A 55,077-nucleotide genomic window follows, 5' to 3' on the forward strand; every position below is an offset into this window, starting at 1 on the left:
GCGAAGTTGAAGCCGTTGACGGTAAACACCGATTTCACGCCTTTGCCTTCGCCCGGCTCGCCTTCCTTGTCATTGAGCAGGTAGCTACGCATGTCATCGATGACTTTCTGCGTACGTTCAGCCGAAGAGCCTACAGGCGTCTGCACCTGGGCAAAGATCACGCCCTGGTCTTCATCGGGCAGGAACGCGGCAGGAATGCGCATGAACAGCCAGATCATGCCGGCGAAGATCAGCGCGTACACCAGGAATGCCGGGATCTTGTGCTTGATCATGTTGCCCACGCCGCGCTCGTAGCTCAGTACGCCACGGTCGAAGGTGCGGTTGAACCAGCCGAAGAACCCACGCTTGGGTTGGCCGTGTTTTTCCGGGTCGATCGGCTTGAGCATGGTGGCGCACAAGGCCGGGGTGAAGATCAGCGCAACCAGTACCGACAACGCCATGGCCGAAACGATGGTGATGGAGAACTGTTTGTAGATCACACCGGTAGAGCCGCCGAAGAATGCCATGGGCAGCAGTACCGCCGACAGCACCAGGGCAATACCCACCAGGGCGCCCTGGATCTGGCCCATGGACTTGACCGTCGCCTCCTTGGGCGACAGGTGTTCCTCGGCCATGACCCGCTCGACGTTTTCCACCACGACGATGGCATCGTCCACCAGCAAGCCGATGGCCAGGATCATGCCGAACATGGTCAAGGTGTTGATGGTGAAACCGAACGCCGCCAGGATCCCGAAGGTACCCAGCAATACCACCGGTACGGTCATGGTGGTGATGATGGTGGCGCGGAAGTTCTGCAGGAACAGGAACATCACCAGGAACACCAGCACGATCGCTTCGACCAGGGTGTGCACCACACCTGAGATCGATTCGGTCACAACAGGCGTGGTGTCATACGGCACCACCGCCTTCATGCCTGGCGGGAAGAACGGCTCCAGGGACGCCACGGTGGCACGGATGGCCTTCGCGGTGTCCAGGGCGTTGGCGCCGGAAGCCAGTTTGATCGCCATACCGGAAGCCGGGTTGCCGTTGAACTGCGCGCTGATGCTGTAGTTCTGGCCGCCCAGTTCGATACGGGCGACGTCATGCAGGCGAACCTGGGAACCGTCGGCATTGACCTTCATCAGGATGTTGCCGAATTGCTCGGCCGTCTGCAGACGGGTCTTGCCGATGATGGTTGCGTTCAGCTGGTTGCCGGGCAGGGCAGGCAGGCCGCCCAATTGACCGGTGGCGACCTGGACGTTCTGCGCGGAGATGGCGGTGCTGACGTCGACCGGGGTCAGCTGAAAGTTGTTCAGCTTGGCCGGATCCAGCCAGATACGCATGGCGTACTGCGAGCCGAAGACCTGGAAGTCACCCACACCTGCGGTCCGCGAGATCGGGTCCTGGATGTTGGACACGATGTAGTTGGACAGATCGTCCTTGGTCATGCTGCCGTCTTCCGACACCAGACCAATCACCATCAGGAAGTTCTTCACCGACTTGGTGACGCGGATACCCTGCTGCTGCACTTCTTGCGGCAACAGCGGCGTCGCCAGGTTCAGCTTGTTCTGCACCTGAACCTGGGCGATGTCCGGGTTGGTACCCTGGTTGAACGTCGCGGTGATGGTCATGCTGCCGTCGGAGTTACTGTCCGAGGCGACATAACGCAGGTTGTCGATACCGTTGAGTTGTTGCTCGATCACCTGCACCACGGTGTCCTGCACGGTTTGTGCGGACGCGCCTGGGTAGGTCACCTGGATATCGATGGCGGTTGGCGCGATGGCCGGGTACTGGTTGATGGGCAACTTCAAGATCGACAGTGCCCCGACCAGCATGATCACCAGGGCAATTACCCAGGCGAAAATGGGACGGTCGATAAAAAATTTCGACATGGATTACTCCCCTTTGCCAGCAGCGGCAGCAGGAGCGGCAGTACCGGCAGGCTTGGCGTTGTCAGCCTCCTTGACCTTGACCTCGGCGCCCGGCTTGACGTACTGCAAGCCTTCGGTGATCACACGGTCACCGGCGTTCAAGCCTTTTTCCACCAGCCAGTAGGCGCCGGCGGTACGGTTGGCCACCAGTTCACGCTGCTCGACCTTGTTGTCGGCATTGACGATCAGCGCCGTCGGGGTGCCCTTGAGGTCGCGGGTCACGCCCTGCTGTGGCGCCAGGATGGCCTTGCTGTTCACGCCGGCTTGCAGCTGGGCGTGCACGAACATGCCCGGCAGCAGGGTGTGGTCAGGGTTGGGGAACACTGCGCGCAGGGTCACGGAACCGGTGGTCTGGTCGACCGACACTTCGGAGAACTCCAGCTTGCCGTCCTGGCCGTAGTCGCTGCCGTCTTCCAGGGTCAGCTTGACCTTGGCGGCATTGGCGCCGGCTTTTTCCAGTTGGCCGCTTTCCAAGTCGCGGCGCAGCTTCAGCATTTCAGCGGAAGACTGCGTGACGTCGACGTAGATCGGGTCCAGTTGTTGGATGACGGCCATGGAGTCGGCCTGGCCGTTGCTGACCAGCGCGCCCTCGGTCACCGAAGAACGGCCGATACGCCCGGAGATCGGCGCGAACACTTTGGTGTAGCGCACGTTGATCTGGGCGGTTTGAACGTTTGCTTCTGCGGTCATGCGGTTGGCGACGGCGGTGTCGTATTCCTGGCGGCTGACGGCTTGCTCATCGACCAACTGCTTGTAGCGGTCGGAGATGGACTTGGTCTGCGTCAGGCTGGCCTGTGCGCTTTTCAGGGTGGCTTCATACACCGACGGGTCGATCTGGTAGAGCTGTTGCCCTTCCTTCACGTCCGCGCCTTCCTTGAACAGACGCTTGAGAATGATGCCGTTGACCTGCGGGCGAACTTCCGCGATGCGATAGGCCGTGGTGCGGCCTGGCAATTCGGAGGTCAGGGTAAAGGCTTGCGGTTGAATAGTGACCACGCCGACCTGAGGGGTTTGAGCGGGCGGAGCCGCTTCTTCCTTTTTACATCCGCTGAGCAGCGATGCCAGGGCGACGGCAGTGACCAGAGCGGTAACAGCTGGCTTAAGTTGCATGAAGATCCTCGGGTCAGGCGCGCAGGGTGCGCACAAGAAGTGTGGAAGGGTAAAAAACAAGCTGTGAGTGGATAAGTAGCTTGCTACGCAATATACTTACGTTCATGGTTGTTTGTAAACTCTTGACAGGCTTCGCGGAGTGTTGGCAAAGCAACGCCCGAAGCCTCGATTCCATTACGTTCGGCACCCATGACGGTGTCGTCCCACAAATATTCGGATGATCGTTTACGTCTATTAACGTTGCGTTAACGATAGCCCCCAGTGTCCTGATTGAGGTTTTACTGCCATGGTTCGTCGCACCAAAGAGGAAGCTCAGGAAACGCGCAGCCAAATTCTCGACGCCGCCGAGCAAGCCTTCTATGAACGCGGCGTTGCGCGCACCACGCTGGCGGACATTGCCGCGCTGGCCGGTGTGACGCGGGGCGCCATCTATTGGCATTTCAGCAATAAATCCGATCTGTTGCAGGCGTTGCTCGATACCTTGCACGAGCCGCTGGACGAACTGGCCCGCGCCAGTGAAAGCGAGGATGAACTCGACCCGCTGGGCTGCATGCGCAAGCTGTTGATTCATCTGTTCCATCAAGTGGCCCTGGACCCGAAAACCCGGCGCATCAATGAGATCTTGTTTCATAAGTGCGAATTCACCGATGAAATGTGCGACATGCGCCGCCAACGCCAGACCCACAGCCTGGAATGCAACCTGCGCATCGGCCTGACATTGCGTAACGCGGTCCATCGCGGGCAACTTCCGGAAAACCTCGATACCACCCGTGGCGCGGTGTGCATTCACGCCTACATCAATGGGCTGATCGGCCAGTGGCTGCTGGTCCCCGACAGCTTCCAGTTACATCAGGAGGCGGAACGCTGGGTGGATGCAGGGCTGGACATGCTGCGCTGGAGCCCCAGCCTGCGCAATTGAGACAAAATGCGTAATTGCATCAGGTTGTGTCAACAGTAAAGCCCAAGGACCGTCAATCGTCCTTCTGCCTGATGGTGGGGTGACTTTATATACGGGCTGGCGGGCGGTTGATAGGTAGCCGCCTAAGTATTTTGTAGCGATTTTGTTGCAGGGCTGTGAAGGAGTGTTTCCAAGGGCAACAGAGTGTCAAGCATGTGGGAGGGGGCTTGCTCCCAATGGCTAGGGTTCAGTGAGAACATCTCTGACTGACACACTGCCATCGGGAGCAAGCCCCCTCCCACATTTTTTTGCGTCTAAGGCGATTACAGCGCCAGGGTCGGGTAGTCGATGTAGCCGACCGGGCCTTTGCTGTAGAAGCTGTCCGGACGTGCTTCGTTGAGCGGCGCATCGGCCTTCAGGCGAGCTGGCAAATCCGGGTTGGCAATGAACGGCACGCCCCAGGCCACGGCATCGGCTTTACCTTCGGCCAACCAGGCGTTGGCGCTGTCCTTGGTGAAACGTTCGTTGGCGATGTACGCGCCGCCGAAGGCTTTTTTCAGTTGTGGGCCGAGGCTGTCGGCGCCTTCTTTTTCACGCGAGCAGATGAAGGCGATGCCACGTTTGCCCAGTTCACTGGCGACGTAGGTGAAGGTTTCCGCCAGGTTTTCGTCGCCCATGTCGTGGGAGTCGGCACGGGGTGCCAGGTGCACACCGACGCGGCCGGCGCCCCAGACTTCGATGGCCGCATCGGTCACTTCCAGCAGCAGGCGTGCACGGTTTTCCAGGGAGCCGCCGTACTGGTCAGTGCGCTTATTGGTGCTGCTCTGCAGGAACTGGTCGAGCAGGTAACCGTTGGCGCCGTGGATTTCCACGCCGTCGAAGCCAGCGGCCTTGGCATTCTCGGCACCGGTGCGGTAGGCGTCGACGATGTCGGCGATTTCAGCGGTCTCCAGGGCGCGTGGGGTCGGGTAGTCGGCCAGAGGGCGCACCAGGCTGACGTGGCCTTTAGGCTGGATCGCGCTGGGGGCAACCGGCGTTTCGCCGTTCAGGTAGGACTCATGGGAAATACGGCCCACGTGCCACAGTTGCAGGAAGATCTTGCCGCCCGCGCCGTGCACGGCCTTGGTCACGTTGGCCCAGCCGCGCACCTGGTCGTTGGACCAGATGCCCGGGGTGTCCGGGTAGCCCACGCCCAGCGGCGTCACCGAGGTGGCTTCGCTGAGGATCAGCCCGGCGGAAGCGCGCTGCACGTAGTACTCGGCCATCAGCGCGTTGGGCACGCGACCGGCGTCGGCACGGCAGCGGGTCAGCGGCGCCATGATGATGCGGTTCGACAGTTCCAGGTCGCCCAGTTTGATCGGATCGAAAATAGTCGTCATGGGATAACACCCTTCTCTTTAAGTGGTTGATCAGTGGGTCGCAGGGGCCAGGTCGGCATCGCCGCTCTGACGGAAAGTAATCAAGGTCACCAGCAGCGCTAGAATCGCCAGGGCCGCTGCGGCCAACGGCACGCTGGTCAGGCCGAAACCGTGGGCGATCACACTGCCGCCGACCCAGGCGCCGAGGGCATTGCCGATGTTGAAGGCGCCGATGTTTAGGGTGGACACCAGGTTCGGTGCGGCTTTGCCGAAGGTCACTACGTTGATCTGCAGCGCGGGTACGGCGGCGAACGAGGCGGTGGCCCAGAGGAACAGGGTGATTTCGGTCGGAATCACCGCGACGCTGGTCCAGGTCAGGGCCGTCGAGACCACCGCCATGCTGACGAACACGCCGATCAGGGTGGCCGCCAGGCGCTTGTCCGCCAGCTTGCCGCCGATGATGTTGCCGACGGTGAGGCCCAGGCCGATCAACAGCAGCGTCCAGGTCACGCCTTTGGGCGACACGCCGGTGACGTCGCCCAGCAGCGGCGCGACGTAAGTGAAGAGGGTGAACATCGACGCGGCAAACAGCGCGGTCATGCTCAGCGACAGCCAGATACCGGCGCCCTTGAGGGCTGCCAGTTCGGCGCGCATGTCGAGTTTCTCTTCATCACGTTTGACGGGCAGGAAGCGGATCAGGCCGATCAACGCCACCACACCAATCACCGTCACCGCCCAGAAGGTCGAGCGCCAGCCGGCTTCCTGGCCGAGCGCGGTGCCCAGCGGTACACCGAGCACGTTGGCCAGGGTCAAACCGGTGAACATCAAGGCCACGGCCGAGGCACGCTTGTTGGCCGGTACCAGGTTGGCGGCGACCACCGATCCAATACCAAAGAACGCACCGTGGCATAGCGCGGTGACCACACGGGCAAACATCAGCACGTTGTAGTCACTGGCCAGGGCGCAGAGCAGGTTGCCGATAATGAAGATGCCCATCAACGCTACCAGGGCGGCCTTGCGTGGCAGCTTGGCGGTGGCCAGTGCCATGAAAGGTGCACCGATGGCCACGCCCAGGGCGTAGCCGGTGACCAGCCAGCCAGCGCCGGGAATCGACACGCCGAGGTCCGCCGCCACATCGGGCAGCAGGCCCATGATGACGAACTCGGTGGTGCCGATGGCGAAGGCGCTGAGGGCCAGTATGAGTAGCGAGAGGGGCATTATCGTTTCCTTGTTACAGCGCTGCGTTGTCGTCAGCGCTGAGTTCAGTGGTGAGCGCGGCGAGGAACGCCTGGATGGTTTCCTCGTTGCGTTTGAAAAAGTGCCACTGCCCGGCCTTCTGGCTGCTGATCAATCCCGCCCGTTGCAACGTCGCCAAGTGAGCCGACACCGTTGACTGGGACAAGCCGCAGCGCTGGTCGATCTGCCCGGCGCAGATGCCGTACTCGTGGTTGTGCAGTTGCTCGGGGAACTGCACTTTCGGGTCTTTGAGCCAGGTGAGGATGTCTCGTCGTACTGGGTGCGCCAGTGCTTTTATTATTTCGTCGAGGTCGATGGACATGGCAGGTGCTCGGTGTGGTACAGCGTTATATCGCGATGAGGCGAACCTTAAATCGTTGTATCCCGATATACCAATATGATTTTGCTCTGAGAACAGGCCAAATCGGTATATCGGGTTATAACGATACATTGTCGGCAGTGATAGACTGCGCGCCATGAATTATCTCGCACATCTGCACCTGGGCGGCCAACTTCCTGCGCAACTGCTGGGCAGTCTCTATGGCGACTTCGTCAAAGGGCGCCTGCAGGGCCAGTTCAGCCCGCAAATCGAAGCGGCGATCCAACTGCATCGCTCGATTGATCGTTTTACCGACAGCCACCCGCTGGTGGGGGAGGCATTGTCGCGATTCAGCCTGACTCGCCGGCGCTATGCCGGAATCGTCCTCGATGTGTTTTTCGACCACTGCCTGGCGCGGGACTGGGCGCTGTATGCCGACCAGCCGTTGGAGCGCTTCACCTCGCAGGTGTACCGCGTGCTGGCGGCCGAGCCGCAATTGCCGGGGCGGCTGGCGCAGATTGCGCCGTACATGGCGGCGGATGATTGGTTGGGTTCTTACCGTGAGTTCGCAGTGATGGAGCAGGTGTTGCGGGGGATTTCGCGGCGGCTGACACAGCCGGAGGCGTTGGGGTTTGCAATGCAGGAGTTGCGTCAACTTTATGAGCCGCTTAGCGAAGACTTCCGGCTGTTCTATCCAGAGTTGCAGGCCTTTGCACGCAACCATCTGACCACTGAGGTCTAAAGGTGGGAGCTGGCTTGCCTGCGATTGCAGTCTGCCAGTTGATACATGTGTTGCTGACCCACCGCTATCGCAGGCAAGCCAGCTCCCACATTTTGATCGGTGTTCACTTTATTCAAGCGGCGAATGCTGGCCGTGCATCTACCTGCTCTGCTTCCGGCAACGGCCCAAACAACGCCTTTTGCACCGCCTGCTGCGCCTGATACGCCAGCGCCGCGCGTTCCTGCCCGGCGCAGGCAATCGGCTTGAGCACATGGATTTCCACATCGCCCTGATCATTGGCAAACAGACGCATCAGGTGCGACAGCAAATCATCATCGCCAATAAACGGTGCCAGCGGGTCTACCTGGCCATCACGCAAATAACGGATCGCCACCGGCTGCAGCGACACATCGGCATCGATCGCACTGGCCAGCAAGCGCCCGTGGAACGTACGCAGGCTGCGCCCGTCGGTGGTGGTGCCTTCGGGAAACATCAACAGCGGGTGCTGTTGTTCCAGATGGCGGGTCATCTGCTTGCGGATCAACTGGCTGTCGCCCGACCCTCGGCGGATAAACAAGCTACCGGCCTTGGCTGCCAACCAGCCCGCCACCGGCCAGGTACGCACTTCGGCCTTGGACAAAAATGACATCGGCGCCACGGCGCCCAGCAACGGAATGTCGGTCCATGACACGTGATTGCTCACCCACAGCATCGGCTGCGTCGGCAGCTCACCGTGCACCGTCACACGAAAGGGCAGGGCATTGGTCAGCCGCGCCATGAAAAACCGCGACCAACGCTGGCGCCGCACCATCGAGTTGGCCACGCCCAGACGCTCAAACAGCCCAAACACGCTGGCCATGCTCAAGCCCAGCGCCACCACCAACAACACGCGGGCGATGCGCCCGTAAATCCGCAGGCGACTCATCACATCGCCGCCTTGAAGTGACGGGCGTAACGCGGGCACAACTCATCGCGCTTGAGCAGGATGAACACGTCGGCGACCTGGAAATCTTCATCCCAGCACGGTTCGCCGCAGATCTTCGCGCCCAGGCGCATGTAGGCCTTGAGCAGTGGCGGCATCTCGGCGATCACGTTGGACGGCAGGTCCAGGGCCGGCAGCGGTTTTTTTGGTTCGGCGCGCAAGTGTTCATTGCACAAGTAGCGTTCGCGCAGGCGCTGCATGATCGCGTGGGCCTGGATGCCGCCGTCGTGCATCGGGATGCTCGCGCAGCCCATCAGGTAGCTGTAGCCGCCTTGGTTGAGCACTTCGGCCAACTCGCCCCATAACACGGCGATGGTGCCGCCATTGCGGTAGGCCGGGTCGACGCAGGTACGGCCGATTTCCAGGATTGGGCCCTGCAAATGCAGCAGGCCATGCAGGCTGAATTCTTCTTCACTGTAGAACCGGCCCAAGGTGCTGGCGGCCTGGTGGTCGAGCAAACGGGTGGTGGCGACGAGTCGACCGCTGTTCAAGTCCCGCACGCCGATGTGGCTGCAGTGAACATCATAGTCATCCATGTCCAGGCCCAGCTCAGCGCCTTTCAGCTTGGCGTTGAACTCGCCGCTGAACACGTTGAACCGCAGGGCCTGGGCTTCCTGCAACGCCTGTGCGCCAACCAGGCGTTCGGCTTGCAGACGGCGTTCATTGCCGGTGTCGCTGATGCGGGCGATCTGAGTCATGGCGAGTCTCCGAGTGCCGGCCACGATTTCGGCCGGTCGACTTTGTTGTCCAAAGTCAGGCTATGTAGGCTCGGTGTCATCTCCATGAAGTTATGGTGACGCTTGGATGACAGCCCATCCTGTCGCAAATCTGTCATCAGCCTCGGCTAGGCTCGCGCACTTGAATGCCCCCTTGAGTTTGCGTCCATGGTCAGAGGCCTGCTGTGCGTTGCCTTGCTGTTCGTCACCGTTGTCGCCCACGCCGAAACTTGGCCCGATAAAGAATGGGCCAAGGGCGCGCCACTCTCAGGTCCTGCTGTCGATGCCTTGGACGCCTACGCGTTCCCGGCGCGGGACGACGCTACCCGCCAAGGCATTCGCACCGACGCGTTGCTGGTGATCCGCGACGGCGAGGTCATCTATGAACGTTACGCAGCGCCCACCACGGCCAGCACGCCACACCTGACCTGGTCCATCAGCAAAAGCTTGATGGCCACCGTATTGGGTGTGGCCTACGGCGATAACCGTTTCAAATTGTCCGACCCGGTGGCGCGTTTTTACCCGCCCATGAAACAGCACCCGAGCGTGACCATGGCCGACCTGCTGCACTGGGCCTCGGGCCTGGACTGGCAGGAAGACTACGAATATGCGCCGCTGAAATCTTCGGTGGTGGCGATGCTCTACACCCGCGGTCGCGGTGACATGGCCGACTTTGCCGCAGACACCGCAGCGGCCAGCCCACCGGGCCAGGCTTTTCGATATTCCAGCGGCGACAGCACTATTTTGTCCGCCGCCCTTAAAGGCATGCTCGGTCACAAGGCCTACGTGAGTTACCCGTGGGATGCGCTGTTCAAGCCGCTGGGCATTCGCAACGCCACCTGGGAAACCGACGCCGACGAAACCTTCGTCGCCTCGTCCTACGCCTACCTCACCGCTCGCGACCTGGCGCGTGTCGGCCTGCTGATGGCACGGGAGGGGCGCTGGGGTGATCAACAGTTGCTGCCCAAAGACTGGGTCGCCTTCAACCGTCAGCCGTTCGATAAATACAAAACCGGCCAGGACGAAGCCGTTCCCGGCGGCCAATGGTGGCTTAACCAAGGTGCGCCGCGGCCCTGGCCAGACGCGCCCGCCGACACTTTTGCGGCCCTCGGCCATTGGGGCCAGGCGCTGTTTGTGATGCCTGAAAAACATCTGGTGATCGTACGTTACGGCGATGACCGCGACGGCAGCTATCGCCACAACGAACTGCTCAAACGCGTGCTTGCGGCGGTGCAGCCATGATCCGTCGTCGTCCGTTTACCAGCCTGTTTCTGCTGCTGTTGCTCGCCCTGCTGGGGTGGATCTGGCACGAGCGCGTCAACCTGCAAGCCTTCCCCGACATCATCGCGGCGTATACGGCCAAGGAGTATTGCTCGTGTCGGTATGTGATGAATAATCCGGCGGCGTATTGCCGTGGGTATGTGAAGCAATACGTGCCGACCAGTGCGTTCCACGATAACCCGGAGCGCAGTGAAGTGACGGCGAGCGGGTTGGGGCGTACGCACAGTGCACGGTGGTTGGGGGAGCGGCAGGGGTGTCGGCTCCAATAGTAGGCCACCGCTCACGGGGCGAGGTTATTTGTGTCGGGCAATATGGACAAAGGCGGTTTCCTGATCTTGAATCTTTATGAGCTTGAATGAGTGGCAGATTGCTACCCCTCCCTCTACGGGTGTTCCACTGTTCTTACATTGGCACTCCTCCGCGTGTTTCTCCAATGGAGTGGACTTTCATGAAAATGATGAGCGGCTTGGTGTGCGCCCTTTCGATATCACTTGCTTCCTGTGCGGGGATAACGACCAAGAGGGAGGAGATCACCCTCTCAGTGGGACCTGACGTGGCACCGGGGCAGCCTGTGCCGGGCTACCAGAAAATAATAGTGAGTACGTTCGATCCCATTGGTTTTTGTCGCGATAGTTTTGTCGGAAAGTTAGGTCGGGCTTTATTCAGAAATAGCGATAAGTCGATAATGACGCTCATGTTGGATGATGCGCCTATCTCTATATTTATCTACGATAAGGGCAGTAATAGTTGTACTAAGCAAACAGGCGGCTATTTATCTCATACTGACTTCGAACGTAATGATACGGCCGGTGAGGGTAAGCATACGGTGAAGTTGGCTTACGTCGAAGAGCATCAAGTCTCAGGTTTTGAAGTTGCACTGGGGTTTGCAACTGCTCTCACGTCGCTGCCCATTGCGAGTCAGGAAGTAGTGAGTAAGCTGTCTGTTGATATCGATAATGCAATTGCCAAGTCGTTGAGCGGGAACTCCACTATTTCGCATGGTTTTGTGACGCCCTCCGCCGGCCCTACGCGATTTGATGTCACCTCTACGATCAAGGGAGTGCCCTATAAGATCGCTCAGTTTGATGTCGTGTCGAAGACAAATATGATTGACGAAATTGCTATACAAAATGGCGTGATGAGTATGCGTTTGATGGATAAGCTGACGATTAAAAAGCAATTGGACGAGCGACGTACGAATAATGACAGGAGTTTGATCAGCGGTGATGTTTCAACGGCCAGGCTTGACTGTGATTATCTGATCAAGCGGTATTCGGACGTGCTCAATGTGCGTGATATGAAAATGCTGCGAGAATATTATCTGATTGAAAATCACGAGAATATTGTCAGGCCTGAGCTGTTGGAAGCTTGCAGATTACCGAATACGCCGCCTGAGTTAAGCATGCCATTAAGGGTTATGTTGGAAAATTATTTTAATAGTGCCCGTGAAAACCAAGGCACACAGTTCATGGTTGACTTTATTGCGACACCTGAAAGTGACGCGCCTTTGCTGAGCAAAAAATGGAGTTATGCACCGCAAGGGTTCGACTATCAGACTGTCGGTCAGCTATTGAATGCGGGTTTGCAACAACCGCCTGGGTGTTATAGTTTTTCCCGTAAAGACCGCAATACTTTTTACTTCAGCATGCCCGTCAAGCTGAAAACCTACTACTTTGTAGCGCAACTTGACCGGTCTTACACACGGGAAGAAGAGGCAGAGGGCAAACGCTCGAAAATTCTGAGCTTGGGTGTGACAGATATTTTCCAAAATGCGGGGGCAGGCGAGTATCAGGAACAGAAAAAAACGTGCGGCCCGGCTCAGTCAATCGCCGAGGGCTAGTTTGGAGTGCATTTTCGGCAGAGCCGTTTAGGCTCTGTCGGCCGCTCGCCCACCCGCCACCATTCCCAATGGTCTTCAGGACGGTTAAGGTTCGTGCAGTTCTTTCGCCCCACGAGTCTTTAATGTTCAACGCCTCCCTATTCAAAGCCATGGCCTTCGCCCTGCTGGTCGCCACCGCCGTGCCCGCCCATGCCGACTGGTACCTGGACAACGAGTCCTCGCGCCTTTCCTTCGTCACCACCAAAAACACCGAGATCGCTGAGGTGCAGCGCTTCCTGGTGCTGCACGGCAAAGTCGACAGCAAGGGCGCTGCGCAATTGGAGGTGGAGCTGGAGTCGGTCAACAGCGGCATTCCGCTGCGCGATGAGCGCATGCGCAATCAGTTGTTCGAGATCAAGACGTTCCCCGATGCGCTGATCAACGCGCAGATCAACCTGCAACCCATCAACGACCTGGCGCCCGGCGCGCAATTGGAATTGCGTTTGCCGCTGAGCGTCACCCTGCACGGTAAGACCCAGACCTATAGCGCCGAGCTGTTGGCCACGCGCCTCGATGACCGGCGTTTCCAGGTGGTGACCCTGGAGCCGGTGGTGTTGCACGCGGAGGACTTCGACCTGGCGCCGGGCGTGGCCATGTTGCGTAAGGCGGCGGGGCTTAAGTCGATCAGTTTGTCGGTGCCGGTGGGTGCGGTGCTGATTTTTACGGCGCGCTGACGTGAGCGGTGCGGTGTTCCCATGGCGCAGCGCCAACCGGTTCGAGTTGTTGATCGACGGGCCGCGTTTTTTTCCGCAGATGCTGGTGGGCATTGCGCGGGCGGAGCGCCAGGTTGATCTGGAGTTGTATCTGGTCGAAGCCGGAGCCTGCGCCGAAGAAATGGTGAAAGCCCTGGTGCAGGCCGCCGAACGCGGCGTGCGGGTGCGTTGCCTGTTTGATGATTACGGCAGCTTGGCGTTTACCCTCGGGTTGCGCAAACGCCTGACCGACGTGGGTGTGGAGTTGCGGTTCTACAATCGCCTGAGCTGGCGCCGCTGGATGCGCAACCTGTACCGCGACCACCGCAAGCTGTTGTTGATCGACCAGGAAATCGCCGTGGTCGGCGGCACGGGCGTCACCGATGAGTTCTGGACGCCAGGGCAAGACACCGCCGATTGGCATGAAGTGATGGTGCAGATCAGCGGCCCGCTGGTGCTGGACTGGCAGGCGCTGTTTGACCGCCAATGGCATGCCAACGCCGCCCGCCGGGAGTGGAAACCGGCGACCCATTTTGGTTTGCCGCGTTTGCCAAAGGTACCGGCGACCGGGCCGGGGCTTGGTCGGGTGGCCTACGCCGACGCCCGTCAGCACCGCGATATCCTGCAATCGCTGATCCGCGCCTTGAACAACAGCCAGCAGCGTATCTGGCTGGCTACCCCGTATTTTCTGCCGACCTGGGGCGTGCGCCGTGCCTTGCGCCGTGCCGCCGGGCGCGGCGTCGACGTGCGTTTGCTGCTCACCGGCCCGCGCACCGATCATCCATCGGTGCGTTACGCCGGGCATCGTTATTACCCGCGTTTGCTGCGTGCGGGTGTGCAGATTTTCGAGTACCAGCCGTGTTTCCTGCACTTGAAGATGGTGCTGGTGGACGATTGGGTGAGCATAGGTTCGTGCAACTTTGATCACTGGAACCTGCGCTTCAACTTGGAGGCCAATCTGGAGGCGTTGGACCCGGAGTTGACGTTGGCGGTGGAGGGCAGTTTCGAGCGGGATTTTGCCCAGAGCCAGGCGGTGAGCCTGGAGGCGTGGAAGGCGCGGCCGTTGTGGCGGCGGGTGAAGCAGCGGGTGTGGGGGTGGATTGATCGGTTGGTGGTGAATTTGCTCGATCGACGAGGCTAGTACCGACACCACTGATCAAATGTGTGAGGGGGCTGTGGTGAGTGGGGGTTGTCCCTTTGCGGGTTCACTGCAGATCTAATAGGGCTGCTTCGCAGCCCAGCGCGGGGCAAGCCCGCTCACCACAGCAAGCCCGCTCACCACAGCAAGCCCACTCACCACAGCGAGCCCGCTCACTAGAGCAAGCCCCCTCTCACATTTTTAGAGCAGTTCGAAGGTTTGTTGCTGCACATCCTGGGAGTCCAGCCCGATCTGCACATTGAACTCGCCCGGTTCTGCGGCGAATTTGAGCTGGGTGTTGTAGAACTTCAAGTCTTCTTCGGTGATGGTGAAGTGCAGGGTGCGCTCTTCGCCAGCCTTGAGCATGACCTTCTGGAAGTTCTTCAGCTCTTTGATCGGGCGGATCATCGAACCGGCTACGTCCTGGATATACAGCTGCACCACGGTTTCGCCGTCCACCTTGCCGGTGTTGGTCACGGTGACGCTGGCGTCGAGCTTGCCGGTCTTGTTCAGGGTGGTGGAGGACAGTGCCATGTCGGACAGGCTGAACGTGGTGTAGCTCAAGCCATAGCCGAACGGGAACAGCGGCCCGGTGGTGTCATCGAAGTACTGCGAGGTGTAGTTGCCCGGCTTGCCTGGCGTGAACGGCCGGCCAATGGTCAGGTGGTTGTAGTAGGTCGGAATCTGCCCCACCGAGCGTGGGAAAGTGATCGGCAGTTTGCCCGACGGGTTGTAGTCACCAAACAGCACGTCGGCAATAGCGTTGCCGCCTTCGGTACCGGCGAACCAGGTTTCCAGGATCGCGTCGGCCTGCTGGTTTTCTTCCAGAATCGACAGCGGACGGCCGTTCATCAGCACCAGCACCAGCGGTTTGCCCGTGGCTTTGAGGGCCTTGATCAGGTCACGCTGGCTTTGTGGGAGGTTCAGGTCGGTGCGGCTGGAGGATTCGTGGGACATGCCACGGGATTCACCCACGGCGGCCACCACCACGTCAGCCTCCTTGGCGGCTTTGACCGCTTCGTCGATCATCACTTGGGCAGGACGGGTGTCATCCACCACCTCCGGTGCATCGAAGTTGAGGAAGTTGAGGTAGTCGACCACGGCCTTGTCGTTGGTAATGTTGGCGCCACGGGCATAGAGGATCTTGCCTTTTTCGCCGATCACCGCGTTGAGGCCGTCGAGCAGGGTGACCGATTGTTCCGGCTTACCGGCGGCTGCCCAACTGCCCATCATGTCGATCGGCGCCTTGGCCAGCGGGCCGACCAGGGCAATGGTCGCGGATTTTTTCAGCGGCAGGGTGTTGTTCTGGTTTTTCAGCAGTACCAGGCTGCGGCGCGCGATGTCGCGCGCGTCGGCGCGGTGCAGGCGGCTTTCCGCGTAGGTGTCGGCCGGGTCATCCTCGGCCTTGCCGATGCGCAGGTACGGGTCCTTGAACAGGCCCATGTCGTACTTGGCGCCGAGCACTTCGCGCACCGCATTGTCGATGTCGCTCTGCTCGATCTCACCGGACTTGAGCAGCCCCGGCAGTTCCTTGCCGTACAGCGAGTCGTTCATGCTCATGTCGATGCCGGCCTTGATCGCCAGCTTCGCGGCTTCACGCCCGTCCTTGGCTACGCCGTGCTTGATCAGCTCGAAGATCGCGCCATGGTCGCTCACGGCCAGGCCCTTGAAGCCCCAGTCCTTGCGCAACAGGTCGTTCATCAGCCAGGTGTTGGCGGTGGCGGGCACGCCGTTGATGGAATTCAGCGCCACCATCACACCGCCGGAACCGGCCTTGATCGCGGCGTGGTAGGGCGGCAGGTAGTCCTGGTACATCTTGACCGGGCTCATGTCGACCACGTTGTAGTCGCGCCCCCCTTCCACCGCGCCGTACAGGGCGAAGTGCTTGACGCTGGCCATGATGCTGTCGGCATTCGCCGGGCTGACGCCCTGGAAGGCCTTGACCATCACTTCGGCGATGCGCGAGACCAGGTAGGTGTCCTCACCGAAACCTTCGGAGGTGCGGCCCCAGCGCGGGTCGCGGGAGATGTCGACCATCGGCGCGAAGGTGATGTCGAGGCTGTCGGCGGCGGCTTCCTGGGCGGCAATGCGCCCTGAGCGGCCGATGGCCTCCATGTCCCAGCTGGACGCCAGGGCCAGGCTGATCGGGAAGATCGTGCGGTGGCCGTGGATCACGTCGTAGGCGAAGAACATCGGGATCTTCAAGCGGCTGCGCATGGCCGCGTCCTGCATCGGACGGTTTTCCGGGCGGGTGATGGAGTTGAACGTGCCACCGATGCGGCCGGCGGCGATTTCCTTGCGGATCAGCTCGCGGGGCATCTCGGGGCCGATGCTGATCAGGCGCAATTGGCCGATCTTTTCGTCCAGTGTCATCTGCTTGAGCAGGTCGCTGACGAAGGCGTCCTTGTCTTTAAGCGCAGCAGGCTTTGTTTCTGCCCAGACGGGGTGGGTGGCCAGAGTGGCAACAAGGCCGAGCAAACACAGCTTTTTCATGAATATCCTTTTTCGGCTCACTGCGCAGCATCAAGGGAACGCTGGCGGCCAAAATGTGGGGAGCGTCTATTGTTGTTCGGGTATTGTTCAGATAAATGCAGCACACTCTGAACTCTTTTTCGCGCTGGGCATCTTTGTAGCTGATTGGCTCAATGCATTCCAGTGGTGGCGGATTATGCCCCAAGCGCGCGGTGTATAGGGTCACTCGTAACATTCCATCAAGATTGGGCAGGAGAAACACCATGCAAGCAGCACAAGGTTACCGCTGGGGCTTGAAAGCCGCGGTTTTGCTATTGATCAGCACAGTGCTGAGCGGTTGTGGCATTAACAACATCCCGACCCTGGACGAACAGGCCAAGGCTGCCTGGGGCCAGGTGCAGAACCAGTACCAGCGCCGCGCCGACCTGATCCCCAACCTGGTGGAAGTGGTCAAGGGCTACGCCGCCCATGAGCAAGACACCCTCACCGCCGTGATTGAGGCGCGGGCCAAGGCCACCTCGATCCAGGTGGATGCCAGCACCCTCGACAACCCGGAAAAACTCAAACAGTTCCAGCAAGCCCAGGATGGTTTGAGCGGCGCACTCAGCCGTTTGATGGTGGTGTCCGAGCGCTACCCGGACCTGAAGGCCAACCAGAATTTCCTGGCCCTGCAATCGCAGCTTGAAGGCACCGAAAACCGTATCGCCGTGGCCCGCCGCGACTTTATCCAGGCCGTTCAGGCCTACAACACCGAGATCCGCACTTTCCCTGGCCGCCTGTGGCACAGCGTGATGTACAGCGACTTGCCGATCCGCGCCACGTTTGAAGCCACCAGTGCCGATGCCGATAAAGCGCCGCAAGTGAAGTTCAAATAAGGCTGCACTGAGGTGTCGATGCGTTTATTACGGATAGGCCTGGCACTGTGGCTGTTGGCCTGCGTCGGCGTGGCCCAGGCCGCACTGAGCTTCCCGGCGCTGAGCGGACGGGTGGTGGACACCGCCCAGATGATCGACCCGGCGGTGCGCGAGCAGATTACCCAGCAATTGCAGGCACTGGAGCAAACCCGTGGCGACCAGATCGTGGTGGTCACGGTGCCAGACCTGCAGGGTGTGTCCATTGAGGACTACGGTTATCAACTCGGCCGCCAATGGGGCATCGGCCAGAAGGGCAAGGACAACGGTGCGCTATTGATCGTCGCCCGCGATGAGCGCAAATTGCGCATCGAAGTCGGCTATGGCCTGGAAGGTGTGCTCACTGACGCGCAGTCGTGGGTGATCATCAACCAGGTGATCACACCGTCTTTCAAAGCCGGTCACTACAGCAAAGGCATCAGCGACGGCGTGGCCGCGATGGTGCAGGTGGTCGGCGGTGAACCGTTGGCCGTGCCGGCCCATGTGGCGGACGCCAACTTCGCCAAGGATAATCCGGTTTTTTCCATCGGCTTGTTTATCCTGCTGATCGGCGTGTTGTGGCTGTGCCATCGTATGGGGCTGCCGGTGGGCGCTATCCTGCTGGCGATTCTCAGCAGCAGCGGACGCGGCGGTGGTGGTGGGGGCGGCGGCGGTGGTTTCCGGGGCGGCGGTGGCGGCTTCGGCGGCGGCGGGGCTTCAGGCGGCTGGTGATGATAATAATGAGAGAGCAACGACAACCATGGCATTACTGACTGAACACGAGCAGCGCCAAGTCGCCGAGGCGATCGCCCGGGTGGAAAAAACCACTGACGCGGAACTGGTGACCGTACTGGCCGCTCGCGCGGACGACTACGCCTATATCCCGCTGCTGTGGGCCAGCCTGATCGCCTTGGTGGTGCCCGGTGTGGTGCATTACTTGTCGGGCTACCTGACCATGTACACCTTGCTGCTGGCGCAATGGGCGACGTTCATCGTGTTGTGCCTGGTGTTTCGCCTGCCTAAGGTCACCACACGCCTCATCCCCCGTTCGGTCCGTCACTGGCGTGCTTCGAACCTGGCGCGTCGGCAGTTTCTGGAGCAGAACCTGCACCACACGGTGGGCAGTACCGGGGTGCTGATTTTCGTCAGCGAGGCCGAGCGGTATGTGGAGATCCTGGTGGATGACGGCATTTCCAAGTGCCTGGATGACAGCAGTTGGGATGCGATCGTCAAGGCGTTCACCCAGCAGGTGAAACAGGGGCAGACGTTGGCGGGGTTTATCAGCTGCATTGAAGCCTGTGGCGAGTTGCTCAAGGTGCATGTGCCGGTGACCCAAACCCGTAACGAACTGCCTAATCGCTTGGTTGTACTCGAATAAAAAACTCAACACGGGGCTAAAAATGTGGGAGGGGGCTTGCCCCCGATAGCGGTGGATCAGCCAATAAATCGAGTACTGACACACCGCCATCGGGGGCAAGCCCCCTCCCACATTGGGTTTTGTGTCATCCATTCAGAGCACCGCTGATCAAATAACCCCGTGCCCTGAATCACGATCCCCCCTAAAATGCCCGGCATTCCCTGCCCGAGGCGTTTTTGTTCATGTCTGTCACTGCTCAACCGGATCATCATGCCCAGTTCATCGAACTGCTGAGCGCAAGCCTCGCGCAGAATGCCTTTATCAAGCTGGTGCTGGCCAAATACGTCGGTGACGAGGCTGAGTTGCAGCGGTTGATCATCAAGCCGGTAACGGTCAAGGAGCAGCCGTGCCTGTCCTTCGTCTACCGTTACAAGACCCGCGATATCACCAAGAACTTTCCTTTGGCAGACGGCGTGACGGCGATTGCCGAGCTGCTGCCCGCCCAGTTCAAGAACGCCCACCTGCTGTCGCTGACCGACGAAGCCCAGCTGGAATACAGCAAGAAGAACAAAAGCTCGCTGTTCAAAAGCAAATCGCAGCAACTGCGCGAAGCGCCCTCGGCTGAGCATAACCGCGAGAAGAACCGCTTCCTTGACCTGAGCCGGCCGTTCCTCGCCGACCTGGGTGTGACCGACGCCAAGCAGGCGCTGATCCCATCGATGTCGCGCAAGTGGAAGCAGATCAACAAGTTCATCGAAGTGTTCAGCCATGCGCTGACCTCGTCACCGTTGAAGCTGGACCAGCCGGTGCGCGTCGCCGACTTCGGTTCGGGCAAGGGCTACCTGACGTTTGCGATTCACGACTACCTGCGCAACACCCTCAAGGCCGAGGGCGAGGTGACGGGCGTCGAGCTGCGTGAAGACATGGTCACCCTGTGCAACACCGCCGCCGCCCGCCTGGAACACCCGGGGCTGGTGTTCAAATGTGGCGATGTGCGCAGCGTGGCCCCCAGCGAGCTGGACGTGATGATCGCCCTGCATGCCTGCGACATTGCCACTGACTATGCGATCCACACCGGCATTCGCTCCGGCGCGTCGATCATCATGTGCTCGCCGTGCTGCCACAAGCAGATCCGCCTGCAGATCCAGAGCCCGGTGCTGCTCAAGCCCATGCTGCAATACGGCCTGCACCTGGGCCAGCAGGCGGAAATGGTCACCGACAGTCTGCGTGCGCTGTTCCTTGAAGCCTGTGGCTATGAGACCAAGGTGTTCGAGTTCATCTCGTTGGAGCACACCAACAAGAACAAGATGATCCTTGCCGTGAAGCGCGCCGAGCCGGTGGACAATGCTCAACTGCTGGAGAAAATCCAGGAGTTGAAGGCGTTCTACCACATCACCGAACACTGCCTGGAAACCTTGCTGCGTGCGGAGGGTTACCTGAACTGAGCACCGAGCCCCTGTGGGAGGGAGCAGGCCCCCTCCCACATTTAGACTGTGCTGGGCTTGGTGGCTGGTGCAGGCTGCACCGCCGTCTTGCGCCCCAGCATCACCGTCACGATCACCCCGCACGCAAACACCCAGGTGATCGGCTCGATATGTTCACCAAAGAACAACGCCGAAAACGCGATGGTGAAGAAGATCTGTAACAGCTGGATCTGGCTGACCCGCGCGATGCCGCCCATGGCCAACCCGGCGTACCAGGCAAAGAACCCGAGGAACTGCGAGAACAACGAGACATAGCCAAACGCCCACCACGCGCGCATCGACACCGCGCCTTGATGCTGCGCCGCCAGGTACCACACCGGGCCGATCAACACCGGTGTCGACAGCACCAGCGCCCAGCAGATCACCTGCCAGCCGCCCATCTCCTTGGCCAACCGGCCACCTTCGGCATAACCCAAGCCACCGACAGCGATCGCACCCAGCATCAGCAGGTCACCGGCTTGGATACTGCCGGCCCCGGTGATCAGCGCATAACTCAACACCAACGCACTGCCCAGCGCGGCACAGGCCCAGAAGGCTTTTGACGGCCGCTCGTGGGACAGCCACGCCGCGTACAGCGCCACGCACAGCGGTTGCAGGCCGTTGACCAGCGCGCCGTGGGACGCCGGCAAGGTTTGCATGGCCCAGGCCGACAGCACCGGAAAGCCGAGAATGACGCCGGCGATCACCAGGCACAGCCCGCGCACCTGGCGCCAGGTGGGCCAGCGCTCGCGGCGCCACAGCAACAGCGCCGCCGCCGGAATCGCCGCGAACAACGCACGGCCCAGGCCGTTGAGCAACGGGTGGATTTCCTGCACCACGATGCGGGTGAAGGGCAGGGTCAGGCTGAAGATGATGACGCCCAGCAGGCCGAGGGCCATGCCGGTGTTTTCGCGCGAGCTCATGGGAGGGATCCGAAATCCAGAGGGCTTCAAGGGAAGCCCATCTAGCCACATCCCCCGCAGAGTGCGGGCCTACAGCTGGGTACGGATTTATCCGTACAGTTGAACACCGCGTCGCCTGCATCGCGGGCAAGCCCGGCTCCCACATTGACCGTGCCGGTCTTCAGAAGAAGCGGGTGATGCTGATCTTGGCGTTGCGGCCTTCGCTGTAGACACCTTCGCCGCTCAGCGCGGGCTGGTAGCTGCGGTTGAACAGGTTGTCGACGGTGAAGTTGATTTCGGTGCCTTTGAGACCTGCCTGCTGCGGTTTCCAATTGGCGAACAAACCTTGGGTGTCATAGCTTGGGTTTTCGGTCTGGTCGTAGATGAAGTCGCCAATGGTGGAGTTCAAGCCGCTGGGGTAGATGTCTGTGGGCACGCGATCGGTCTTGCGCACGAACTGGCCCTGCCAACCCACCTGTGCGTCCCAGCTCGGGATCTTGGTACCCAGCACCACCACCCATTTGGCCGGTGGAATATCCCGCGCCCATACGTGCAGGTTGGTCGCCCAGGGGTTGGTGTAGGGGTTGTCGCGCTTGCCTGTGGCCCAGGAGTAAGTCAGGGAACCGAACAGGTAGGTCGAGTCGTAGTAGCTTTCCAGCTCAACGCCCTTGATGGTCATGCCACCCACATTGCGATAGTTGGTCCTGGATGCCGCGTCGCTGCACACCGAACCGATACTGCCCGGCACTGTCAGTTGCCGTTCGCAGCCGATGCCGGTGGCCTTCATGATTTCGTCTTCGATGCGGTTGTGGAACAACGTGGTGCGCAGTTGCAGGTTATCGTCGCGGGTGAAGAGCCCTGAGAAGTTGGTCACGTTGCCCGCGGTAATCGCCGTAATGCGCTCCGGGTCCAGATTCAGGCTGGTGGCGCTACGGGTGCTGATAGGGCCCTGGACTTCGTACTGTTCATCGATCACCGGCGCACGCCACGTGCGGTTCCAACTGGCGAAGAAGGCCACATCCGGGGTCACGTTCCAGAACGCCGCCAGGCGCGGCGACCAACCGGTGTAAGTGCGGTCGCTGTAGTCGTGGCCCACGCGTGGGTCAGGGCTGCTGTAGTACGGCGCATCATTGGCTTCGCCGCGGTTGCGCACATGGTCGTAGCGCAGGGACGGCGTGATTGTCAGGTCACCTAGGGTAATGGCGTCCTGAATATAAAACGCGTTGCTGTCGACCTTGCCGTGGGGCATGAAATACGGCTGGAAATGCCCATAGTTGTATTGGGCGGTGTTGTAGGTCGCGCCTGGCATCCAGCTTTCGGTTTCACGCTTGTGCTTGCGGATCTGCACGCCGGTGGTCACGGCGTGCTCCAGCGGGCCGGTGGTCAGTAGGCTGGTATTGCGCAGTTCGAGGATGCGGTCGGTGTAGGACGTATCCATCTTGCGTCCGCCGGTGGCCAGGCCAATCACGGCATTCGCGGCGCGCTCATCGGTCTGGTCGGTATTGGACTGCGAGTAGCTCAGCTTCAGGTCGATCAGCGGGTTGTCCAGTGGGTGGTATTCGTACTTGCTCGACCAGGTGGTGTCCACCGTGTCGCGGTCGGCCAGAAAGCGCGAGACGGCCGTGGCGTAGCCATAGCGGTCGATGTCCGATTGCCTCGGCGGCGATGGGTAGGATTTAGCCGAGAACGGCGTCATACGTTGGCTTTGGGCGCGAGAGTAAGACAGGCCCATGCTGTGTTCGTCGGTGAAATAGGCGTTGAACTTGAACAACTGGCCTTCGACATCCTGCGCGCTGTTGGGCAAGCGTTTGGGGTTGATCGGGTATTGATTGCGCGGGTCGGGCGGTGTGTCGGCAAGCTTGAGGTCGTCGCCGTCGCGCTGGGTCAGGTAGGCCAGGGCGTCCATGCGGCCGTCGTCGGTGCGGCCATACACTGCGCCGGTGTAGACCTGTTCGTGGGTGTTGCTGGCGTAGCCGTATTTGACCATCGCTCCGGTATTGCGCCCGTCCTTGAGCAGGTCGGATGCGTCTTTGGTGATCATGTTGACCGTGCCGCCAAAACCGCCGTTACCGGTGAATGGCGAGTAAGGGCCTTTCTCCACTTCAATGCTTTTGATCAACTCGGGCTCAATGAAGATGGTGCCTTGTTGATAGCGCTCGAAACCGCTTTTGGCCGCGCCATCCACGGTCATTGGCACATCCTCGGCATCGCCCATGCCGCGGATGTTCATGGTCTGGCCGCCGGGCTTGGGTGAGCCGCCCATGGATACCCCGGGCAGGGTCTGCAACAGCGAAGGAATGTTATCGGGCTGGTAGCGGTCGATATCCGCCTGGCTCAGGGTGGAGCGGCCGACGGTGCTGGAGTCGACCTCGTTACCGGTGCCGATCACGCTCAGGGCATCCAGTTGGATCGCGCCGCTCTGGGTGGTTTTCGCCTCTTCGGGCCTTACCACGTAGGTGCTGCCGATCTTGATCAGGGTGAATTCGCCGTTTTTCAGCAGGTTACGAATCGCCACTTCCGGCGTGAAATCACCGTTGAGCGCCGGCGCTTGCACGTTCTTGAGCAGCGCTTCATCGAACAGCAGCTGGATCTGTGCCTGCTGCGCCACTTGGCTCAGGGACGTGGCCAGCGCCTGGGCGGGTAGTTGGAATGTCTCGGCCTGGGCACTGAGGCTGAACGCCAGGCAAGTGGCGATGAGGGTCGGTCGAAGAAGCAGAAGCGAAGCGTGGCAAGGCGCGCGAAACATGAAATCCCCCGGTGCGGCCAAATGGCCAAAAAGATGTGCGTATCAGGTGCAGACCGGAGGAAGACGGGGCAGGTGAAAAAATCCACACCTGCGAATGCAAAATATTCTCAAGTACGTGTCTTTAGGGATTATTTGCTCGGTTCGATGCGTACGATGCCATCGGCCGACGCCACGGTTTTTACCGGTAGCAACGCGGGCAGGGCATTGAGCAGGGCGTCGGGGTCGTTTACATCCAGATTGCCTGACACCTTCAGGTGCGCCACGGCGTTACTCACCTGCAGCGGTGCCTGGGGGCGATACAGGCTCAACTCATCGATCAGGCTAGCCAGTTCGCGGTTGCGAAACGACAAGTGCCCGCTGCGCCAGTCAGCGACTTCCTCTGCGGGGAGGGTTTGCTGTTGCAACGTGCCTTTGGCGTAGCTGTAGAGGGCGCGTTGCTGTGCACCCAGCAGGCTGACGGGGCTTTTCGCGTCAGGCGCGAAGGCGACCTGGCCATGGGCGACGCTGACCACCAGTTGCTGCTGGCTGCGCCGCACATCGAAGCCGGTGCCCACCACGCGCACATTGGCTTCGCCCGCCTGCACGAAGAGTGGTCGTTCCTTATCGGCGGCCACGTCGATGTACACCTGGCCCTTTTCCAGGTGCACGATGCGCTGGTACGCCGTGAAATCCACCCGCACGCGGGTGTTGGCATTCACATACAAGGTGCTGCCATCGGGCAGTTCCAGCGTGCGCATGCCTTTGGCGTGGCCCGCGACCTGAGTGTGATACAGCGCGCGGGGCGCGCCGATAGGGGTGGCCAACACCGCGCACAGCAAGGCGGCGGCCACGGCCACGGCGGGGCGCCAGACCGACGGTTTGCGCTTGCCCAGCGCCACCGGTTTGTTCAGTTGCTGCAACTGGGCCAGGTCTGCCCACAGCTGCTCGAATTCGGCATAGGCGCGGGCATGGGCGGGCTCGGCTTGCCAGGCGGCGAAGGCTTTGCGGTCGGCACGCCCCGTGTCATTGCGGTTGCGGGCAAACCAGCTGGCGGCTTGGGCATCGATGGAGTCGCTCGCTTCGATGTCCAGGGCGTCGGTGTCGCTCAGGCGGTTCATTCTGGCTGCTCCGTGCCGGGTTCGGGTTGAAGGCGTCGCTTGCAGTGCAGCAGGGCAAACGCGATGTGCTTTTCCACCATGCTGGTCGAAATGCCCATGCGCTTGGCGATCTGCGTTTGGCTCAGGCCTTCGAAGCGGTGCAGCATAAGGGCTTCTCGCCTGCGGGGCGAGAGTTCGGCGAGGACTTCTTTCAACTGTTCCAGGCGTTGCAAGCGTTGCGCGGCGACCATGGGCTCGTTTTGCTCGTCGGTGGCAGGCTCCACGTCCCTGTCGGCCTGATCGTGATGGGCGGTCTGCCGTACCTTCTGTTTGCGCCAGTGATCACGCAGCAGGTTGCGCGCCATCTGGAACAGGAACGCCCGTGGCTGCTCGACCTTGGCTCGGTCGCGGTAGTCCAGCCACTGAGTAAAGACATCCTGGGTCATGTCCGCCGCGTCGCTGGCGTTGTCCGTGCGTTTGCGCAGGAAATACAGGATATCTGTATAAAACCCGCGAAAGGCATCGGCCGACAACGGGTCGGGCTTGGGACGAGACATGGATATCCTTCTTGACGAAGCACGACGTGGAAAAGTCGCGGATTCTATCGAGAATCATTATCATTTGTCTCTATTTATAGGATGTGCTCGATTTAAAATGTGGAAGGGGGGCTTGCTTCCTCCCTCCCTCCCACATTGGCTCGCGGCTTTAACGCAGCAATGTTTTCAGCTGTTCGATTCCGGCCTCGCCCAATGGGAACACCGGCAAACGTGGGTCACCCACCTCCAACCCGGTCAAGCGCAGCCCGGCCTTGATCGTCGCTGGCAACCCGCCCTTGAGGATGAACTCCAGCAAGGGCAACTGCGCATAAAACAGTTCGCGCGCCCTGCCCAGGTCATTAGCCAACACTGCCGCATACAAATCCAGATTCATCTGCGGGATCAAGTTCGGCGCGGCCGTGCACCAGCCCTTGGCACCCGCCGCGAAGGCCTCCAGCGCCAGCGGGTTGCAACCGTTGTAGAACGGCACATCGCTCTGGCGATGCAATTGGTGCATGCGCTGAATATCCCCGGTGCTTTCCTTGACCATGCTCACGTTGGCGACCTGCTTGACGATGCGCAGGATCAAGTCCACCGACATGTCGGTGCCACTGGTGGCCGGGTTGTTGTAGAGCATGATCGGCACGCCAATGCTGTCGCCAATCGCAGCGTAGTGGGCGAGGATTTCCGCTTCGCTGAGTTTCCAGTAAGACGCCGGCAGCACCATCACCACATCGGCGCCATTGGCTTCGGCGTAGCGGGCGCGACGCACGGCTTTGGCGGTGGTCAGGTCCGAGACGCTGACGATGGTCGGTACGCGCCGAGCGATTTTCGCCAGGCTGTAGGCGCTGACTTCATCCCACTCGGCGTCGCTCAAATAGGCACCCTCGCCGGTGCTGCCCAAGGGGGCGATAGCGTGTACGCCGCTGGCGATCAGGCGATCGATTGAACGGCCCAGGGCGTTGAGGTCAATGTGCTGGCCGTCGGCGCTGAACGGCGTGATGGTGTAGCCGATGATGCCGTGAAGGGTGGGGCTGGACATGGACGGTCTCCGGGTAAAAAAAGGCAATCAGTTCAGGCAATCGGCGTGTTGGCGCAGGTTCTGCCGGGCGTAGTAATTGAATGCGGCGCCATGGCGCTTGGGCCGGGAGATCCAGTCATGGGCCTCGCGCCCCAGCTCCGGCAGGATCGGCTTGATGGTGCCGGCCGCCATCGCCAGCAACTGCAACTTGGCTGCGCGCTCGATCAATTGCGCAATCACGCAGGCTTCCTCGATGCTCGTCCCGGTGGACAACTGGCCGTGGTGCGAGAGCAGGATCGCGCGCTTGTCACCCAGTGCCGTGGTGATGATTTCGCCTTCTTCATTGCCCACCGGTACACCCGGCCAGGCCTCCAGAAATGCGCAGTCTTCATAGAGCGGGCAGAGGTCCATGTGCGACACCTGCAGCGGTACTTCCAGCATCGACAGCGCGGCGATGTGTGTGGGGTGCGTGTGGATGATGCACTTCACATCCGGCCGGCCACGGTACACCCAACTGTGGAAACGGTTGGCCGGGTTGGGGATGCCATGGCCCTCCAGGACTTCAAGGTCTTCATTCACCAACAGCAGGTTGCTGGCGGTGATCTCATCAAAACCCAAACCCAGTGGCTGAGTGTAATAGGTGCCCGGTTGCGGCCCTCGCGCGGTGATCTGCCCGGCCAAGCCGGAGTCGTGGCCGTTCTCGAACAGGATGCGACACGTCAGCGCCAGCTTTTGCCGGTCGGTCCACGTATTATCCGCGAGGGTGTTTTGCATCTGGATCAGCGCTTGCTTGACCAGCTGGTCTTTCGGGAGTGCTAATGTCTTGGCCATATCGGTGTCCTTTGGGTGGTTCAATGGACGTCTTGGTTTGCTGTCTCCCGCTGCTCGCAAGGTCGTTGGGTGAACGCAAATGACACTAAAGATGCTATATGACACATTGTGTCATTAGCAAGCACAGCTCATCGCTTACTGCATGGATTAATCGCAGCGCATGTCTATCCGTTTGAAATTATTGAGAAAAAAACTTGGCGTGACCTTGGAAGCGCTGGCTGAAAAGTCCGGCATGACCAAGAGCTACCTGTCCAAGGTCGAGCGCGGGCTCAACACGCCGTCGATTGCCGCCGCGTTGAAACTGGCCAAGGCGTTGAACGTGAAGGTCGAAGAGCTGTTCAGCGAAGACAGCGTGAGCCTCGACAGCTACAGCCTGGTGCGCAGCCATGAGCGGCCGGACACCTCACCGGGTTACGCCGTGCTGGCCCATCAGGTCAGCGAGCGCAGCCTGCTGCCGTTCATCATCTACCCGCCGGCGGAGTTCACCGACAAGACCTTCAAGGAGCACGTGGGGGAAGAGTTTCTGTTCGTGCATGAAGGCCAGGTGGAGGTGGATTTCATGAGCGAACGGGTGATCCTGGAGCGTGGCGACGCGCTGCACTTCAATGCGCAGAAGCCTCATCGGTTGCGCTCGGTGGGGGCGGTGCAGGCGCAGTTGCTGGTCGTGGTGCACAGCACGGAAGACTGACGTCGCTCAATGTGGGAGCTGGCTTGCCTGCGATAGCATCAGCTCGGTTCAACTGACAGACCGAGGTGCCTGCATCGCAGGCAAGCCACACACATTGGATCTAAGTCGCCCGAAAAATCAGCGTTCGACGGGGACTGACAGTGCTGGATTGCCCAATGGATGCGTCCGCCCCGCAAAAAATTTCAGCTCCACCCCAGAGCCATCAAACAACTCCGAATACCGCCGCTTCTGCTGACGAATAAACCCGTCAGTGCGCCCCGACACCGAGATCGCCAGCGTCGTCACGTTGGCCTGGAGAATCGCGTCCACCAGATGCTTGTCCTGCGCCCCCAAATCATGGCCGAAGACGCACAGCGCACCTTCATGACTCAGCAACTGCTCATAACAGAACGACAGGTAATCCGAGCTGCGGATGGTCTTGAGCTTCTCTTCCACCTTGCCCTCGCTGACAAACAGCGGCACGTCATCCAGGGTCTTGAGGGTGTTGTTGATCGCAAAACTACTGAGCAAGGTACTGTCGGTGGTCGGCAATTTGCGCGCGGTGCCATCCAGGTTGCGCACCAGGTGCAGGCCCCCGTGCAAGTACAAAATGCGCGTGGTGTCGGTACGGGTATTGCGCAGATCGAAGCTGGCGTCGGCGCTGCGGAACAAGTCGTCGATGCCGGGGGCATGCAGGATCGCCCAGTAGTTCAGCAGGTCGTAATTGGTGGTAAACACCGTGGGGTAGTTCGCCAGCTCGCTGTTGATCGTCGCCAGCGTCGACGGTTGCACCAGGCGCCATGGGATATGCACGGTGTGGATAGTATTGATCAACGCTTCCTTGATCGCGTAGTAGCGATTGCGCGGTGCCGCCGAGCTGACCGCCAAGGCCTTGTTGACCCGGCTGGTGGTCTTCAACGCGCCCAGGGCCTGCTCGAAACTGCGGGTCTGCAGGGCGTCGAACACGCTGAGTTCGGATTGACTCAGGGGTTTCTCTTCGACGGTGCGGGCGTTTTCGAACAGCGAGTCGTAGGCGAAGTCTTCCCAAATCGTGCGGCTTGCGCCGTTGCCGATCAGAATCCCGCTGAAGTCGAGGGTCGCGCGCAGTGCGCTCCAGTCTTCAAGGTGGGCGTCAATATCCTGGAAATCCTTCATTGCGGCGGGTCTACTCGAAATCGGCTGGACGGTGACTTTATCACGGGTTGGCGTTGATCCTGATCAAGATGCCGCAGGCAAGTGAGGTGGATGCTGTAGGCATAAACGTCATCCGAGGATTCGCCATGAGCAGCACCTTCTTCATCCCCGCCGTTAACATCATGGGCACCGACTGCCTCGACGAAGCCATGATCGCCATCCGCAACTACGGCTTTCGTAAAGCGTTGATCGTCACCGACGCGGGCCTGGCCAAGGCCGGTGTGGCCAGCATGATCGCCGAGAAACTGGCGATGCAGGACATCGACTCGGTGATCTACGACGGCGCCAAGCCCAACCCCAATGTGGATAACGTCGAAAAAGGCCTGGCGTTGTTGCAACAGAGCGAGTGCGATTTTGTGGTCTCCCTGGGCGGCGGCTCGCCCCATGACTGCGCCAAGGGCATCGCCCTGTGCGCCACCAACGGCGGGCATATCGGCGACTACGAAGGCGTCGACCAGTCCAGCAAGCCACAGCTGCCACTGGTGGCCATTAACACCACCGCCGGCACCGCCAGTGAGATGACCCGCTTCTGCATCATCACCGACGAAACCCGCCACGTGAAAATGGCCATCGTCGACCGCAACGTCACGCCGCTGCTGTCGGTCAACGACCCAAGCTTGATGGTCGGCATGCCCAAGGGCCTCACCGCCGCCACCGGCATGGATGCACTGACCCATGCCATCGAAGCCTATGTGTCCACCGCCGCCACACCGATCACCGACGCCTGCGCCATCAAGGCCATCGAGCTGATCAGCGCCAACCTGCGCCTGGCGGTACGCGACGGCAGCGACAAGGTCGCGCGGGAAAACATGGCGTATGCGCAGTTCCTTGCCGGCATGGCCTTCAACAATGCGTCGCTGGGTTTCGTGCACGCCATGGCCCACCAGTTGGGCGGTTTCTACGACCTGCCGCACGGCGTGTGCAACGCGGTGTTGCTGCCCCATGTGCAAAGCTTCAACGCCAGCGTCAGCGCCAAACGCTTGAGCGACGTGGGCCGTGCGTTGGGTGCCGACATCAAGGGCGTCACCGACGAAGAGGGCGCCCAAGCCGCCATCGCCGCCATTCGCAGCCTGGCCCATGATGTTGAAATTCCCGCCGGATTGCGGGAGCTGGGCGCCAAGTTGCAGGACATTCCCTTGCTGGCGACCAATGCGCTCAAAGATGCGTGTGGTTTGACCAACCCACGGCGGGCGGATCAGCGTCAGATCGAGGAGATCTTTCGCAGCGCGTTTTGATCCGACCGGCAGCGGGCGACGCACATTGATGCGGCGCCTGCCAACGCCACACATAAAACGGCTAACGGCCACGCCTGCGGACTCACCAGCAGGCTCGCCATGCCGCCGATCAATGCGGCCATCAACTGATGCATAAAGCCGCTCAAGGCCATGGCATAGGAGCCGTTCACCGGCGATTCATCGTTGGCCACGGATAAACTGATCGGGTAACTCATCGACTGCCCCAGCACGGCCACGCAATACGGTAGCCACAGCAGGATGGCGAGCCCGCCAGCAAACACGCTGCCCAGCAGCATCACGGCCGTCCCCGTCAGAACCAGGGCCACGCCCCAGCCCATCATCTTCAGCCGCCCCGTGCGAGCCACGAAGCGGTTGACTATCAATGCCCCCGCCAGATACGCCGCGCTGATTGGCCAACCCAGCCAGCCATATTGCGCTGCGCTCCACTCGAAACGTCCTTGCAGAATCAACGGTGCGCAGGTGTTGAAGGCGATGATCACCCCATAGCCCAGGCCACCGGCCAAGGCTGCATGCAGAAACGGCGGATGCCGCACGATCGTGGCGTAAATGCGCCAGGCGGATGCACAAGCGTCGGCTTTCACCCGTGCCGGGAACATCACTCGCTGCAACACCAGCATCAACATGACCGCGCCAATCGCCAACCCGTAGAAGATCGCCTCCCAGCCGAAGATCACCTGCAACAACGACCCAACGAATTGACCGATGCCCAAAGCGATCACGAACGTCATGCCCAGCCACGACAACCCTTTTGCAAGCAATGCACCGCTGAAGCTGTCACGCACCAACACCCGCGCCATCACCGAAACACCGCCTGCCCCCAAACCTTGAACCAGCCGCAACGACAGGAAGACTTCAGCGCTGGACGCCGAGGGGATCGCCGCACTCGCCAACGCGTACACGGCAAGCGCCGCCAACAGCACAGGCTTACGCCCAAAACGCTCGCCCAGGCTGCCCCACAGCAACATCGGCAACGCCATGCCGACCAGGTAGATCGCCAGGGCCAGCGCGACGTGCTCTTCAGCCGCCGGGAGGGCGCGGGCGATAGCGGGGACAGCGGGCAGGTAGCTGCTGATGCCGACTTGGGCGAGGAAGGCGGCGCTGCAGGCCAGGGCGAGGGTGGTGGTATTGTTCAAGGGCAGGCTTTTCCTTTTTCAGCGGTAAACTACAAGCTGATAGTGTGTTTGTCTCTAACGTGCGGCTAATCGTTTGTAACCAAGGAACCAACCCATGAGAGTTCTGTTATTCGGCGCCACCGGCATGGTCGGCCAGGGTGTTCTGCGCGAGTGCCTGTTGGCCGCTGACGTTCAGGAAGTCGTCGCCGTCGGCCGCACGGCCTTGACCCAGGAGCACGGCAAGCTGCACCAGGTGTTGCACGGTGACATGCTGGATTTCCAGCCCTTGGAGAACCTGTTGCAAGGGTTTGATGCGTGCTTCTTCTGCCTCGGTGTCTCATCGGCAGGGATGAATGAAACCAAATACACCCACCTCACCTATGACCTGACACTGGTCGCCGCCAGCACGCTGGCGCGGCTCAATCCGCAGATGACCTTTATCTACGTGTCCGGCGCCGGGACCGACAGTTCCGAAGCGGGCAAGTCGATGTGGGCGCGGGTCAAGGGCAAGACCGAGAACGCCTTGCTGCGCCTGCCGTTCAAGGCGGTGTATCTGTTTCGGCCGGGGGTGATCCAGCCGTTGCATGGCGTGCGGTCGAAGACGCCGTTGTACCAGTCGTTCTATTCCGTGCTCGGTCCGTTGCTGTCGTTGGCGCGTCGGCTGAAACCGGGCTGGGTGGTGAGTACCGAGACGGTGGGGCGTGCCATGTTGCAGGCGGCCAGTCACGGCGCACCCCAGCCGGTGGTGGAACAGGCCGAGATCAACCGGCTGGCCAGCGAGCGTCGCTGATGCTGCACAAGAGCCTGGTACGTCGGCTGGACCTGATCACATTGCAGCTGTTCGTCGCGGTGTTTGAGGAAGGCACGCTGACCCGTGCCGCCAACCGTGAAGCCATTGCCGTGTCGGCCGCCAGCAAGCGCTTAATGGAGTTGGAGCAGGTGCTGGGCGTCAGTCTGTTCGTGCGGCGTGCCAAGGGCATGGACTTGACGGCGGCTGGCGAAACCCTGTTGCACCATGCGCGACAGATGCTGTTCAACGTCGAGAAGATGGGCCTGGAACTGGGCGAGCATAGTCACGGTGTGCGCGGTTATGTGCGGATGCTGGCCAATCTGTCGGCGATCATTCAGTTCCTTCCGGAAGACTTGCGGGACTTTTCTGAATCGCACCCCGAAGTGAAAACCGACCTCGAAGAACGTCCCAGCAATGGTGTTGTGCAAGGCGTGCTGGATGGCGTGGCGGACCTGGGGATCTGCTCCAGCGACACCGACACCAAAGGCCTGCCCAGCGTGACTTATCGCCACGACAAACTGGTGGTGTTGATGCCGAAGGATCATTCGTTGGCCTCCCGCGAAAGCCTGGCCTTCGCCGAAACCCTCGACAGCGATTACGTCGGCCTGCACGCCGCCAGCTCCATCAATATGCGCACCCACGCCGCCGCGCGTGAGGCGGGCAAGATGCTGCGCCTGCGCATTCATGTGCCGGGGTTTGATGCGATGTGCCGGATGGTCCAGGCGAATATGGGCATCGGTGTCCTGCCGCAGAAGGCCTATGAGTTGTTCGGCCGCGCACTGGGTTTGCATGCCGTGCCGCTGACGGATGACTGGTCGGATCGCAGCTTGATTCTGGTGGTGCGCGACGAGGCGCAGTTGTCACCCGTGAGCCGGTTACTGTTCGATTATTTGAGTGTTCGCGTTTAGCGAACGCTCCTTGCCAACTGACGGTTGGATTTCTCCTGCGCCGCGCCTCTAGTCTTGGCAGCACATTCCAAAAACAAGAGGTACACCCCATGACGGCTCCCCTGAGCGGTATCAAGGTGATCGAGATCGGCACCCTGATTGCCGCACCGTTCGCCGCCCGGCTGATGGCCGAGTTTGGCGCCGAGGTGATCAAGATTGAAGCCATGGGGCAGGGCGACCCACTTCGCAAATGGCGAAAGCTGCACGAAGGCACGTCACTGTGGTGGTACCTGCAATCGCGAAACAAGAAGTCCTTGGCGCTGGACCTCAAGTCGCCGGAAGGCCTGGACCTGATCAAGCAATTGCTCGGTGACGCCGACGTGCTGATCGAAAACCTGCGCCCCGGTGGCCTGGAAAAACTCGGCCTCGGCTGGGACGTGTTGCACGCCCTCAACCCCAAGCTGACGCTGGTGCGCATCTCGGGCTACGGTCAGACCGGCCCGTATCGCGACCGCCCCGGCTTCGGTGCCATCGGCGAGGCGATGGGCGGCATCCGCTACACCACCGGCAACCCGGACTCGCCGCCGGCGCGGGTCGGCGTGAGCCTGGGGGATTCCCTGGCCTCGCTGCACGGCGTGATCGGCGCACTGATGTCGCTGCTGCGGGTCAAGACGGGGCAGGGCGACGGGCAGATTGTCGATGTGTCGTTGGCCGAAAGCGTGTTCAACCTGATGGAAAGCCTGGTGCCGGAATACGACATGCTCGGCCATGTGCGTGAACGCAGCGGCGGCGCCTTGCCTGGCATTGCGCCCTCCAATACCTACCTGACGGCCGACGGCGCCTATGTGGTGATCGCCGGCAACAGCGACCCGATCTACAAGCGCCTGATGACCACCATTGGTCGCGCCGACCTGGCCGAAGCCCCCGAGTTTGCCCATAACGATGGCCGCGCCGCCAAGAGCGGGTTGCTCGACGCTGCGATTACGCACTGGACCAGCAGCCTGCCCATCGAGCAGGTGCTTAGCGCCCTGGAAGCGGCTGAAGTGCCCGCCGGGCGTATCTACTCCGTGGCCGATATCGTCAGCGACCCGCACTACCAGGCGCGTGACATGTTGCTCAATGCCGAGCTGCCGGGCGGTGTGTCGGTGAAGATGCCCGGCATCGTGCCCAAACTCTCGGAAACCCCCGGCGGCGTGAACTGGCAGGGTCCGTCCCTGGGGCAACACACCGACGAAATTCTCGGCAGCCTGGGCCTGGCCGGCGCGGATATCCAACGCCTGAAAACCTCGGGAGTGGTGCAATGATCACAGACTATTCAGACCCGCTGATCGTGCAGGAAGTGTCCCCGCGCGATGGCCTGCAAATCGAGCCGACCTGGGTCGAAACGCAGGACAAGATCGCGTTGATCGACCAGCTTTCCCTGGCCGGCTTCTCGCGGATCGAAGCAGGCTCGTTCGTCTCGCCCAAGGCCATCCCGGCATTGCGCGATGGCGAGCAAGTGTTCCAGGGCATCGAGCGCAAGCCGGGTGTGATCTATGTGGCGCTGATCCCCAACCTCAAGGGCGCCCAGCGTGCCATCGAGTCCCGCGCCGATGAGTTGAACCTGGTGATGTCCGCCAGCCAGACCCACAACCTGGCCAATATGCGCATGCGCTGTGAGGCGTCGTTGGCGGCGTTTGGCGATATCACACGCTTTGCCGCCGACCACCCGGTAAGGCTCAACGGCAGTATCGCCACCACCTTCGGTTGCCCGTTCGAGGGCAAGATCGCTGAAGACCGCGTGCTGCAGATTGTCGAGGCGTACCAAGCGCTTGGAATCACCGGCATCAGCCTGGCCGACACCACCGGCATGGCTAACCCGCGACAGGTCGAGCGCCTGGTCAAGCGCGTGTTGCAGCGCGTGTCCGCCCGCGATCTGACCCTGCATTTCCACAACACTCGTGGCCTGGGTCTGTGCAACGTGCTGGCGGCTTATGAGGCCGGCGCCCGTCGTTTTGACGCAGCGCTCGGTGGGTTGGGCGGTTGCCCGTTTGCGCCGGGGGCGTCGGGCAACATCTGCACTGAAGATTTGGTCAACCTGTGCGAGGAGGTCGGGATTCACACCGGTATCGACCTGCCGCACCTGCTGCACATGTCCCGTCGCTTACCGGCCCTGTTGGGCCACGAACTGCCCGGGCAGGTGGCCAAGGCCGGGCGTAATTGCGACCTGCATGCCCCCCCGGCCTACATCGCCGCGCTGTAACACAGCACCAGACAACAAAAACAATCGGGCGCCAATGAGCAGCCCGCTGGAGAGAAAGCATGAGCACTAATACGTTGGAGGCCGGCGTGCGCCCGGCCGCTGAAATCGATGCCGAAAAAGCCCTGGTCAGCAAGGTCGCCTGGCGCCTGATGCCGCTGATCATGGTGTGCTACCTGTTCGCGTTTTTTGACCGTATCAATATCAGCTTCGCCAAGTTCCAGCTGCAGGCGGACCTGAGCCTGAGCGACACCGCCTATGGCTTGGGCGCGGGGTTGTTCGTGGTGGGTTATGTGATCTTCGAAGTGCCGAGCAATATGATGCTGTACAAGGTCGGTGCCCGGCGCTGGATTGCGCGCATCATGATGTCGTGGGGCCTGGCGACGGCGGCGATGGTGTTTGTCACCGCCGAATGGCAGTTCTATGGCCTGCGCTTCATCATCGGTGCGATGGAGGCGGGTTTCGCGCCCGGCGTGCTGTATTACCTGACGTTGTGGTTCCCGCAGCACTTCCGGGGGCGTATCACCTCGATGCTGTTCCTGGCGTCGGCGTTTGCGGGCCTGGTGGGCGCGCCGTTCTCCGGCCTGGTGCTGGAGCACCTCGACGGCGTCTTCCAGATGCGTGGCTGGCATTGGCTGTTCCTGCTCGGTGGCTTGCCGTGCATCGGCCTCGGGTTCCTGGTGCTGACATTGCTCAAGGACCGTATCGAAGACGCCCATTGGCTGACGCCGGCGGAGAAGGCCTTGCTGGCCAGCCGTATCGCCAAGCATGAGCCGAACCCGCATGGAGGCTCGCTGCTGTCGGCGATCCGCATCCCTGGATTCCTGATGCTTGGGTTTATCTACTTCCTGATTCAGGTGGCGTCCTACGGCCTCAACTTCTGGGCCCCGCAACTGATCCGCAGCGCCGGCACCCAGAGCCCGGTGATGATCGGACTGCTCACGGCGATTCCTTATGTGTGCGGTGCCATCAGTATGGTGGTGATCGGGCGACTGTCGGATGCCACCGGCGAGCGGCGCAAGTTCGTCTGCGGCCTGGTCGTGCTGGGGGCGGTGGGCTTCTTCTGTGCGGGCATTTTTGCCGACCACACCACCTTCCTGATCATTGCCCTGGGCATGTTGGGCGCGGGCATCATCGCCTCGATCCCGACCTTCTGGACCCTGCCTCCCAAGTTGCTGGCCGGTGCCGGGGCAGGCGCGGCGGGCGGTATTGCGGTGATCAATACCCTCGGGCAGTTCGGTGGCATCGTCAGCCCGGTGATGGTAGGGCGGATCAAGGACCTGACCGGCAGCACCACCCCGGCGCTCTATGTGATCGGCGTATGTGCGCTGTTGGCCGCGGCGCTGTTGTTGTGGGGCCTGCCACAAAAGCTGCGCACCCTCGATAAGGGCTGATCAGCCAGCGGTCGCCAAGGCGCGGGCGGGCGTGGTGCTGAACTGAATCAACGCTACGCCCCCGATCAACAACAACGCGCCAAGAATCCGGGGCGTTGTCAGTTGACGCTCCACCAGGCCGAACAGGCCAAAATGATCAAGCGCCAGCGAGGCCAGAATCTGCCCGGCCATGGCCAAGGCGATAAAGCCCGACGCGCCGAGTTTGGGCAGCAGTATCAACGCCAGGGAAATAAAGCACACGCCAAACGCGCCGCCCGCCCACATCCACAGCGGCGCCTTGCTGATAAACGCCAGGCTTGGCAACGGCAAGCGCAGCGCCATCATCACCGGCAGCAACACGAGGATGCTCACCAGCAATGACGCCAGCGTGGCCCACAGCGGGTGACCCAGCCCGCGCCCGAGGTTGGCGTTGATCGCACTCTGGAACGGCACCACCGCTCCGGCGACGACCGCCAGTGCCAATAATCCCAACCAATGCAACGTGGTCATTTTTGAATCTCCCAGAGGTTTTGCTGGACTCTAGGCTATTCGTCGCGCAAATTTAAATTCCAAGTTCTTATGCCGAGCATGCAGCTGATGAATGATCTGCGCCGCATCGACCTCAACTTGCTGGTGATTCTTGACGCCTTGCTCAGCGAGCAACAGGTCACCCGCGCCGCCGAGCGTTTGCACCTCAGTCAACCGGCGGTCAGTCATGCGCTGGCGCGCTTGCGTGATCTGCTCGGTGATCCGCTGCTGGTGCGTCAGGGCGGCAGGCTGGTGCCAACCGCTCGCGCGCTGGAGCTGGCCACGCCACTGGCTGAAGCCCTGGCCCAGGTACAGGCCTTGCTGGCGCCCAATCGCTTCGACCCGGCGTCGGCCAAACGCCGGTTTCGTCTGGCGATGTCTGACTACAGTGCGGCGATTTTCCTACCTGACCTGGTGCGTACGTTGCGCCGTGAAGCGCCGGGTATCGACCTGCAGATTATCCAGGCCAGCCGCGAAGGCATGATGGATGGGGTGCTCAATGGCGACCTCGACCTGGCGGCGGGGGTCTTCCCCGACATGCCTGCCGAACTGCGGACTACGCCGTTGTTCGACGAGCACTACACCTGCCTGGTGGACCGCAACAGCCTGCCGGCAAGTGGCATATTGGACCTGCCCACCTACCTGTCACGTCCCCATGTATTGCTGGAAATGCGCGGCAGTGGCACGCCGGAAATCGAACGGGCGCTGACAGCGATTCGTCAGCGTCGGCATGTGGCGATCAGCCTGCCGCATTGGGGTGTGGCGCCGCAGTTGATTCAAGGCACCGACCTGATTCTTACCGTGTCGTCGCGTGGCTTGCTGAATATTGATCACGCGCACTTGCTGGCCGTACCGCCGCCGTTTCATATTCCGTCTTTTGCGTTTGAGCTGGCATGGCACGCAAGGCGGGGCGGGGATGCGGGTTTGCAGTGGTTGATTGGGCGGGTGCAGGGGGGGTAAGTGATTGAACATCCGCTACCAGGATGCGGGCGGCTGGCGCCGCGTATGGAAAATCCGCATGACTTGTAATCGTCCCTCTCGGACACGGTACGGAACGATGTAGGGCCATCGAGGCATAACCCTCTCGCGTGTTCCAAGTGCAACATACTACATCGTCACCGCGACCATGATTTGCCCCGTTCGTGAGGGGGTAGCGTTCTGAACGTGAAAAGGATATTTCCATGCTTTGCGGCTTCAACCACCTGACCCTGGCTGTCACCGACTTGGACCGCAGCGTCCGCTTCTATCATGAGTTGCTGCAACTTCAGCTGGATGCCACATGGGACACCGGCGCGTACCTCTCGCTGCCGGGTCTATGGCTGTGTCTCTCACTCGATCCACTGCGCGACGCCAAGCCGGCAGCCGATTACACCCATTATGCGTTTACCGTCGCGGCGGCTGATTTCACCGCGTTGGTCGCACGCCTGCGAGCAGGTGATGTGCAGGAGTGGCGTGACAACCGCAGCGAAGGGGCGTCGTTCTATTTTCTCGATCCCGATGGCCACAAACTCGAAGCTCATGTCGGTGACCTGGCTTCACGGCTGCGGGCCTGTCGTGCCAAGCCCTATGCGGGAATGAGGTTTTACCCTTAGCCTGGGAAGGTGCAGAATTCCCGTACCTCTTGACCCTCTGTTTGAGTCGCGCCCATGACCCCATCCTTGTTACTCGCCGTCCTCTCATCTGGATTTATCTACGGTATTACGCCTGGCCCCGGCGTGTTGGCTGTGTTCGGCATCGGCGCCGCCCGTGGTCGCCGCGCAGGGGCGGGTTTCCTGTGCGGGCACTTGCTGGGGGATGTGGTGTGGTGCTCGACGGCATTGATCGCCATCGTTGGCGCGCGGGAAGTGGGCAGCAGTGCGTTTGATGTGCTCGGCGTGCTCAGCGGCCTGTACTTGTTCTGGCTCGGCTGGCGTGCGATTCGCACTCAGCGTCGCAGCGGCGATACACCTCAGGGCGCGGCACGGCATTCTGTTCGGCCTGACCAACCCCAAGGCGTACCCGGTGGCTGTGGCGACGTTTACGGCGTTGCTGTCCAGCCGTGCCGAGTTGCTGACCTGGTCGATGCTGCCTTCGCTGATCTTCCTGAGCTTCATCGGCGGCGTGCTGGCCTACGCGATCCTGATCGGCGTGGTCGGTGCCCAGCGGGTGCGCACGGTGTATCAGCGGCACGAAATCCTCATCACCCGGCTCTGCGGTGTGATGTTCATCGGTTTCGCCATCAATGCCCTGGCGCACGCGTTGCCAGGCCTGTTCGGCAGCAAACCCACCTGAATTGAGGACGACCGTTCGTCGCACTGGCGAGTTTTTTCTAAACCTTTGCCGCGCATAAAATTCGAATCCAGGGCGGGGTGTGTTCCCCCGCACTTATTTTTACCCTGGAGGAACCCATCATGAGCCGCATGGCTATCCGGTTACGCACCGCCAGTTTCGCGATGCTGCTGGGCCTCGGCGCCAGCAATGCTTTCGCCCAGTCACCTGCTGAATTCATCGAGCAGGCTTCGGCCAAAGGGATGGCTGATATCGAAACCAGTCGCATGGCCCACGCCAAAACCTCGTCCCAGGAAATCAAGGACTACACCATCGAGGTGATCAACGAGCGCACCCTAGCCAACCAGCATTTGGCGGCCATTGCCAAGAAGCTCGACCTGCCGGTGGCGCCGCGCGAGAAGATCGTAGATAAAGCCGAAACCCTGATGCCCGAACTCAAGGACGGCGACTCCTTTGACGCCGCCTACACAGCGCAACAGGTGAAAGAAAACGAAGACGCTATCGCCCTGTTCAAAAAGGAAGGTGCAGCGTCGGATGTGCCGGAAATAAAGGCCCTGGTGGATGAGACGTTGCCTAAGTTGGAGGAGCGTCTGCAGAAAGCCCGCGCATTGGCCTCGACTTACGGCAAGGGTCATCAAGGCGACGGTTGAGTCTGTCACCTGAACTGAAAAACGGCGGTTGGAGCTTCTCCAACCGCCGTTTTTTCATGCCTGGTTCAAATCGGTTTTGATCGGCGCGGCATCGTCGACCTGCTCGCCGCAACTGCTGTTGAGATTGACGTTGCCCGTCGCGCCGATGCTGCGGTATTCCTTGCGCAGTTTCTCCAGTTCTTTACGGTCCAGCCCATCCAGGCTCAACACCGCATTCTGCGCATCCTTGGAAACGCGCAGCAGTTCATCGATCTTGATATGCAGGATGTCGTTGTCGCGGTTTTGCGTGTTCTGGATCAGGAACACCATCAGGAATGTGATGATGGTGGTTGAGGTGTTGATGATCAGCTGCCAGGTGTCGTTGTAGTGGAAATATGGCCCGCTCAGGCTCCACGCCAGGATCAACGCCATCGCCGCGTAGAACGTACGCGGGCTGCCTGCCCAACGGGACAGGGACTGGGAGACTGCAGAGAATTTCATGACCGCTTTTCCTTTGGAAGGGGGGTGATGAAAGAGTGGACCGCAGCGCGTCTTTGAAATTTCTTTTTACATTTGGCGTGATGAGCAACGTGGAACGTTTTGTCGTTAGCGACCTTAAAAAGCCAATTGCGCCTGGCCGGTGCCTTCCAGTGCCAGCAAATACTGCTTGGCTTGCAACCCTCCGGCGAACCCGGTCAGCCCGCCTGATGCACCAATCACCCGATGGCACGGCGCAATGATCGAAATCGGGTTACGTCCATTGGCGGCACCTACCGCACGTACGGCTTTCGGCTTGCCGATCTGCTGCGCGATCTGGCTGTAGCTGCGGGTTTCGCCGAACGGAATCGTTAGCAGCGCCTGCCAGACCTGTTTCTGAAAGTCGGTGCCCGAGAAATCCAACTCCAGCTCGAATTGGTGGCGGGTACCGGCGAAATATTCCTTCAGCTGGCGCTCGGTTTCCAGCAGCACCGGGCTGTCATTGGCCTCGCGCAATTCACCCAGGCGCACACGGTTGGCGCGCTCGTTTTCCCACAGGATGGCGCCGAGTCTGCCGTTGCGCGCCACCAGGGTGAGTTGGCCAACGGGGGAGGGCATGAGCGTGTATTCGTAAGGCATGGGCGTAATCCGTGACTCTGTATGGCGCCAGTATCCGTCTTGCGTACCTTGGGGAAAACTCGTTTCTTGCGATGGAATTCTACACGGGCTAAAAACGCCAGTGAATCCAGTTGCCTGACCCATAGACCCAGGAAACCAGGAAGACAAACCAGATTATCGAGGGCGTTGACAGTGCGACCACTGAGCCTAGGTTGAGTAGAGCAATGATGGCCGCGCCGATTGTCAGGCCTCGGCTGGCATGTTGCCTTGCGTACCATGCGCCATAGAAGGACCCGGCAACGGCCGCTATCGATGCAACGCGTCCCAGGCCAAAAGGGATCGGCGTCAGTGGGAGCAGTAGCGGGATTATCAGCACTAACCCCACGACTTTTCTAAGAACCTGCCTCGACGTTTTTTGTCCACGCGGGAGCATTCTGCTGTGTCCTGTGGCTGGGTAAGGTGCTTGCGATGCTGATAGGCGAACGATGAAGCCTCTGTAGGGATTGGCTTAATCAATGTTCCTGCTGAAGCACTTTCAGCGCCGCTGACGCCAGAAACCCCGAACGGCTTTTTTCTTCCGGGTGGTGCAGCACATAGTCGTCGATGCGGTTCAGCAGATAGCCGGGTAACGTGATGTTGAGCTTCTGCGCCTTGCCCAGGTACTTGGTGACATCAATGTCCACTACGGCCCAGGTGCAGCCTGCGTATTGAGGGTTGGCGGCATGTAAAGTGACCTTTTGCGCACTGGGAATCGGTGCACCGTCTTCGGCGAGGATCTCGAAGTGGCCTTCAATGGCTTCGCGGGCCATGGCCATGGCGTCGTCCAGGTCGTCGCCGGCGGAGTAACAGCCGGGAATATCCGGTACCTCTACGCCCCAGGCGTGATCGTTGTCGCCGGTTGAAATCGCAATCGGGTAAAGCATGTTTGTTGTCCTCCACGGACGATTAACTCAGCAGCGCCTGTTTCAAAATGCTCTTGGCTGTTTTGTCCAACAGGTCCTTCTTCGGATGGGGAATCGTCGCCAGCCCCGGCTGTGTCGGGTGCTTGAAGTGGTGGTGACTGCCTCGTATGCGCGCCAGGTACCAACCGTCCGCAACAATGTGGCCTATCAAATATCGGCTATCCACAACACCTCCTTGTGGTGTGTGTTGGTGGTGACTATAACCACTGATTTGGAATTATCAATACTCTACCTACCAGCGGTCGATGACCGGCATTCTGGTAGGCGGTAAAGGGAGTGTATGAGCGCCTCAGAATGGCGCCGGAGATAGGTATTGCGGGGTTTTGCTAAGGCGTTACCGAGTATGTAGCGTCTGTGCAATGACGGCGAGAAACGCATCCACCAGCACACTTTTTGTTTCAGTTCGGGTCAGAGCCAGCAACTTTGCACACGCATCCCCCTCCACCAGCGGCCTGTATGTCACGCCTTTATTCATCAGACTCTGCGTGCACGCCGGTACCAATGCCACACCTTGACCGGCCGCCACCAGTGCAATGATCGATGTGATCTGCCGCCCGGTCGGGCCGGGGCGCATGGGTTGGCCGTGGTGTCGGTAAAGCTGTTCGATGGACTGGTTGAGCCCCGATCCATAATCCGCTGGAAACAGAATCAACGGGTAGGCACTGAGCTGCGCCAGGTTGACGCTCGGCTGACTGGCCAGCGGACTGCCACTGGACACGGCGGCCACCAAGCGTTCTTCGCCCAAGGACAGCGCTTGCACCTCGTCGCTCTGTGGTAACAGGCGACTCAGCCCGATATCCAGCCGACCGTCCGCTACCTGCGCGCCCAGGCTGCCTGAGGCACACTCCACCAAGGTCAACTGCACATCGGGAAACCGCAGGGCAAACGCCTGGATCGCCTGGCTGAACAGATCCGACAACGCGATCGAGCTGACATACCCCAGCGCCAGCTGCCCGGCAGTGCCCGCCGCCAGCTTGCCGGCGATCACTTGCGCCAATTCCACCTGCTCCAGCACGCCGCGTGCGTAGGGCAGGAATGAACGACCTTGAGCGGTGAGGGTGACGGTGCGGCTGGTGCGATCAAACAGCTTGAACCCCAGCTCGGTCTCCAGCGCCGAAATCTGCCGCGTCAGCGGCGGCTGCGCCAGGTGCAGCCGAATGGCCGCGCGACCGAAGTGCAGTTCTTCGGCGACGGTCAGAAAGTAACGCAGCTTGCGTAGGTCGAGCATCCTGGTCCTTGGGTATTGATCGGTCCGAAATCGGTATTGGTTCAGGACCCACCGGCCATTCTATAAAGACCTCACAAAATAAAACGAGAGGTTTCATGAAACCGCGCCTGCATTGTGCCCGCCTTGCCCTGTTCCTGTGTGGCTGCGCGGCGTTCCTCAACCTGTACGCCACCCAGAGCATTCTCCAGACCTTTGCCACGCAGTTTCAGATCAGCGCCAAGGCAGCAGGGTGGAGTATCACCGTGACGACGTTGGCCGTGGCAATGACTGCGCCGTTTGTCAGCCGGCTGACCGGGCGCTTTGAGCAACGCACGGTGATCAGCATGGCGGCCTTGCTGCTGGCGGTGCCGGCGCTGATGACTGCCTATGCCGACAGCTTTGCCGAAGTGCTGGTGTGGCGGTTTGTCGAAGGTATGTTGATCCCTGTGGTGTTTGCCACCAGCGTGGCGTATATCGGCGACCGCTGGAGTGGCGGCACGGTGACGGAAGTCACCAGCCTGTATGTGGCGGGCACTGTGTTGGGTGGCTTTGCCGGGCGCTTTGTCACGGGGGTGATGACCGAATACGTGGGCTGGCGCGAAGCCTTTGAAGGGTTGGCGGTGTTGAGCCTGATGGTGGGCGGGTTTATTCAGTTCTTATTGCCTGTGAGTCGTGCGCGCTCGACGAAGGTTCAGTCCCCATTCTCGGCTGTTTTTCGCAAGCCTTTGCTGGCGGCCTACGCAGTAGGATTTTGTGTGCTGTTCTCCCAAGTTGCAGCGTTTACCTACGCAGGTTTGTACCTGGGATTACCGCCATTCAACCTCGGACCTGCGGCGTTGGGCACGCTTTACATGGTGTTCCTGCTGGCGCTAATCGTTATCCCCATCGCCGGTCGCCTCAGCAAGTCGCGGCCTCACGCCGAACTTCTAAGCGTTGCTGCGCTGCTCGGCATCAGCGGCTCAGCGCTGACGCTGGTGCCTTCGTTGTGGTGCATCGTGGTGGGCCTGGCCCTCAGTTCCACCGGCGTGTTTCTCGCTCAGGCGGCGGCCAACGCCTTTACTGCCGCTACCGCCCGCGATAACAAAGCAAGTGCCGTGGGCGTGTACCTCACGTGCTATTACCTGGGGGGCAGTTGCGGTGCGATTGTCCCGGCGTTGATCTGGGAGCGCTGGGGCTGGACCGGGTGTGTGGCGCTGATTATCACCTTCCAGATACTGACCTTGCTGATCGCCCTGAACGGCTGGAAGCCCTCTGAACCTGAACTGATCCCGACGCCATGAACGACACTGTCGCTGTGCCCGCTCCCGCCTCATCAACCCGTCGACGCACGCTGATCGCCGGCTGCAGCGCCCATGCCGTGCATGATGGCCTTACCGACGTCATCTACGTGCTGCTGCCGATCTGGCAAACGCAGTTCGCGCTATCCTACGCTCAGGTCGGACTTTTACGTGGGGCTTATTCGGGAATGATGGCGGTGTTCCAGCTCATGGCCAGCCGCGCCGCGAAACGCTGGGGCCGTGTGCCGATGCTCGTGGGCGGAACCGCCCTCGCGGGGGCGGCTTATCTAATGGTGGGGCAAGCCACTGGACTGGTGATGCTACTGCTGGCGTTGCTGTTGGGCGGATTGGGCGCCAGTACCCAACACCCACTGGCGTCCTCGATGATCAGCGATGCCTATGAGGACGGTGGCGGAATCAAGCAGGCCTTGGCCCAGTACAACTTCTCCGGTGACATTGGCAAAACCCTGGTTCCCGGTCTGGTCGGCTTGTTGCTCACGGTCATCAGTTGGCGCGCCAGTGCCACGTTCCTGGGATTGCTGGGGTTGGCTGCGGCGGGCTTGTTGTGGTGGCTGATTCCCCGTCAGCCGGACGCCTCGTTGGCGACCCAAAAAAACAAGTCGCCTATCGGAGCCGGCTCTGTCACCGGCCTGCGCGCACTGATCCTCACCGGCACCCTCGACAGCGCCGTGCGCATGGGATTTCTTACCTTCCTGCCGTTTCTGCTGCAAGCCAAAGGTGCGGGCACCGCCGGTATCGGCCTGGCCCTGACCCTGCTGTTTATCGGTGGCGCGTTCGGCAAATTATTCTGCGGCTACCTGGGCGCGCGCATCGGCATGATGAGGACGGTGTGGTTGACGGAAAGCAGCACGGCGTTGCTGATCGTCGCCGCCGTGTATTTGCCGCTGACCGGGCTGATGGTGATGTTGCCGTTGCTGGGCCTGGTGCTCAATGGCACGTCGTCGGTGCTGTACGGCGCGGTGCCAGACCTGGCGGGTGCAGGTAAGCGGGAGCAAGCGTTTGCGGTGTTCTACACCGGCACGATTGGTGGTGGGGCGCTGGCGCCGGTGGTGTTTGGCGGGGTGGGGGACGCATTGGGCGTGCCGATAGCGGTGATGGTGCTGGCGGGGGTGTTGTGGGTGACGTTGCCGTTGGCGTGGGTGGTGCAGCGGGGGGTGGAGAGGGAGGATTGATTGCCTCTTTTCCGGAAACGCAGTTCTGTCCTACACATGCGCAGCCTTAAACGGACGAATCCAGCGTAAACGGAATTCGCAACGCACCAATAGGCCCTTCCCGAACACCGCACATTTCATCGTGTACGCAGTGCTGCACCAGCACACAGGGAAACGGCGGAACCCGTTGCAACAAATCGCGCAAATGCGTGGTGGAGCGGATGCGCAGCGGCTTGGCATCATCGCCCTGCAATGTCATTTCGGCATGATCCAGCTTGACGCGCGCGAGGTAGAAACCACCCTCCAGCGACAGCAGCTGAAGCTCGCGAATTTCACCTTTTACTGCCAATTCAGTCAGCCTGTGCAGATTCATGATTCTCTCCCGTGGTGGGTCATTCACTGACGACGAAAGAACAACGTGACCTGGCCCCATTCGACGCCGAACTTGGTCATGCTGGAGCGGTTGATCAGGGTGTCTTCGTCCATCAGGTACATCCAGTCATCAAAGCTCACCTCGTAGACCGAGCCGTCCACCGGCAGGTTGAGTCGGTAGCGCCAACGCAGTGCGTTACCCGCCACCTCGCCGATCGCCTCGCCGACCACATCACCCGCTCGACCGCGCCAGCGCCCCGGGCCGTCCGGTGTCAGCGTCCATACCCGCTGTTGACGCGTGCCGTCGCTGTACAGGAAGCGCTCGTCGAGAATCAGGGCGTTCCCCTCGCGTCGGCTGGCGATATTCACTTCAAAGCGCTTGGCCACTTCGCCCGAGCGTTTCTGGAAAATCCCCCAAGCCTTGACGGGCTTGCTGAAGAATCGCTCCAGGTCCAGTTGCGGCTGTTGGCCAGCGTAGTGCTCGACGCCTACGTTGGCGCAACTGCCCAAGCTCAAGGCCAGCAACAATGAAACCAATAGACGTGTCATTGCTCGGCTCCGTGATCGTGTGTCAGTGCTTGAACTGAAGTGAGTCGTACATACCGCTCGTGCCCCCGTAGCCCACTGGTGAACACATCTAGAGGCGCGGGGGCGATTAACGCCAAAGACAACGTCCTTTCTTCGTGGCTCAGCGGCGAAACAGACGGTCTAAAACCAGCAGCGCCACTGCACCAATCGCAATTGCAGCAACTGGTTTTTCTCTTACGAACGTAGATACGCTGTCTAGTGCATCGCCATAGGTTTGCGTCAACTGACCAGCAACTTGGCGCCCGGCACCTTCAGCTTCCAGCTTCGAATCACCAAACAGTTTGCCGACTGCGCTCTGCGCTTTGCCGGCAGCCTTTTCTACAACGCCCTCTACCTGTTCGCTCTTCATGATTCACCAGACCTTCGTGTGTAAGTGGGACGCTCAGGTGTCGACCTGAGCTAGAGGTTATCTGCAAAGGATTAGGGGCATGGGTGTCATGAATAGTTCAAAGTTGATGGGCTTCGGTAGCTGTGCGCAATCTCACTGGCCTGAACGGAATGAGGGTACTCCCCAAGGAGGACATTTCGCCATTCGTATCTCTGCTGAAGGAACTTTCCTACTAACTACATCCGCTTCGCAAATCTTGCTCTTGGCAGTGGGGAGGGTCGAAGAGCTTCATCATGGTTGCTTAGGATGGCTGAGATCTTGAGCAAGGCTCATAGGTGTAAGCTGAATTGCGGCATTGTCTTTAAAGACCTCCAATATCCAGTCCACAAAGCAGCGCACACGAGCCGATAAGTGCCTGGAGCCAGGATAGACAATATGAACTGGACGAGGAGAAAAGTGCCAATCTGGTAACACGGGTACGAGCTTTCCGGATCGGACGAATCCTTCAACCGCGAACGGAGCACCAGGGCAGATACCGCTTCCCGCCATGCATGCTGAAATAGCTACATCGGGTTCGTCGAATTGCATGCCATCGCCTGGCTGCAGCGTAAAACGTTTGGGCCCCGACTCTAGCTCCCAGGCAAACGGATTGCGCTCTCTGCCACTGAACCAACTTATTCGCTTAAGTTGCGATAGCGCGTCCACTGTATCTACGCCCCCTATTGAAGCCAAGTAACTGGGCGACGCATACAACCCCATCTGAATGTCGCAAAGGTGTCTAGCGATCATGCTCGAATCCTTGAGCGTGCCACCTCGAATCGTGCAATCAATGCCGTCCTCGAGCAGCTGGCTGATCCGATCCGAGCTGCTCAGTCGCAACTGAATCCTTGGATACCGTACCTGAAAATTGTGCAGCCTTGGAGCAATCACCCAACGTGCGATTGAGACGAGGGAATCCACCCTCAGCCGGCCAATGGGTGTCGCTGTTCCACCATTTAGCGTGGCCTCCATCTCGTCAATCTGCTGCAACAAGACTTGGCACTTATCAAAGTATGCAGCGCCGTCATCTGTAAGGCTCAGGGAGCGCGTCGTTCGATTAAGCAATCTCACACCCAGATGCTTTTCAAGGTCGCTGATGCGCTGGGATACACGCGCCTTGGGGAGATCGAGGGCATCGGCGGCGCGCGTGAAACTGCCGGAATCCACCACCTTCACGAAGGTGGCCATTGCAGTGAGCTTGTCCATCCATTGTTCGCAATTATTGAACCAAGAGTCATTGTGGATCGTATTTTTCTTTTTTGCACGGCCAATTACGATTCAACCCATCACGTAACTTAACTAAAAGTCACCACCCAAAGCGGTCCCTTAAGTTTCTGGATCCAGCCGTACCAAGTGTTTTGCCGGAACGGTCAAAGGACAAAGCCGCCTGGGCTTAATACTCGCGCCCATAAAACCTCTTGAAGGATTTCAAACATGAAACTGTACTACTCCCCTGGTTCTTGCTCGCTGGCTGTCCACATAGTGCTCCGTGAAGCGAACGTTCCTCACGAACTCGCAAAGGTCGATCTTTGGAAGCACAAAACCGAATCGGGCAGCGACTACTACCAGATCAATCCAAAAGGCACGGTACCCGCCCTCGAGCTCGACGGTAATCTGCTGACTGAGGGCCCTGCGATAACCCAGTACCTTGCAGATCGTTACGCCCCCGAGTTGGTACCAGCCAACGGCACGCTGGAACGCGCCCGGCTGCATGAAATGCTGAATTACCTATCTTCTGACTTTCACAAGTCTTTCACCCCTTTGTTCTACTTGGCTGCCAATGCCGATGCCACGGATGCGCAGCGCCCCGTGATTGCCAAGCTGACTTACCTGAATAAAGTTCTGGCTGGCGGTCGCCAGTACATCATGGGTGACACCTTCACCGTCGCAGACGCCTACCTATTCGCGCTCACACGCTGGTGTGCCAACTTCAAAATCTCGCTGGACGCGTTCTCGGAATTCAAAGGCTACATGGCGCGAGTCGAAGCTCGCCCGGCAGTCAAAGCAGCGCTCAAGGCCGAAGGGCTAGAAGAGGCATATGGTCAGCGCTGAGATCTCTTCACATATCTGAAGGGGGTTGAGATCAGCGTGCTGCTACGCGAAGTCAGCGTTGGCGGCTCGACGCTCATTTCAATCCGCAGTGATGCGACCCCATTTTTCTAACTCGTTTGTAGCGGATAGCCTGGAGATTGAAATGTCTAAAAAAATTCTTGTCATAGGTGCGACGGGAACCGTCGGCAGGCCGTTGGTTAAAGGATTGATAGCGCGTGGGGAAGCAGTCAAAGCTGCCTCGCGCCTGGGCCAATCGGTCAACGGCGCGGAGGGGACGCTTTTCGACTTTGCTAATCCGGATACCATTGCTGCAGCATTGGAGGGCGTCAACCGCGCCTATCTATTAATGCCAGCGGGCTATATGAATGTGCAAGCCCTCTTGCTGCCCTTCGTCCAAGCCGCAGCGGCCCGTAATGTGAAGGTGGTCTTCCAGAGCGTCATCGGTGTGGATGCGGATGACTCCATCCCCTATCGTCAAGTCGAGATAGCACTAGAGAAATCTGGGACATCCTATGTGATCTTGCGACCAAACTGGTTCTCGGACAACTTCCATACTTTCTGGAAGCAAGGCCTTGATCACGGTCAAATAGCCCTGCCCGCAGGAGATGGTAAATCTAGTTTCATCGATGCCCGCGATATTGCCGACAGCGCAATAGCGGCGCTGACCACAAGCACGTTCGATGGCAAGGCATTCAATCTAAATGGCCCCGATGCACTTACGTATGCTGAAGCGGCAGTGATCCTTTCCGAAGTTATTGGTAAGCCGGTGCAGTACACCGCGACCTCGGACGAGGCGTTCATCGATATGCTGAAGGGCGGCGGTGTGCCCCCAGACTACGCAGAGTTCATGGCGTCGATATTTTATCCTGTCCGTGTAGGTTGGACGGGCGCAGTGACCAATGATGTCGCTACGCTTACGGGCAAAACACCGCGAACGCTTAAAGCCTATGCGCAGGACAACTTGTCTGCGTTGAGGGCCTAGCCCAAACTGCAGCACGGCCCCACTTTTAAGGTCGTGACGCTTTCACCGCGCGCGACGTTTGGTGTTGTAGGGGCGTTCTGCGACTTCAAAAAAATTCGCCAACACGAACTCAATAAGGTTACCGGAGAATCTTTTTAGTGCTGCGCTATGCTGAAGCCTCCCTAAGGAGCCCAAGCAAATGCCCAGTGAATACTCGTTATCAGACGTGCTGGAAAGGATGTACCAAAACCAGCTCGCCCTAGAGGCGGCCCTGATGGAGCTGACCTGAACTGGTCAAGTAATCTTGGCCACTGATTTGGGCGCTATCATAGCGCCCGATTGAAGTGTCCAAAATCATTAGGCCAGTTCACCATGCCTCCCTGCGTGCCTGATATCTATTGACTGCGTCTGACAGTGATGACCGTTTGCTTTGATGCTCGGTTTTCTTTATTCACAATCTGATGCGAGCGCAGGTGGTCGCTGATTTGCGCGGAGAAAGAGCTGCTTGATTGGGAGATGAGTCAGGATGAGCGAGAGCGCTGATCAGAGAAGGTGGGCGGAGAGCCCGTTTTTACTGGGGGAGGAGCCAACTTTATGGAGCGGGTAGAGGGAATCGAACCCTCAACTAAAGCTTGGGAAGCTTTCGTTTTACCACTAAACTATACCCGCGTTTTGCACGTTCCTATGCTCACAAAACGACTTGTCCTATAAGAACCCTCGTCGCTTGGGAAGCTACTGTTCTACTACCCGCTCAGAGCGGCTGACTTTGTACCAGATGTTCACCGGGATTTGAAGTTTTTCTTCAAAAATGTGTGTGGGAGATGGCTTGCCTGCGATATCGACACCTCGGTGTGTGAGTCACACTTCAGTAAGGCTGTCGCAGGCAAGCCAGCTCCGACACAAGCTTGCATCTCAGATTGCAAACGCATGCTGCGTCTGGCCATGTTGATAACGCAATCGGCTGACCTGCCGCTCCGGTTTCAAGAAGCCCACCACCGCATCCCGACTGTCGCGGCATGCTGCTTTGTGCTCCATGTCCAGAAAATGCCCGGTGGCCTGGATGGTACTGAAGCTGCTGTTAGAAACATGCTGCCCAAACAACTTGGCATCCTGGGCGCTGGTGTACTCGTCCCATTCGCCGTTCAGGAACAACACCGGAATATCGATCTGCTTGGCCGCCTTGAGGTAGCACAGGCGATCGCTGTTCAGCACATGGCTGATGTGAAAGTGCATCTGCCCGTACTCATGCTCGGCCAGGCTGCTCACGTGTTTGTAGTTGAACCGCTTGAACAGTGACGGCAGGTGTTTGCCGATGGTGCTGTTGACCAGGTGGCCGACGCGGTCGCGGTCGAGGTTGCCGAGGTAGTCGACGCCTCGTTCCAGGTAGTCACGCATCGGTGCGTTGATCACCGGGGAGAACGAGCTGATCACGGCTTTTTCCACGCGACGAGGGCGGTGCGCGAGGGCGACCAGGGTGGCGGCGCCGCCCCAGGAAAATGACAGCACGTGTTCGGCGGCAAAGTGGTCGATGAGTTCCAGCAGGAGCTGGCCTTCGACTTCCTTCGTCAGCATTTGCTCATGGCGGTTATGGATTTTGGAACGACCCGCGTAGGGCTGATCGTACAAAACCACATTGAACTGCGGGTACAGGCTTTTCACGGTTTGGGCGAAGGATGCCGTGGTGGCCATGGAGCCGTTGACCAGGATGATGGTCTTTGCAGCAGCGTCCGCGCGATAGAACTCCGTGTAAACCCGGTATTGACCCTGTATATCCAACACAGCGATTTCTGGCCTCATGTCGTAAGACTCCTGGCAAGCGGGTAGGGCGCGCAGATCACTCTGCACGAGCTATGTGACAGGTAGGCATACGCCTGGAAAGTGAGGGCCCATGTCGATCCGATGACGGCTGGCCGACGGGTGTTGTTATGGCGGGCTGTTTGCCGGGAAGGCCCGTAGATCAAGCGCGGGCGGGGCAAGGTGTTTCTTGGAGGTTATAGGCGACTCGCCAGTCATATTTAAACTGGTGATTCTGATTCAAGCAGCAGAGCGGGTGCCCCGCAAGGCGATGGAGCAGTTTTTTGCCCATCACCGGCTGAACGGTCGTCAGACCTGGCGGATTTCGTCGTCAGTCAGTGCACGATATTGGCCCGGCGCGAGGGTCGCATCCAGCACCAACGGGCCCATGCGCTCGCGATGCAGGCCGATTACCTTGTTATCAAAGTGTCCGAACATGCGCTTCACTTGATGGTAACGACCTTCGATGATGCTCAGCCGCGCCGTTGTTGGCCCAAGCAATTCCAGCTCGGCGGGTTGAGTCGTGAGGTCCTCGAAGGCGAAGTACAGGCCGTCGGCAAAGGTTGTCGCATACTCAGGGCCGATGTCCTGTTCGGTCTCCACGTGGTAGACCTTGGGCAGTTTGGTCTGCGGCTGCGTCAGGCGCCGCGACCATTGGCCGTCGTTGGTGATCAGCATCAGGCCGGTAGTGTTGAAATCCAGGCGACCGGCGATGTGCAGTTCATCTTTGTCCGGCTCGTCGAGTAAATCCAGGACGGTCGGGTGTTGCGGATCCGCCGTGGCGCTCACGCAACCCTGGGGCTTGTGCAGCATGAAGTAGCGCGCCGGTTTGCCCGCCTGCAGCACTTCATCGTCCACGCATACGCGGCTGAATGTCCGCACCTCATGATGAGGATCGCTGACGGCCACGCCGTCGATCGACACGCGCCGCTCAACCAGCAACAGGCGCACTTGCTTGCGATTGAACCGAGGCAGGTTGCTGAGGAAACGATCAACCCGCATTACGTCGGCTCAGCGCCACGCAACTGCGCATCGACCTGGGCGCAACGCGGGCACAGGCAGGCTGTGTTGCGCAACTCATCGGGCAGGGCTTGGAGCACTGCGGGGTCGATGGTGACGCTGTAACACCAGCAGGCCTGGTCGACCGTACGTGGGTCAGCCAGGGTGCAGTCGTTGCGGGCCCCGCAGGCGGGGCAAAGGGTTGGCGTGGTCATGGGCAGGTTCGGGCTGGATCGGGCAAGGTTGCGGAGAATCCCGCTGTGCCTTGTACGATACAGGGCCGACCCTGCCCGGGCTACTTAGAGCTGGAACTTGCTGACCAGTACGTTGAACGAGGTGGCCAGGCGCGACAGGTCCTGGCTGGACGCGCTGGTCTGATGGGCACCGGCCGCCGTCTGGGTGGACAGGTCCTGAATGTTCAGCAGGTTGCGGTCGACTTCGCGGGCCACCTGGGCCTGTTCTTCCGAGGCGGAGGCGATCACCAGGTTGCGTTCATTGATCTTCGCCACACTGGCGGTGATCCGTTGCAGCGCTTCGCCGGCGTTCTGCGCCAGGGTCTGGGTGTTGTTGGCCCAGGTCAGGCTCTTATTCATTGCCGCAACCGCATCGTCGGCGCCGGTCTGCACTTCACCAATCATCTTTTCAATATCGACCGTGGACGTCTGGGTGCGATGGGCCAGCGCTCGCACTTCATCGGCGACCACCGCAAAGCCACGACCTTGCTCACCCGCCCGCGCCGCTTCAATGGCGGCGTTGAGGGCCAGCAGGTTGGTCTGGTCGGCGATGCCGCGGATCACATCGATCACCTTGCCGATTTCCCGCACCTGGCCGGCGAGGTCTGCGACCGACTGCGTGGAGTCGTTAATCTCGACCACCATCGAACTCATGCCGGACACGGCCTGTTCCACTTGCTGACGGCCATCTTCGGCTTCGGTGGTGGCCTGGCGCGAGGCTTCAGAGGTCGAGACGGCGTTGCTGGCCACTTCGTCCACGGCTGCGGTCATCTGGTTGACGGCGGTGGCCGCTTGCTGGATCTCATCATTCTGACGGGTCAGGCCACGGCTGCTTTCATCGGTGACCGCACTCAGTTCTTCGGCGGCCGATGCAAGCTGGTCGGACGCGTTGGCGATTTCCACCAGGGTGCTTTTCAAGCCGCCCTGCATATCCGACAGCGCCACCAACAGTTGCCCGGCTTCGTCGGTACGCTCGGTGGTGATGGCTTGGGTCAAGTCGCCCTTGGCAATGCGTTGTGCACTCTGCACGGCCTGAGCGATGGGGCGAGTGATCAGGCGGGTGATCAATACGCCGACAGTCAGGGCGATGATGAAGGCCAGCACAATGCCGCTGATCATCCACGTCAACGCGCTGTTGCGCAGTTCGTCGGCGGCGACCGCCCCCTCTTTGATCTGGCGGTTATTGGATTCGATCATCACGCGGATCAGCTCGCGCGCCTGACGGAAGACTTCATTGTTGGTGGTATTGAGCTGGGTGCGGGCCTCATCGACCTGGTTGCCGTCGAGCAGCGACATGATGCGTTCGGAGCTGCTGATGTAGGTGGGCAGGATCTGGTCGAGTTTGTCTCCCGCTGCGCGTTCATCATCTTCCAGCGGCGTTGCGCGGTAGGTGGCGTACGCAGCTTGGCTGCGCTTGAGTTCCTGGGCGATATCCTGGCGCACGCGTTCACGATCCTGGGCGGACACTTCGCCTTTGCTGGCATCCATCAATCGATACAGGCCCCGGTTATGGGCCACCAA

The 55,077-nt window shown here is 60.1% G+C and carries 55 protein-coding genes, 1 tRNA gene and 2 pseudogenes (2 of these 58 cut by a window edge); 26 read left to right on the top strand and 32 right to left on the bottom strand.

The genetic code is table 11. The features are described from left to right. Both QCBJ_RS24485 and QCBJ_RS24490 read right to left on the bottom strand, forming a co-directional pair. On the bottom strand, positions 1 to 1,871 hold the 5' portion of the coding sequence (locus tag QCBJ_RS24485) for an efflux RND transporter permease subunit (protein WP_102061773.1). Its footprint begins 1,291 nt before the window's first position; the window shows 1,871 of its 3,162 coding nt (coding positions 1-1,871); the start codon lies at positions 1,869 to 1,871; its stop codon lies beyond the left edge, outside the window. Positions 1,872 to 1,874: 3 nt separating this feature from the next. Beyond that, positions 1,875 to 3,020 (bottom strand): efflux RND transporter periplasmic adaptor subunit, encoded by a 1,146-nt coding sequence (locus QCBJ_RS24490; RefSeq protein WP_012722685.1) that lies wholly within the window; start codon positions 3,018 to 3,020, stop codon positions 1,875 to 1,877. Between the two features lie 286 nt (positions 3,021 to 3,306). On the opposite strand from QCBJ_RS24490, the gene QCBJ_RS24495 reads away from it, so the two are divergent. After that, complete coding sequence (locus QCBJ_RS24495) at positions 3,307 to 3,939, top strand: TetR family transcriptional regulator (protein WP_012722686.1); 633 nt, start codon at positions 3,307 to 3,309, stop codon at positions 3,937 to 3,939. A gap of 302 nt (positions 3,940 to 4,241) precedes the next feature. Here the strand turns inward: QCBJ_RS24495 and QCBJ_RS24500 are convergent, their stop codons facing one another. The 3 genes from QCBJ_RS24500 to QCBJ_RS24510 are packed head-to-tail and all read right to left on the bottom strand — an operon-like array spanning position 4,242 to position 6,834. After that, positions 4,242 to 5,297, bottom strand: a complete 1,056-nt coding sequence (locus tag QCBJ_RS24500) for an alkene reductase (RefSeq protein ID WP_102061774.1) — start codon at positions 5,295 to 5,297, stop codon at positions 4,242 to 4,244. A gap of 30 nt (positions 5,298 to 5,327) precedes the next feature. Further along, a complete protein-coding gene (locus QCBJ_RS24505) occupies positions 5,328 to 6,494 on the bottom strand; it encodes an MFS transporter (protein WP_102061775.1) in 1,167 nt (388 codons plus the stop codon). 13 nt (positions 6,495 to 6,507) lie between these two features. Beyond that, a complete protein-coding gene (locus tag QCBJ_RS24510; protein WP_012722694.1) occupies positions 6,508 to 6,834 on the bottom strand; it encodes a helix-turn-helix transcriptional regulator in 327 nt (108 codons plus the stop codon). A 154-nt stretch (positions 6,835 to 6,988) separates the two neighbouring features. Between QCBJ_RS24510 and QCBJ_RS24515 the strand changes: the two genes are divergently transcribed. Continuing rightward, on the top strand, positions 6,989 to 7,573 hold the full coding sequence (locus QCBJ_RS24515) for an ACP phosphodiesterase (protein WP_012722695.1): 585 nt from the start codon (positions 6,989 to 6,991) through the stop codon (positions 7,571 to 7,573). A gap of 112 nt (positions 7,574 to 7,685) precedes the next feature. Here the strand turns inward: QCBJ_RS24515 and QCBJ_RS24520 are convergent, their stop codons facing one another. Next, positions 7,686 to 8,477, bottom strand: a complete 792-nt coding sequence (locus QCBJ_RS24520) for a lysophospholipid acyltransferase family protein (protein ID WP_043204937.1) — start codon at positions 8,475 to 8,477, stop codon at positions 7,686 to 7,688. Continuing rightward, entirely contained in the window at positions 8,477 to 9,232 is a 756-nt protein-coding gene (gene olsB, locus QCBJ_RS24525; RefSeq protein ID WP_003172415.1) for an L-ornithine N(alpha)-acyltransferase, read from the bottom strand. The genes QCBJ_RS24520 and olsB overlap by 1 nt, the downstream gene beginning before the upstream one ends. A 186-nt stretch (positions 9,233 to 9,418) precedes the next feature. Here olsB and QCBJ_RS24530 point away from each other — a divergent pair, with 186 nt between their 5' ends. From QCBJ_RS24530 to QCBJ_RS24550, 5 genes are all read left to right on the top strand, one after another. Then, positions 9,419 to 10,492, top strand: a complete 1,074-nt coding sequence (locus QCBJ_RS24530; RefSeq protein WP_102061776.1) for a serine hydrolase — start codon at positions 9,419 to 9,421, stop codon at positions 10,490 to 10,492. Continuing rightward, positions 10,489 to 10,800 (top strand): hypothetical protein, encoded by a 312-nt coding sequence (locus QCBJ_RS24535; RefSeq protein WP_012722698.1) that lies wholly within the window; start codon positions 10,489 to 10,491, stop codon positions 10,798 to 10,800. The genes QCBJ_RS24530 and QCBJ_RS24535 overlap by 4 nt, the downstream gene beginning before the upstream one ends. Positions 10,801 to 10,979: 179 nt before the next feature. After that, positions 10,980 to 12,371, top strand: a complete 1,392-nt coding sequence (locus QCBJ_RS24540; protein WP_102061777.1) for a hypothetical protein — start codon at positions 10,980 to 10,982, stop codon at positions 12,369 to 12,371. Between the two features lie 122 nt (positions 12,372 to 12,493). Further along, positions 12,494 to 13,084, top strand: coding sequence for a YceI family protein (locus QCBJ_RS24545; RefSeq protein ID WP_102061778.1), 591 nt, complete (start codon positions 12,494 to 12,496; stop codon positions 13,082 to 13,084). A gap of 1 nt (position 13,085) precedes the next feature. Continuing rightward, entirely contained in the window at positions 13,086 to 14,243 is a 1,158-nt protein-coding gene (locus QCBJ_RS24550) for a phosphatidylserine/phosphatidylglycerophosphate/cardiolipin synthase family protein (protein WP_102061779.1), read from the top strand. Positions 14,244 to 14,441: 198 nt separating this feature from the next. On the opposite strand, the gene bglX is transcribed toward QCBJ_RS24550, so the two are convergent. Next, positions 14,442 to 16,733: a beta-glucosidase BglX gene (gene bglX / locus QCBJ_RS24555; protein ID WP_102061780.1), complete on the bottom strand. Its 2,292-nt coding sequence runs from the start codon at positions 16,731 to 16,733 to the stop codon at positions 14,442 to 14,444. 242 nt (positions 16,734 to 16,975) lie between these two features. Between bglX and QCBJ_RS24560 the strand changes: the two genes are divergently transcribed. From QCBJ_RS24560 to QCBJ_RS24575, 4 genes are all read left to right on the top strand, one after another. After that, entirely contained in the window at positions 16,976 to 17,587 is a 612-nt protein-coding gene (locus tag QCBJ_RS24560) for a LemA family protein (protein ID WP_046034499.1), read from the top strand. Between the two features lie 18 nt (positions 17,588 to 17,605). After that, entirely contained in the window at positions 17,606 to 18,334 is a 729-nt protein-coding gene (locus tag QCBJ_RS30585; protein ID WP_102061781.1) for a YgcG family protein, read from the top strand. A gap of 28 nt (positions 18,335 to 18,362) precedes the next feature. Further along, positions 18,363 to 18,980: a TPM domain-containing protein gene (locus QCBJ_RS24570; RefSeq protein WP_064055021.1), complete on the top strand. Its 618-nt coding sequence runs from the start codon at positions 18,363 to 18,365 to the stop codon at positions 18,978 to 18,980. 221 nt (positions 18,981 to 19,201) lie between these two features. After that, entirely contained in the window at positions 19,202 to 20,404 is a 1,203-nt protein-coding gene (locus QCBJ_RS24575) for an SAM-dependent methyltransferase (protein WP_043204940.1), read from the top strand. Between the two features lie 41 nt (positions 20,405 to 20,445). On the opposite strand, the gene QCBJ_RS24580 is transcribed toward QCBJ_RS24575, so the two are convergent. The 6 genes from QCBJ_RS24580 to QCBJ_RS24605 form a co-directional block, all read right to left on the bottom strand. Continuing rightward, positions 20,446 to 21,345, bottom strand: a complete 900-nt coding sequence (locus QCBJ_RS24580; protein WP_012722707.1) for a DMT family transporter — start codon at positions 21,343 to 21,345, stop codon at positions 20,446 to 20,448. A 160-nt stretch (positions 21,346 to 21,505) separates the two neighbouring features. Continuing rightward, complete coding sequence (locus QCBJ_RS24585; RefSeq protein ID WP_102061782.1) at positions 21,506 to 24,070, bottom strand: TonB-dependent receptor; 2,565 nt, start codon at positions 24,068 to 24,070, stop codon at positions 21,506 to 21,508. A 128-nt stretch (positions 24,071 to 24,198) separates the two neighbouring features. Next, the gene (locus QCBJ_RS24590) at positions 24,199 to 25,167 is read right to left on the bottom strand and encodes a FecR domain-containing protein (protein ID WP_012722709.1); all 969 of its coding nucleotides are present in this window, start codon (positions 25,165 to 25,167) and stop codon (positions 24,199 to 24,201) included. Further along, on the bottom strand, positions 25,164 to 25,703 hold the full coding sequence (locus QCBJ_RS24595) for an RNA polymerase sigma factor (RefSeq protein ID WP_102061783.1): 540 nt from the start codon (positions 25,701 to 25,703) through the stop codon (positions 25,164 to 25,166). Before QCBJ_RS24595 ends, QCBJ_RS24590 begins: the two co-directional genes overlap by 4 nt. A 148-nt stretch (positions 25,704 to 25,851) precedes the next feature. Then, positions 25,852 to 26,724, bottom strand: a complete 873-nt coding sequence (locus tag QCBJ_RS24600; RefSeq protein ID WP_102061784.1) for a dihydrodipicolinate synthase family protein — start codon at positions 26,722 to 26,724, stop codon at positions 25,852 to 25,854. A gap of 27 nt (positions 26,725 to 26,751) precedes the next feature. After that, positions 26,752 to 27,534 (bottom strand): aldolase, encoded by a 783-nt coding sequence (locus QCBJ_RS24605; protein ID WP_046034501.1) that lies wholly within the window; start codon positions 27,532 to 27,534, stop codon positions 26,752 to 26,754. A 160-nt stretch (positions 27,535 to 27,694) separates the two neighbouring features. On the opposite strand from QCBJ_RS24605, the gene QCBJ_RS24610 reads away from it, so the two are divergent. Beyond that, positions 27,695 to 28,222 (top strand): helix-turn-helix domain-containing protein, encoded by a 528-nt coding sequence (locus QCBJ_RS24610; protein WP_012722713.1) that lies wholly within the window; start codon positions 27,695 to 27,697, stop codon positions 28,220 to 28,222. 117 nt (positions 28,223 to 28,339) lie between these two features. Here the strand turns inward: QCBJ_RS24610 and QCBJ_RS24615 are convergent, their stop codons facing one another. Further along, positions 28,340 to 29,356, bottom strand: a complete 1,017-nt coding sequence (locus QCBJ_RS24615; RefSeq protein ID WP_102061785.1) for a DUF4917 family protein — start codon at positions 29,354 to 29,356, stop codon at positions 28,340 to 28,342. Positions 29,357 to 29,481: 125 nt separating this feature from the next. Here QCBJ_RS24615 and yiaY point away from each other — a divergent pair, with 125 nt between their 5' ends. After that, on the top strand, positions 29,482 to 30,630 hold the full coding sequence (gene yiaY / locus QCBJ_RS24620; protein WP_012722715.1) for an L-threonine dehydrogenase: 1,149 nt from the start codon (positions 29,482 to 29,484) through the stop codon (positions 30,628 to 30,630). On the opposite strand, the gene QCBJ_RS24625 is transcribed toward yiaY, so the two are convergent. Continuing rightward, entirely contained in the window at positions 30,597 to 31,784 is a 1,188-nt protein-coding gene (locus tag QCBJ_RS24625; RefSeq protein ID WP_102061786.1) for an MFS transporter, read from the bottom strand. The two genes, yiaY and QCBJ_RS24625, sit on opposite strands and share 34 nt — an antisense overlap. 94 nt (positions 31,785 to 31,878) lie before the next feature. Between QCBJ_RS24625 and QCBJ_RS24630 the strand changes: the two genes are divergently transcribed. From QCBJ_RS24630 to QCBJ_RS24650, 5 genes are all read left to right on the top strand, one after another. Then, positions 31,879 to 32,553: an NAD(P)H-binding protein gene (locus tag QCBJ_RS24630; protein WP_102061787.1), complete on the top strand. Its 675-nt coding sequence runs from the start codon at positions 31,879 to 31,881 to the stop codon at positions 32,551 to 32,553. Then, on the top strand, positions 32,553 to 33,461 hold the full coding sequence (locus tag QCBJ_RS24635) for a LysR family transcriptional regulator (RefSeq protein WP_102061788.1): 909 nt from the start codon (positions 32,553 to 32,555) through the stop codon (positions 33,459 to 33,461). The genes QCBJ_RS24630 and QCBJ_RS24635 overlap by 1 nt, the downstream gene beginning before the upstream one ends. Positions 33,462 to 33,550: 89 nt before the next feature. Then, entirely contained in the window at positions 33,551 to 34,744 is a 1,194-nt protein-coding gene (locus QCBJ_RS24640; protein ID WP_012722719.1) for a CaiB/BaiF CoA-transferase family protein, read from the top strand. Further along, positions 34,741 to 35,682 (top strand): hydroxymethylglutaryl-CoA lyase, encoded by a 942-nt coding sequence (locus tag QCBJ_RS24645; RefSeq protein ID WP_102061789.1) that lies wholly within the window; start codon positions 34,741 to 34,743, stop codon positions 35,680 to 35,682. Before QCBJ_RS24640 ends, QCBJ_RS24645 begins: the two co-directional genes overlap by 4 nt. Positions 35,683 to 35,741: 59 nt before the next feature. Next, positions 35,742 to 37,073, top strand: a complete 1,332-nt coding sequence (locus QCBJ_RS24650) for an MFS transporter (RefSeq protein ID WP_012722721.1) — start codon at positions 35,742 to 35,744, stop codon at positions 37,071 to 37,073. Here QCBJ_RS24650 and QCBJ_RS24655 read toward each other — a convergent pair whose 3' ends face one another. After that, positions 37,074 to 37,562: a DMT family transporter gene (locus QCBJ_RS24655; RefSeq protein ID WP_102061790.1), complete on the bottom strand. Its 489-nt coding sequence runs from the start codon at positions 37,560 to 37,562 to the stop codon at positions 37,074 to 37,076. A gap of 69 nt (positions 37,563 to 37,631) precedes the next feature. Between QCBJ_RS24655 and QCBJ_RS24660 the strand changes: the two genes are divergently transcribed. Then, a complete protein-coding gene (locus QCBJ_RS24660; protein ID WP_102061791.1) occupies positions 37,632 to 38,540 on the top strand; it encodes a LysR family transcriptional regulator in 909 nt (302 codons plus the stop codon). 15 nt (positions 38,541 to 38,555) lie between these two features. On the opposite strand, the pseudogene QCBJ_RS24665 reads toward QCBJ_RS24660, so the two are convergent. Further along, positions 38,556 to 38,675, bottom strand: a pseudogene (locus QCBJ_RS24665) (type II toxin-antitoxin system RelE/ParE family toxin); the annotation flags it as partial. 86 nt (positions 38,676 to 38,761) lie between these two features. On the opposite strand from QCBJ_RS24665, the gene fos reads away from it, so the two are divergent. The 3 genes and pseudogenes from fos to QCBJ_RS24680 all read left to right on the top strand — a co-directional run bounded on the left by fos (position 38,762) and on the right by QCBJ_RS24680 (position 40,498). Further along, positions 38,762 to 39,172: a fosfomycin resistance glutathione transferase gene (fos, locus tag QCBJ_RS24670; RefSeq protein WP_102061792.1), complete on the top strand. Its 411-nt coding sequence runs from the start codon at positions 38,762 to 38,764 to the stop codon at positions 39,170 to 39,172. A gap of 54 nt (positions 39,173 to 39,226) precedes the next feature. Next, positions 39,227 to 39,851, top strand: a pseudogene (locus QCBJ_RS24675) (LysE family translocator). Between the two features lie 119 nt (positions 39,852 to 39,970). After that, positions 39,971 to 40,498, top strand: a complete 528-nt coding sequence (locus tag QCBJ_RS24680) for a DUF4142 domain-containing protein (RefSeq protein WP_005785958.1) — start codon at positions 39,971 to 39,973, stop codon at positions 40,496 to 40,498. 54 nt (positions 40,499 to 40,552) lie between these two features. On the opposite strand, the gene QCBJ_RS24685 is transcribed toward QCBJ_RS24680, so the two are convergent. The 5 genes from QCBJ_RS24685 to QCBJ_RS24710 form a co-directional block, all read right to left on the bottom strand. Continuing rightward, the gene (locus QCBJ_RS24685) at positions 40,553 to 40,978 is read right to left on the bottom strand and encodes a low affinity iron permease family protein (RefSeq protein ID WP_102061793.1); all 426 of its coding nucleotides are present in this window, start codon (positions 40,976 to 40,978) and stop codon (positions 40,553 to 40,555) included. Positions 40,979 to 41,092: 114 nt separating this feature from the next. Continuing rightward, the gene (locus QCBJ_RS24690; RefSeq protein ID WP_046034510.1) at positions 41,093 to 41,593 is read right to left on the bottom strand and encodes a methylated-DNA--[protein]-cysteine S-methyltransferase; all 501 of its coding nucleotides are present in this window, start codon (positions 41,591 to 41,593) and stop codon (positions 41,093 to 41,095) included. A gap of 491 nt (positions 41,594 to 42,084) precedes the next feature. Then, the gene (locus QCBJ_RS24700; RefSeq protein ID WP_046034512.1) at positions 42,085 to 42,495 is read right to left on the bottom strand and encodes a type II toxin-antitoxin system HicB family antitoxin; all 411 of its coding nucleotides are present in this window, start codon (positions 42,493 to 42,495) and stop codon (positions 42,085 to 42,087) included. Between the two features lie 22 nt (positions 42,496 to 42,517). Beyond that, complete coding sequence (locus QCBJ_RS24705) at positions 42,518 to 42,700, bottom strand: type II toxin-antitoxin system HicA family toxin (protein WP_102061795.1); 183 nt, start codon at positions 42,698 to 42,700, stop codon at positions 42,518 to 42,520. A 168-nt stretch (positions 42,701 to 42,868) separates the two neighbouring features. Then, positions 42,869 to 43,762: a LysR family transcriptional regulator gene (locus QCBJ_RS24710; protein ID WP_012722732.1), complete on the bottom strand. Its 894-nt coding sequence runs from the start codon at positions 43,760 to 43,762 to the stop codon at positions 42,869 to 42,871. A gap of 95 nt (positions 43,763 to 43,857) precedes the next feature. Here QCBJ_RS24710 and QCBJ_RS24715 point away from each other — a divergent pair, with 95 nt between their 5' ends. Together QCBJ_RS24715 and QCBJ_RS24720 are read left to right on the top strand one after the other, a co-directional pair. After that, positions 43,858 to 45,021, top strand: a complete 1,164-nt coding sequence (locus tag QCBJ_RS24715) for an MFS transporter (RefSeq protein WP_102061796.1) — start codon at positions 43,858 to 43,860, stop codon at positions 45,019 to 45,021. Next, entirely contained in the window at positions 45,018 to 46,211 is a 1,194-nt protein-coding gene (locus tag QCBJ_RS24720) for an MFS transporter (RefSeq protein WP_102061797.1), read from the top strand. The genes QCBJ_RS24715 and QCBJ_RS24720 overlap by 4 nt, the downstream gene beginning before the upstream one ends. A gap of 46 nt (positions 46,212 to 46,257) precedes the next feature. On the opposite strand, the gene QCBJ_RS24725 is transcribed toward QCBJ_RS24720, so the two are convergent. The 4 genes from QCBJ_RS24725 to QCBJ_RS24740 all read right to left on the bottom strand — a co-directional run bounded on the left by QCBJ_RS24725 (position 46,258) and on the right by QCBJ_RS24740 (position 48,723). Next, on the bottom strand, positions 46,258 to 46,563 hold the full coding sequence (locus QCBJ_RS24725) for a DUF6482 family protein (protein WP_046034516.1): 306 nt from the start codon (positions 46,561 to 46,563) through the stop codon (positions 46,258 to 46,260). 23 nt (positions 46,564 to 46,586) lie between these two features. Next, positions 46,587 to 47,111: a DUF3833 domain-containing protein gene (locus QCBJ_RS24730; protein ID WP_046034517.1), complete on the bottom strand. Its 525-nt coding sequence runs from the start codon at positions 47,109 to 47,111 to the stop codon at positions 46,587 to 46,589. A 139-nt stretch (positions 47,112 to 47,250) separates the two neighbouring features. Further along, positions 47,251 to 47,499 carry a CsbD family protein gene (locus QCBJ_RS24735; protein WP_102061798.1) on the bottom strand — a complete coding sequence of 83 codons (249 nt, stop codon included), beginning with the start codon at positions 47,497 to 47,499 and terminating at the stop codon, positions 47,251 to 47,253. 270 nt (positions 47,500 to 47,769) lie between these two features. Beyond that, entirely contained in the window at positions 47,770 to 48,723 is a 954-nt protein-coding gene (locus tag QCBJ_RS24740) for a LysR family transcriptional regulator (RefSeq protein ID WP_102061799.1), read from the bottom strand. A 228-nt stretch (positions 48,724 to 48,951) separates the two neighbouring features. On the opposite strand from QCBJ_RS24740, the gene gstA reads away from it, so the two are divergent. Together gstA and QCBJ_RS24750 are read left to right on the top strand one after the other, a co-directional pair. Further along, entirely contained in the window at positions 48,952 to 49,569 is a 618-nt protein-coding gene (gene gstA / locus QCBJ_RS24745) for a glutathione transferase GstA (RefSeq protein ID WP_102061800.1), read from the top strand. Between the two features lie 142 nt (positions 49,570 to 49,711). Next, positions 49,712 to 50,551 (top strand): SDR family oxidoreductase, encoded by an 840-nt coding sequence (locus QCBJ_RS24750; RefSeq protein WP_102061801.1) that lies wholly within the window; start codon positions 49,712 to 49,714, stop codon positions 50,549 to 50,551. 574 nt (positions 50,552 to 51,125) lie between these two features. Here the strand turns inward: QCBJ_RS24750 and QCBJ_RS24755 are convergent. From QCBJ_RS24755 to QCBJ_RS24775, 5 genes are all read right to left on the bottom strand, one after another. Continuing rightward, positions 51,126 to 51,199: transfer RNA gene (locus QCBJ_RS24755), tRNA-Gly, on the bottom strand. A gap of 243 nt (positions 51,200 to 51,442) precedes the next feature. Then, positions 51,443 to 52,327, bottom strand: a complete 885-nt coding sequence (locus tag QCBJ_RS24760; RefSeq protein ID WP_012722737.1) for an alpha/beta fold hydrolase — start codon at positions 52,325 to 52,327, stop codon at positions 51,443 to 51,445. Positions 52,328 to 52,633: 306 nt separating this feature from the next. Then, complete coding sequence (locus QCBJ_RS24765) at positions 52,634 to 53,326, bottom strand: pseudouridine synthase (RefSeq protein WP_046034518.1); 693 nt, start codon at positions 53,324 to 53,326, stop codon at positions 52,634 to 52,636. Continuing rightward, positions 53,326 to 53,538 carry a cysteine-rich CWC family protein gene (locus tag QCBJ_RS24770; RefSeq protein WP_046034519.1) on the bottom strand — a complete coding sequence of 71 codons (213 nt, stop codon included), beginning with the start codon at positions 53,536 to 53,538 and terminating at the stop codon, positions 53,326 to 53,328. The genes QCBJ_RS24765 and QCBJ_RS24770 overlap by 1 nt, the downstream gene beginning before the upstream one ends. A gap of 84 nt (positions 53,539 to 53,622) precedes the next feature. Then, a protein-coding gene (locus QCBJ_RS24775; RefSeq protein ID WP_046034520.1) for a methyl-accepting chemotaxis protein crosses the window boundary here: on the bottom strand, positions 53,623 to 55,077 show its 3' portion. Its footprint extends 168 nt past the window's final position; only the last 1,455 of its 1,623 coding nucleotides appear in the window; its start codon lies beyond the right edge, outside the window; the stop codon is at positions 53,623 to 53,625.

The sequence above is a fragment of the Pseudomonas sp. QC2 genome, assembly GCF_002859085.1.
Taxonomy (GTDB): domain Bacteria; phylum Pseudomonadota; class Gammaproteobacteria; order Pseudomonadales; family Pseudomonadaceae; genus Aquipseudomonas; species Aquipseudomonas petroselini.

Excerpts from the sequence above, each read along its gene's own strand:
- QCBJ_RS24490 (WP_012722685.1), bottom strand. The coding sequence starts at position 3,020 with ATGCAACTTAAGCCAGCTGTTACCGCTCTGGTCACTGCCGTCGCCCTG.
- QCBJ_RS24495 (WP_012722686.1), top strand. The coding sequence starts at position 3,307 with ATGGTTCGTCGCACCAAAGAGGAAGCTCAGGAAACGCGCAGCCAAATT.
- QCBJ_RS24500 (WP_102061774.1), bottom strand. The coding sequence starts at position 5,297 with ATGACGACTATTTTCGATCCGATCAAACTGGGCGACCTGGAACTGTCG.
- QCBJ_RS24505 (WP_102061775.1), bottom strand. The coding sequence starts at position 6,494 with ATGCCCCTCTCGCTACTCATACTGGCCCTCAGCGCCTTCGCCATCGGC.
- QCBJ_RS24510 (WP_012722694.1), bottom strand. The coding sequence starts at position 6,834 with ATGTCCATCGACCTCGACGAAATAATAAAAGCACTGGCGCACCCAGTA.
- QCBJ_RS24515 (WP_012722695.1), top strand. The coding sequence starts at position 6,989 with ATGAATTATCTCGCACATCTGCACCTGGGCGGCCAACTTCCTGCGCAA.
- QCBJ_RS24520 (WP_043204937.1), bottom strand. The coding sequence starts at position 8,477 with ATGAGTCGCCTGCGGATTTACGGGCGCATCGCCCGCGTGTTGTTGGTG.
- olsB (WP_003172415.1), bottom strand. The coding sequence starts at position 9,232 with ATGACTCAGATCGCCCGCATCAGCGACACCGGCAATGAACGCCGTCTG.
- QCBJ_RS24530 (WP_102061776.1), top strand. The coding sequence starts at position 9,419 with ATGGTCAGAGGCCTGCTGTGCGTTGCCTTGCTGTTCGTCACCGTTGTC.
- QCBJ_RS24535 (WP_012722698.1), top strand. The coding sequence starts at position 10,489 with ATGATCCGTCGTCGTCCGTTTACCAGCCTGTTTCTGCTGCTGTTGCTC.
- QCBJ_RS24540 (WP_102061777.1), top strand. The coding sequence starts at position 10,980 with ATGAAAATGATGAGCGGCTTGGTGTGCGCCCTTTCGATATCACTTGCT.
- QCBJ_RS24545 (WP_102061778.1), top strand. The coding sequence starts at position 12,494 with ATGTTCAACGCCTCCCTATTCAAAGCCATGGCCTTCGCCCTGCTGGTC.
- bglX (WP_102061780.1), bottom strand. The coding sequence starts at position 16,733 with ATGAAAAAGCTGTGTTTGCTCGGCCTTGTTGCCACTCTGGCCACCCAC.
- QCBJ_RS24560 (WP_046034499.1), top strand. The coding sequence starts at position 16,976 with ATGCAAGCAGCACAAGGTTACCGCTGGGGCTTGAAAGCCGCGGTTTTG.
- QCBJ_RS30585 (WP_102061781.1), top strand. The coding sequence starts at position 17,606 with ATGCGTTTATTACGGATAGGCCTGGCACTGTGGCTGTTGGCCTGCGTC.
- QCBJ_RS24570 (WP_064055021.1), top strand. The coding sequence starts at position 18,363 with ATGGCATTACTGACTGAACACGAGCAGCGCCAAGTCGCCGAGGCGATC.
- QCBJ_RS24575 (WP_043204940.1), top strand. The coding sequence starts at position 19,202 with ATGTCTGTCACTGCTCAACCGGATCATCATGCCCAGTTCATCGAACTG.
- QCBJ_RS24580 (WP_012722707.1), bottom strand. The coding sequence starts at position 21,345 with ATGAGCTCGCGCGAAAACACCGGCATGGCCCTCGGCCTGCTGGGCGTC.
- QCBJ_RS24585 (WP_102061782.1), bottom strand. The coding sequence starts at position 24,070 with ATGTTTCGCGCGCCTTGCCACGCTTCGCTTCTGCTTCTTCGACCGACC.
- QCBJ_RS24590 (WP_012722709.1), bottom strand. The coding sequence starts at position 25,167 with ATGAACCGCCTGAGCGACACCGACGCCCTGGACATCGAAGCGAGCGAC.
- QCBJ_RS24595 (WP_102061783.1), bottom strand. The coding sequence starts at position 25,703 with ATGTCTCGTCCCAAGCCCGACCCGTTGTCGGCCGATGCCTTTCGCGGG.
- QCBJ_RS24600 (WP_102061784.1), bottom strand. The coding sequence starts at position 26,724 with ATGTCCAGCCCCACCCTTCACGGCATCATCGGCTACACCATCACGCCG.
- QCBJ_RS24605 (WP_046034501.1), bottom strand. The coding sequence starts at position 27,534 with ATGGCCAAGACATTAGCACTCCCGAAAGACCAGCTGGTCAAGCAAGCG.
- QCBJ_RS24610 (WP_012722713.1), top strand. The coding sequence starts at position 27,695 with ATGTCTATCCGTTTGAAATTATTGAGAAAAAAACTTGGCGTGACCTTG.
- QCBJ_RS24615 (WP_102061785.1), bottom strand. The coding sequence starts at position 29,356 with ATGAAGGATTTCCAGGATATTGACGCCCACCTTGAAGACTGGAGCGCA.
- yiaY (WP_012722715.1), top strand. The coding sequence starts at position 29,482 with ATGAGCAGCACCTTCTTCATCCCCGCCGTTAACATCATGGGCACCGAC.
- QCBJ_RS24630 (WP_102061787.1), top strand. The coding sequence starts at position 31,879 with ATGAGAGTTCTGTTATTCGGCGCCACCGGCATGGTCGGCCAGGGTGTT.
- QCBJ_RS24635 (WP_102061788.1), top strand. The coding sequence starts at position 32,553 with ATGCTGCACAAGAGCCTGGTACGTCGGCTGGACCTGATCACATTGCAG.
- QCBJ_RS24640 (WP_012722719.1), top strand. The coding sequence starts at position 33,551 with ATGACGGCTCCCCTGAGCGGTATCAAGGTGATCGAGATCGGCACCCTG.
- QCBJ_RS24645 (WP_102061789.1), top strand. The coding sequence starts at position 34,741 with ATGATCACAGACTATTCAGACCCGCTGATCGTGCAGGAAGTGTCCCCG.
- QCBJ_RS24650 (WP_012722721.1), top strand. The coding sequence starts at position 35,742 with ATGAGCACTAATACGTTGGAGGCCGGCGTGCGCCCGGCCGCTGAAATC.
- QCBJ_RS24655 (WP_102061790.1), bottom strand. The coding sequence starts at position 37,562 with ATGACCACGTTGCATTGGTTGGGATTATTGGCACTGGCGGTCGTCGCC.
- QCBJ_RS24660 (WP_102061791.1), top strand. The coding sequence starts at position 37,632 with ATGCCGAGCATGCAGCTGATGAATGATCTGCGCCGCATCGACCTCAAC.
- fos (WP_102061792.1), top strand. The coding sequence starts at position 38,762 with ATGCTTTGCGGCTTCAACCACCTGACCCTGGCTGTCACCGACTTGGAC.
- QCBJ_RS24680 (WP_005785958.1), top strand. The coding sequence starts at position 39,971 with ATGAGCCGCATGGCTATCCGGTTACGCACCGCCAGTTTCGCGATGCTG.
- QCBJ_RS24685 (WP_102061793.1), bottom strand. The coding sequence starts at position 40,978 with ATGAAATTCTCTGCAGTCTCCCAGTCCCTGTCCCGTTGGGCAGGCAGC.
- QCBJ_RS24690 (WP_046034510.1), bottom strand. The coding sequence starts at position 41,593 with ATGCCTTACGAATACACGCTCATGCCCTCCCCCGTTGGCCAACTCACC.
- QCBJ_RS24700 (WP_046034512.1), bottom strand. The coding sequence starts at position 42,495 with ATGCTTTACCCGATTGCGATTTCAACCGGCGACAACGATCACGCCTGG.
- QCBJ_RS24710 (WP_012722732.1), bottom strand. The coding sequence starts at position 43,762 with ATGCTCGACCTACGCAAGCTGCGTTACTTTCTGACCGTCGCCGAAGAA.
- QCBJ_RS24715 (WP_102061796.1), top strand. The coding sequence starts at position 43,858 with ATGAAACCGCGCCTGCATTGTGCCCGCCTTGCCCTGTTCCTGTGTGGC.
- QCBJ_RS24720 (WP_102061797.1), top strand. The coding sequence starts at position 45,018 with ATGAACGACACTGTCGCTGTGCCCGCTCCCGCCTCATCAACCCGTCGA.
- QCBJ_RS24725 (WP_046034516.1), bottom strand. The coding sequence starts at position 46,563 with ATGAATCTGCACAGGCTGACTGAATTGGCAGTAAAAGGTGAAATTCGC.
- QCBJ_RS24730 (WP_046034517.1), bottom strand. The coding sequence starts at position 47,111 with ATGACACGTCTATTGGTTTCATTGTTGCTGGCCTTGAGCTTGGGCAGT.
- QCBJ_RS24735 (WP_102061798.1), bottom strand. The coding sequence starts at position 47,499 with ATGAAGAGCGAACAGGTAGAGGGCGTTGTAGAAAAGGCTGCCGGCAAA.
- QCBJ_RS24740 (WP_102061799.1), bottom strand. The coding sequence starts at position 48,723 with ATGGACAAGCTCACTGCAATGGCCACCTTCGTGAAGGTGGTGGATTCC.
- gstA (WP_102061800.1), top strand. The coding sequence starts at position 48,952 with ATGAAACTGTACTACTCCCCTGGTTCTTGCTCGCTGGCTGTCCACATA.
- QCBJ_RS24750 (WP_102061801.1), top strand. The coding sequence starts at position 49,712 with ATGTCTAAAAAAATTCTTGTCATAGGTGCGACGGGAACCGTCGGCAGG.
- QCBJ_RS24760 (WP_012722737.1), bottom strand. The coding sequence starts at position 52,327 with ATGAGGCCAGAAATCGCTGTGTTGGATATACAGGGTCAATACCGGGTT.
- QCBJ_RS24765 (WP_046034518.1), bottom strand. The coding sequence starts at position 53,326 with ATGCGGGTTGATCGTTTCCTCAGCAACCTGCCTCGGTTCAATCGCAAG.
- QCBJ_RS24770 (WP_046034519.1), bottom strand. The coding sequence starts at position 53,538 with ATGACCACGCCAACCCTTTGCCCCGCCTGCGGGGCCCGCAACGACTGC.